53 protein-coding genes and 2 pseudogenes (2 of these 55 cut by a window edge) are annotated in these 56184 nt (G+C 57.3%); 30 read left to right on the top strand and 25 right to left on the bottom strand.

Annotated elements, in window-relative coordinates; genetic code table 11:
• The 5 genes from CWM61_RS02525 to CWM61_RS02505 form a co-directional block, all read right to left on the bottom strand.
• Nucleotides 1-989, bottom strand: the 5' portion of a protein-coding gene (locus CWM61_RS02525; RefSeq protein ID WP_100630644.1) for a catalase family peroxidase. 67 nt of this gene lie to the left of the window's left edge; only the first 989 of its 1056 coding nucleotides appear in the window; its start codon is at nt 987-989; the stop codon falls past the left edge of the window.
• Nucleotides 990-1036: 47 nt separating this feature from the next.
• Complete coding sequence (locus tag CWM61_RS02520; protein WP_100630643.1) at nt 1037-1609, bottom strand: DUF308 domain-containing protein; 573 nt, start codon at nt 1607-1609, stop codon at nt 1037-1039.
• 199 nt (nt 1610-1808) lie between these two features.
• Entirely contained in the window at nt 1809-2393 is a 585-nt protein-coding gene (locus CWM61_RS02515; protein ID WP_100630642.1) for a TetR/AcrR family transcriptional regulator, read from the bottom strand.
• Nucleotides 2394-2535: 142 nt separating this feature from the next.
• Nucleotides 2536-2928 carry a VOC family protein gene (locus tag CWM61_RS02510; RefSeq protein WP_046881204.1) on the bottom strand — a complete coding sequence of 131 codons (393 nt, stop codon included), beginning with the start codon at nt 2926-2928 and terminating at the stop codon, nt 2536-2538.
• An 87-nt stretch (nt 2929-3015) separates the two neighbouring features.
• Nucleotides 3016-4215, bottom strand: a complete 1200-nt coding sequence (locus tag CWM61_RS02505; RefSeq protein ID WP_100630641.1) for an MFS transporter — start codon at nt 4213-4215, stop codon at nt 3016-3018.
• Nucleotides 4216-4511: 296 nt separating this feature from the next.
• On the opposite strand from CWM61_RS02505, the gene CWM61_RS02500 reads away from it, so the two are divergent.
• On the top strand, nt 4512-5669 hold the full coding sequence (locus CWM61_RS02500; RefSeq protein WP_074385594.1) for a M20 aminoacylase family protein: 1158 nt from the start codon (nt 4512-4514) through the stop codon (nt 5667-5669).
• 40 nt (nt 5670-5709) lie between these two features.
• Here the strand turns inward: CWM61_RS02500 and fdhF are convergent, their stop codons facing one another.
• Together fdhF and CWM61_RS02490 are read right to left on the bottom strand one after the other, a co-directional pair.
• Nucleotides 5710-7860, bottom strand: a complete 2151-nt coding sequence (gene fdhF, locus CWM61_RS02495) for a formate dehydrogenase subunit alpha (protein WP_100630640.1) — start codon at nt 7858-7860, stop codon at nt 5710-5712.
• Nucleotides 7861-8106: 246 nt separating this feature from the next.
• Nucleotides 8107-9186: a malate/lactate/ureidoglycolate dehydrogenase gene (locus CWM61_RS02490; protein ID WP_100630639.1), complete on the bottom strand. Its 1080-nt coding sequence runs from the start codon at nt 9184-9186 to the stop codon at nt 8107-8109.
• A 297-nt stretch (nt 9187-9483) separates the two neighbouring features.
• Between CWM61_RS02490 and CWM61_RS02480 the strand changes: the two genes are divergently transcribed.
• From CWM61_RS02480 to CWM61_RS02465, 4 genes are all read left to right on the top strand, one after another.
• The gene (locus tag CWM61_RS02480) at nt 9484-10572 is read left to right on the top strand and encodes an ABC transporter substrate-binding protein (protein ID WP_100630638.1); all 1089 of its coding nucleotides are present in this window, start codon (nt 9484-9486) and stop codon (nt 10570-10572) included.
• A 74-nt stretch (nt 10573-10646) separates the two neighbouring features.
• Nucleotides 10647-12416, top strand: a complete 1770-nt coding sequence (locus CWM61_RS02475; RefSeq protein WP_061154291.1) for an ABC transporter permease — start codon at nt 10647-10649, stop codon at nt 12414-12416.
• On the top strand, nt 12409-13479 hold the full coding sequence (locus CWM61_RS02470; RefSeq protein ID WP_032733183.1) for an ABC transporter ATP-binding protein: 1071 nt from the start codon (nt 12409-12411) through the stop codon (nt 13477-13479). Before CWM61_RS02475 ends, CWM61_RS02470 begins: the two co-directional genes overlap by 8 nt.
• A 484-nt stretch (nt 13480-13963) precedes the next feature.
• On the top strand, nt 13964-14647 hold the full coding sequence (locus CWM61_RS02465; RefSeq protein ID WP_100630637.1) for a YrhA family protein: 684 nt from the start codon (nt 13964-13966) through the stop codon (nt 14645-14647).
• A gap of 60 nt (nt 14648-14707) precedes the next feature.
• Here the strand turns inward: CWM61_RS02465 and CWM61_RS02460 are convergent, their stop codons facing one another.
• The gene (locus CWM61_RS02460; protein WP_100630636.1) at nt 14708-15079 is read right to left on the bottom strand and encodes a VOC family protein; all 372 of its coding nucleotides are present in this window, start codon (nt 15077-15079) and stop codon (nt 14708-14710) included.
• Between the two features lie 502 nt (nt 15080-15581).
• Here CWM61_RS02460 and CWM61_RS02455 point away from each other — a divergent pair.
• From CWM61_RS02455 to ccmI, 12 genes are all read left to right on the top strand, one after another.
• Nucleotides 15582-16337 (top strand): gluconate 2-dehydrogenase subunit 3 family protein, encoded by a 756-nt coding sequence (locus CWM61_RS02455; protein WP_165785231.1) that lies wholly within the window; start codon nt 15582-15584, stop codon nt 16335-16337.
• A 2-nt stretch (nt 16338-16339) separates the two neighbouring features.
• Entirely contained in the window at nt 16340-18124 is a 1785-nt protein-coding gene (locus CWM61_RS02450) for a GMC family oxidoreductase (RefSeq protein ID WP_061154294.1), read from the top strand.
• A gap of 10 nt (nt 18125-18134) precedes the next feature.
• Nucleotides 18135-19475: a c-type cytochrome gene (locus tag CWM61_RS02445; RefSeq protein WP_165785230.1), complete on the top strand. Its 1341-nt coding sequence runs from the start codon at nt 18135-18137 to the stop codon at nt 19473-19475.
• A gap of 83 nt (nt 19476-19558) precedes the next feature.
• Entirely contained in the window at nt 19559-20182 is a 624-nt protein-coding gene (ccmA, locus tag CWM61_RS02440; protein WP_061154295.1) for a cytochrome c biogenesis heme-transporting ATPase CcmA, read from the top strand.
• On the top strand, nt 20179-20838 hold the full coding sequence (ccmB, locus tag CWM61_RS02435) for a heme exporter protein CcmB (RefSeq protein ID WP_100630634.1): 660 nt from the start codon (nt 20179-20181) through the stop codon (nt 20836-20838). Before ccmA ends, ccmB begins: the two co-directional genes overlap by 4 nt.
• Nucleotides 20839-20887: 49 nt before the next feature.
• Entirely contained in the window at nt 20888-21625 is a 738-nt protein-coding gene (locus CWM61_RS02430; protein ID WP_100630633.1) for a heme ABC transporter permease, read from the top strand.
• The gene (gene ccmD, locus CWM61_RS02425; RefSeq protein ID WP_002908220.1) at nt 21622-21852 is read left to right on the top strand and encodes a heme exporter protein CcmD; all 231 of its coding nucleotides are present in this window, start codon (nt 21622-21624) and stop codon (nt 21850-21852) included. Before CWM61_RS02430 ends, ccmD begins: the two co-directional genes overlap by 4 nt.
• The gene (ccmE, locus tag CWM61_RS02420; RefSeq protein WP_004143391.1) at nt 21836-22294 is read left to right on the top strand and encodes a cytochrome c maturation protein CcmE; all 459 of its coding nucleotides are present in this window, start codon (nt 21836-21838) and stop codon (nt 22292-22294) included. The genes ccmD and ccmE overlap by 17 nt, the downstream gene beginning before the upstream one ends.
• The gene (locus tag CWM61_RS02415) at nt 22291-24243 is read left to right on the top strand and encodes a heme lyase CcmF/NrfE family subunit (RefSeq protein ID WP_074385603.1); all 1953 of its coding nucleotides are present in this window, start codon (nt 22291-22293) and stop codon (nt 24241-24243) included. The genes ccmE and CWM61_RS02415 overlap by 4 nt, the downstream gene beginning before the upstream one ends.
• Nucleotides 24240-24794, top strand: a complete 555-nt coding sequence (locus CWM61_RS02410) for a DsbE family thiol:disulfide interchange protein (protein WP_100630632.1) — start codon at nt 24240-24242, stop codon at nt 24792-24794. The genes CWM61_RS02415 and CWM61_RS02410 overlap by 4 nt, the downstream gene beginning before the upstream one ends.
• A gap of 11 nt (nt 24795-24805) precedes the next feature.
• Complete coding sequence (locus CWM61_RS02405; RefSeq protein ID WP_162493314.1) at nt 24806-25252, top strand: cytochrome c-type biogenesis protein; 447 nt, start codon at nt 24806-24808, stop codon at nt 25250-25252.
• A complete protein-coding gene (ccmI, locus tag CWM61_RS29650) occupies nt 25249-26091 on the top strand; it encodes a c-type cytochrome biogenesis protein CcmI (protein ID WP_100630631.1) in 843 nt (280 codons plus the stop codon). Before CWM61_RS02405 ends, ccmI begins: the two co-directional genes overlap by 4 nt.
• Before the next feature lie 1081 nt (nt 26092-27172).
• Here ccmI and CWM61_RS02385 read toward each other — a convergent pair.
• Both CWM61_RS02385 and CWM61_RS02380 read right to left on the bottom strand, forming a co-directional pair.
• The gene (locus tag CWM61_RS02385) at nt 27173-28393 is read right to left on the bottom strand and encodes an MFS transporter (RefSeq protein WP_100630630.1); all 1221 of its coding nucleotides are present in this window, start codon (nt 28391-28393) and stop codon (nt 27173-27175) included.
• Nucleotides 28394-28433: 40 nt separating this feature from the next.
• Nucleotides 28434-29642 carry an MFS transporter gene (locus CWM61_RS02380; protein WP_100630629.1) on the bottom strand — a complete coding sequence of 403 codons (1209 nt, stop codon included), beginning with the start codon at nt 29640-29642 and terminating at the stop codon, nt 28434-28436.
• Nucleotides 29643-29777: 135 nt separating this feature from the next.
• Between CWM61_RS02380 and CWM61_RS02375 the strand changes: the two genes are divergently transcribed.
• Complete coding sequence (locus tag CWM61_RS02375; protein WP_100630628.1) at nt 29778-30365, top strand: TetR/AcrR family transcriptional regulator; 588 nt, start codon at nt 29778-29780, stop codon at nt 30363-30365.
• A gap of 2 nt (nt 30366-30367) precedes the next feature.
• Here the strand turns inward: CWM61_RS02375 and CWM61_RS30085 are convergent.
• A pseudogene (locus CWM61_RS30085) lies at nt 30368-30466 on the bottom strand (DUF3363 domain-containing protein); the annotation flags it as partial.
• Between the two features lie 72 nt (nt 30467-30538).
• Here CWM61_RS30085 and CWM61_RS02370 point away from each other — a divergent pair.
• The 3 genes and pseudogenes from CWM61_RS02370 to CWM61_RS02360 form a co-directional block, all read left to right on the top strand.
• Nucleotides 30539-30610 (top strand): annotated as a pseudogene (locus tag CWM61_RS02370) (energy transducer TonB); the annotation flags it as partial.
• Between the two features lie 178 nt (nt 30611-30788).
• Complete coding sequence (locus tag CWM61_RS02365) at nt 30789-31826, top strand: S66 peptidase family protein (protein WP_100630627.1); 1038 nt, start codon at nt 30789-30791, stop codon at nt 31824-31826.
• A 236-nt stretch (nt 31827-32062) separates the two neighbouring features.
• Entirely contained in the window at nt 32063-32998 is a 936-nt protein-coding gene (locus CWM61_RS02360) for an ATP-grasp fold amidoligase family protein (RefSeq protein ID WP_043519874.1), read from the top strand.
• Here the strand turns inward: CWM61_RS02360 and ccrB are convergent.
• Together ccrB and CWM61_RS02350 are read right to left on the bottom strand one after the other, a co-directional pair.
• On the bottom strand, nt 32995-34056 hold the full coding sequence (gene ccrB / locus CWM61_RS02355) for a HAMP domain-containing histidine kinase CrrB (protein ID WP_100630626.1): 1062 nt from the start codon (nt 34054-34056) through the stop codon (nt 32995-32997). The two genes, CWM61_RS02360 and ccrB, sit on opposite strands and share 4 nt — an antisense overlap.
• Nucleotides 34053-34757, bottom strand: coding sequence for a response regulator (locus CWM61_RS02350; protein ID WP_032431070.1), 705 nt, complete (start codon nt 34755-34757; stop codon nt 34053-34055). The genes ccrB and CWM61_RS02350 overlap by 4 nt, the downstream gene beginning before the upstream one ends.
• A gap of 282 nt (nt 34758-35039) precedes the next feature.
• On the opposite strand from CWM61_RS02350, the gene CWM61_RS02345 reads away from it, so the two are divergent.
• The 4 genes from CWM61_RS02345 (at nt 35040) to CWM61_RS02330 (ending at nt 40263) form a co-directional block, all read left to right on the top strand.
• The gene (locus tag CWM61_RS02345; protein WP_004184323.1) at nt 35040-35429 is read left to right on the top strand and encodes a transporter; all 390 of its coding nucleotides are present in this window, start codon (nt 35040-35042) and stop codon (nt 35427-35429) included.
• Between the two features lie 156 nt (nt 35430-35585).
• Nucleotides 35586-36497 (top strand): ABC transporter six-transmembrane domain-containing protein, encoded by a 912-nt coding sequence (locus tag CWM61_RS02340; RefSeq protein WP_100630625.1) that lies wholly within the window; start codon nt 35586-35588, stop codon nt 36495-36497.
• Nucleotides 36498-36534: 37 nt separating this feature from the next.
• Nucleotides 36535-39651, top strand: a complete 3117-nt coding sequence (kexD, locus tag CWM61_RS02335) for a multidrug efflux RND transporter permease subunit KexD (protein ID WP_100630624.1) — start codon at nt 36535-36537, stop codon at nt 39649-39651.
• Between the two features lie 75 nt (nt 39652-39726).
• Complete coding sequence (locus CWM61_RS02330; protein ID WP_004151178.1) at nt 39727-40263, top strand: GNAT family N-acetyltransferase; 537 nt, start codon at nt 39727-39729, stop codon at nt 40261-40263.
• 127 nt (nt 40264-40390) lie between these two features.
• Here the strand turns inward: CWM61_RS02330 and CWM61_RS02325 are convergent, their stop codons facing one another.
• The 4 genes from CWM61_RS02325 to budA all read right to left on the bottom strand — a co-directional run bounded on the left by CWM61_RS02325 (nt 40391) and on the right by budA (nt 44685).
• On the bottom strand, nt 40391-41032 hold the full coding sequence (locus CWM61_RS02325; protein ID WP_004200175.1) for a hypothetical protein: 642 nt from the start codon (nt 41030-41032) through the stop codon (nt 40391-40393).
• 390 nt (nt 41033-41422) lie between these two features.
• Nucleotides 41423-42193 (bottom strand): (S)-acetoin forming diacetyl reductase, encoded by a 771-nt coding sequence (locus CWM61_RS02320; RefSeq protein ID WP_008804546.1) that lies wholly within the window; start codon nt 42191-42193, stop codon nt 41423-41425.
• A 23-nt stretch (nt 42194-42216) separates the two neighbouring features.
• Nucleotides 42217-43896 carry an acetolactate synthase AlsS gene (alsS, locus tag CWM61_RS02315; protein WP_100630623.1) on the bottom strand — a complete coding sequence of 560 codons (1680 nt, stop codon included), beginning with the start codon at nt 43894-43896 and terminating at the stop codon, nt 42217-42219.
• A 9-nt stretch (nt 43897-43905) separates the two neighbouring features.
• Nucleotides 43906-44685, bottom strand: coding sequence for an acetolactate decarboxylase (gene budA / locus CWM61_RS02310; protein ID WP_100630622.1), 780 nt, complete (start codon nt 44683-44685; stop codon nt 43906-43908).
• Nucleotides 44686-44791: 106 nt separating this feature from the next.
• On the opposite strand from budA, the gene CWM61_RS02305 reads away from it, so the two are divergent.
• The 3 genes from CWM61_RS02305 to CWM61_RS02295 all read left to right on the top strand — a co-directional run bounded on the left by CWM61_RS02305 (nt 44792) and on the right by CWM61_RS02295 (nt 46700).
• Nucleotides 44792-45664: a LysR family transcriptional regulator gene (locus tag CWM61_RS02305; protein ID WP_004145376.1), complete on the top strand. Its 873-nt coding sequence runs from the start codon at nt 44792-44794 to the stop codon at nt 45662-45664.
• 91 nt (nt 45665-45755) lie between these two features.
• A complete protein-coding gene (locus tag CWM61_RS02300; RefSeq protein ID WP_074385613.1) occupies nt 45756-46148 on the top strand; it encodes a cell envelope integrity TolA C-terminal domain-containing protein in 393 nt (130 codons plus the stop codon).
• A 210-nt stretch (nt 46149-46358) separates the two neighbouring features.
• Entirely contained in the window at nt 46359-46700 is a 342-nt protein-coding gene (locus tag CWM61_RS02295) for a hypothetical protein (protein WP_074385614.1), read from the top strand.
• 53 nt (nt 46701-46753) lie between these two features.
• On the opposite strand, the gene CWM61_RS02290 is transcribed toward CWM61_RS02295, so the two are convergent.
• The 6 genes from CWM61_RS02290 to CWM61_RS02265 are packed head-to-tail and all read right to left on the bottom strand — an operon-like array spanning nt 46754 to nt 52478.
• Nucleotides 46754-47524 (bottom strand): 3-hydroxybutyrate dehydrogenase, encoded by a 771-nt coding sequence (locus CWM61_RS02290; protein WP_074385615.1) that lies wholly within the window; start codon nt 47522-47524, stop codon nt 46754-46756.
• Between the two features lie 23 nt (nt 47525-47547).
• Nucleotides 47548-48942: a GntP family permease gene (locus CWM61_RS02285; RefSeq protein WP_008804551.1), complete on the bottom strand. Its 1395-nt coding sequence runs from the start codon at nt 48940-48942 to the stop codon at nt 47548-47550.
• Between the two features lie 44 nt (nt 48943-48986).
• Nucleotides 48987-49910 carry a 3-hydroxyacyl-CoA dehydrogenase family protein gene (locus CWM61_RS02280; protein ID WP_074385616.1) on the bottom strand — a complete coding sequence of 308 codons (924 nt, stop codon included), beginning with the start codon at nt 49908-49910 and terminating at the stop codon, nt 48987-48989.
• Between the two features lie 11 nt (nt 49911-49921).
• Nucleotides 49922-51103, bottom strand: a complete 1182-nt coding sequence (locus CWM61_RS02275) for an acetyl-CoA C-acetyltransferase (RefSeq protein ID WP_100630621.1) — start codon at nt 51101-51103, stop codon at nt 49922-49924.
• Nucleotides 51104-51112: 9 nt separating this feature from the next.
• Nucleotides 51113-51769, bottom strand: a complete 657-nt coding sequence (locus CWM61_RS02270; protein WP_012541466.1) for a CoA transferase subunit B — start codon at nt 51767-51769, stop codon at nt 51113-51115.
• Between the two features lies 1 nt (nt 51770).
• A complete protein-coding gene (locus CWM61_RS02265; RefSeq protein WP_074385618.1) occupies nt 51771-52478 on the bottom strand; it encodes a CoA transferase subunit A in 708 nt (235 codons plus the stop codon).
• Between the two features lie 140 nt (nt 52479-52618).
• Here CWM61_RS02265 and CWM61_RS02260 point away from each other — a divergent pair, with 140 nt between their 5' ends.
• Complete coding sequence (locus CWM61_RS02260) at nt 52619-53509, top strand: LysR family transcriptional regulator (protein WP_165784113.1); 891 nt, start codon at nt 52619-52621, stop codon at nt 53507-53509.
• Between the two features lie 47 nt (nt 53510-53556).
• On the opposite strand, the gene CWM61_RS02255 is transcribed toward CWM61_RS02260, so the two are convergent.
• Complete coding sequence (locus tag CWM61_RS02255; RefSeq protein ID WP_002908189.1) at nt 53557-53697, bottom strand: hypothetical protein; 141 nt, start codon at nt 53695-53697, stop codon at nt 53557-53559.
• A gap of 290 nt (nt 53698-53987) precedes the next feature.
• On the opposite strand from CWM61_RS02255, the gene CWM61_RS02250 reads away from it, so the two are divergent.
• The gene (locus CWM61_RS02250; protein ID WP_077268379.1) at nt 53988-54896 is read left to right on the top strand and encodes a DUF535 family protein; all 909 of its coding nucleotides are present in this window, start codon (nt 53988-53990) and stop codon (nt 54894-54896) included.
• A gap of 82 nt (nt 54897-54978) precedes the next feature.
• Here CWM61_RS02250 and CWM61_RS02245 read toward each other — a convergent pair whose 3' ends face one another.
• Nucleotides 54979-56184, bottom strand: partial view of an MFS transporter gene (locus CWM61_RS02245; RefSeq protein ID WP_074385622.1) — the 3' portion only. It continues 12 nt past the right edge of the window; only the last 1206 of its 1218 coding nucleotides appear in the window; its start codon lies beyond the right edge, outside the window; its stop codon occupies nt 54979-54981.

The raw sequence follows: 56184 nt of genomic DNA, 5'->3' as shown, positions 1-56184 counted from the left end.
GATGAGCGTGCGTTAAGTATCGGGTCATCAGACGCGGCAATGCCATCAGGCAAGATCAAGGGATCGTAGTTAATGTCATTACAGGGGCCTTGCTGTTGAGGGATGGCCTTGTTTAAGACTAACGTTCCGGCATTAATCGTTTTCCGGTCTGCGGGCCAGGCTTTGGTGGAATCGTTACCTTTGTCATCCGCCTGAGCCAGCGTGAAAACTAAATCCCACTCCAGCGTGCCCTGTTCCAGACGTTGCTGAAGATCCTGTTGCAGAAAATCTTTGTTCTGTTTATCGATATCGCTAATGGGGACAAACCTGGTGTGCGGCACCATACTCCAGCGTACCAGATGTTCATTGCCCGCCTGATCGATCAGGCGAAAAGCATTCAGGCTGTTAAAGCGATCGCTGGCCCAGCTTGAAGAGGGGATGTATTGCTTTGCCCAGGCAAAAAAAGGCTTGATTTCCGGATGGCTCATGACAAAAGCATTTACTTTTTCCGGATTCGGCTTGCCGGTTTTGGCGTCCGGCAGCGTCGCGGTTTGAAGTTCATAGAAACTTTCGACGGAACTGACGGGGAAAAATGGCATGGCGTTCATCCCGGTTCGCCACTGTTCACCATTGGCCTGTGTAAAGGACAGCGCCATGCTCCTGACAGGCACGGTATAATCCGGAGCTGCCGGGTTACCTCCTGCAATAGCCAAACGTCCTGTTACCGCGGTTTCGCCTTTGCTGAATAGTAAGGCGCGCGATAGCGTGCTGGCATTCCCGTTTGAGATAAAACTCCCCAGCACGCACATGCCTTTAGCATGATTCCGCCGATAGCCTTGATGAACGCCACCCGACTGTTGTAATACCGTGACAAGCTTATCCGACGTCAGCCTTTCAGGCGTAAGCCATCCACCAGCCCACAGGAATAATAAAATAAGGAACAGTGGAATAATGCCGACCAGCGCCAGACGCACTACCGTCTGTTTGTTTACCTGTACTTTGATATTCATAGTGTTAACTCATTCTGTCCACGATTTTTGCTAAACGAGAAGTGCATTCAGCCTGGTTGTTGTGCTTCTCTTTTTTGTCGAACGGTTAGCGACACGGTTGAAATACAAAAATAGAAGGCGCCAAACGTCGCATAACCTACAATGTTGTCTATAGACGGTGGTTCTGTTGTTCGGGACTGAAAGAGAAAAAAAGCACCGGCTAACGTAGACTGGGCGCCACTTAATATCATGCTCCATTGCGCACGATAGTTTTTCCAGCGCTGGACCGCTGCGCCCAACTGTAGCAGGCCTGATAATATTGCCCAGCAACCGAATATCCGAATCACATCATTCATGCTGCTGTTAATAGCCAATATCACCGCCAGCGTTGTGACGGCGCTTACGATAATATTGACGGTCTGCATCCGGTTACGGACGAATCCGCCGTTTCTAATAGCATCAATGTAATTCGCTATCGCATCCCAGGCGGGATAAAGAATTAACAAAAATGACGCCCAAAAATAAGAATGCCGGGCAGCGATAAATGTGGAAACAGCCCATAATATCGAGAAGATGGTGCGGGAAAAATAATACTGTCTGAGCCAGTTCTGCTGATTCCCCTGATGAATACTGTCGGTCATTTTAACCCTCTCAAGCTGGCATGTTGGACAAGCGAAGCATCGGCGTGAGCTTCTTCTTGTTAGTAAACCTACTAGTAGGTAGGTAAAAGATCAACATGTTTTGATGCAATCCTGGTGAGGTCATAAGAGCGTTATCGAGGTGCGAGAGGTAAGGGGCCGTTTTGCAACAAGTATTGCCCGGTAAGTCACCGGGCAACCGTCAGGCGACTTTTATGATTTTGTTTATCAGAGGCCAGGCAATCTGATCAAACACCATCGGATTATTGAATGCCCGTGCTGCCAGCATGGCACCATGTATACCAGCCATCAGGGCTCTGGCTTCTACTTCCGCCGTTTCATTGAGTTTGAAAACGCCCTGGGTTTCACCCGCCCTAAGTAACGATGCCAGCCAGTCAGAGAGATCGCTGAAATGGCCAGTGACCTCATCGGCAATATCGGCAGGTAATGTCGGAAGCTCAACAGCAAGCATGACACAGATGCAAAATGACGAAGTACCATCCTTGATACATGCTGACCAGAAATCGGCATACCCTTTCACTTTGATCAGCGGATCGTGTATTTGCTGATCCATGGCCTCCATGCCCGCCCGGGCTTCTGCACGGTACTCCTGTACAACAGCATGAACTAAATCTTCTTTGCTGGGAAAATGATGATGGATACTGGCTTTACGAATTCCCACGCGCTCAGCAAGATCGGCATAGCTAAAACTTTTATACCCTCCGACGGTGAGCAGCTGTCTCGTATTGGCCATAATTTCTCGCGCTTTCGGCGAACGTTCGATCATTTCACGCTCCAGCAATCATTGCGGTGAAAAAGTGCGCTATCTACAGCGGGTTCTATTCAGCCGGGACAACCTACTGGTAGGAAGTGAGATTGTCAAATTTCCTCTCCTGCCAGCAGCCCGCAAGCTCCTCAGATCTCAACGTTCAATCTGCAGACGCATAATAAACAAACGCCAGCTTATTGCCGTCGGGATCGCGGACGTAGGCGCTGTGAAAACCGTCGCCATACTGCGGCCGGTGACCGGGACCGCCTTCGTCACGTCCGCCGAGTTGCAGGGCGAGGGCATGCAGTTCCGCAATATGCTCGACGGAGCGGGCGTTAAGCGCCACCATCGTTCCATTACCCACCCCGGCAGGCTGCTGGTCAAAAGGGACGCCCACGCACAGCCCACAGGTGTGATTGCCGTTGAAGGTGCCCCAGGACGCCCCCTGTTCGTTACGGCCGGCTTTGACGTGTCCCAGCAGCGCCATTAACGGGTCATAGAACTTGATGGCGCGTGGCAGGTCATTGGTTCCAAGCATGATGTATGAAAACATGATGTCCTCCTGGAGCAGGTTTGATGGCGTAAAACCTCAGCCTGGTTGCTGGCGAGCGGGCTGGCGCCAGACCAGCCCCACGCAAAACTAGCGTGCGGACTCCGTCGCCTCGTCCATCTCCTCTTCCTGCTCACTGGCAAGCAGGGTTTTCTCGTTTTTGCACAGACACTGAATCAACAGGAACAGCACGCCGCTGGCCACCAGGGTGACGATCAGGCCATCGTAACCGGTGATGCCGATCAGCATGCCGCTGACCACCGGCCCGGCGACGCTGCCGGCGGACCAGAAAAAGCCGAACAGGGCGTTAATCATAATCAGCTTCTGCCCATTGAAGGTTTTCCCCGCCCGCACCAGCGACAGGGTATAAAGCGCGCCCGCCGCGGCGCCCAGCAACAGGCAAATGGCCATCAGCTGAATGCGCGAGCCGAGCATCAGCGGCAGGGCCAGCAGCGACAGGCTGAAGACTACCGCGCAGGTCAGATGCACGCGGCGAATGCCGACCCGGTCGGCCAGCCAGCCGAGCGGGGTCTGGAACATTGCATCCCCGGTGAGCACCACGGTGACCAGCAGCACCGCCATTCCTTCATTAAGTCCTTTGTCCATGCCGTACAGCGGCAGCAGCGCGAGGATGCTGGCGTCAAAGAAGGCGAAGCAGAACACCCCGGAGGCGAGTACCGGCAGGAAAGCGCCGAGGCTGCGCCAGCTGGCGCGCTCCCCGAGGCTTTCGCGGGTGCCAGTGGGCAGATGGCGCAGCATCAGCAGGCAGACGGCGGTGACCGCGACGATCGCCATCAGCGCCGAGGCCTGCCAGGCGGGGCCGACGGAGATCAGTAACGGCCCGGCCAGCTGGCAGCCGGTAAAGGCCGAGGCGTAGATGCCGGTGAGGGTGGCGCGCTGGCCGCCCGCCGCGCCGCCGGTGATCCAGCTTTCGCCCAGCACGATAATGACCCCGGAGGCCAGGCCGGTCAGCAGGCGCGGCAGCAAAAGCAGCGTCATATCGGTGGTCATGCAAGAGGCGATGGTCGCCAGCGCCAGCAGGATCAGACTGCCGCTCAGCAGCACGCCCATTTCAACGCGCCGGCACAGCGCAGGAGAGAGGAAAGAGGAGATCATCATGCCGGCGGGTGGCAGGGCGGCCAGCAGGCCGACGTACAGCGGCGCGATCTGCTGCTGCGCCAGCTCAAGACTGATTAACGGCACCGTATAGCCGGTGATAAATCCCACGAGCGACGCGGCCATGATCATCGCCAGCGTGGGGGCAAGACGATTCTGGTCTGGGTTAAACATTTTATTTCCGATGACGGAGAGGTCAGTAGTGGATCCTTCGGCAAATTGCCGTCCTGAGCTGCATAATAATTAATCGCCTGGCCGTTGTCACCGTTGAAATCACTACCAAAAAAGGACCGCAGGGCGTCGACAGGGCTGTACGCCGCGCCGCCGCCGCATTTCGTGACGTTGTCAGCGTGTTAACGACAGGATATAACGGAGGGAGCGGCAGCGACCCGACGCCGGTGAGCGACGGGGAAAAAACGCGACGCATGACCGATTATTCAGCATTACGCTATGCAGGAAAGGAGTAATACATGGCCGTATCGCCGTCACTGATCGCCGAAGCCACAGGCTGGCGACGTGAATTTCACGCCGCGCCTGAGCTCGGATATCAGGAGCAGGAAACCTCGCGCCGCGTTGCGGAACTGCTGGCCTCGTTTGGGCTGCAGGTACACCGCGGGCTGGCCGGCACCGGCGTCGTGGCGACGCTGGAAAACGGCCCCGGGCCGGTCATCGGCCTGCGCGCCGATATGGATGCCCTGCCGATCACCGAGCTGGGGAGCGTCAGCTATCGCTCGCGCCGTCCCGGGGTGATGCACGCCTGCGGCCACGATGGTCACACCGCGATGCTGCTGGCGGCGGCCGCCCATCTGGCGCAGACCCGCCAGTTCAGCGGCACCGTCCACTTTGTCTTCCAGCCGGCGGAAGAGAACCTCGGCGGCGCGCGCAAAATGGTGGAAGAGGGGTTGTTCGAACGCTTCCCGATGGACGCCATCTACGCGCTGCATAACTGGCCGGGGATCCCCCTTGGCGAAGTGGCGCTCAGCGATGGCGCGATGATGGCCTCGCTGGACGCCTTCGAGATCACCCTGCGCGGAAAGAGCTGTCATGCGGCGATGCCGGAGAGCGGGGCCGATCCGATCGTCGCGGCGGCGCAGCTGATTATGGCGCTGCAGACCATTCCTTCCCGCCGCCTGTCGCCGCAGGATTCCGCGGTGGTCAGTATCACCCAGATAAACGGCGGCGAGGCGATCAACGTCCTGCCGGACACCGTGGTGCTGCGCGGTACCTTCCGCTGTCTGAGCAATCGCGTTCGCGCCCGCGTGCGCGAGCTTATCGAAAGCTATGTGGCGACCCAGCCGCAGGTGTCCGATGTGCAGGGTGAGATTAGCTGGTTCCCGGGCTATCCAGTGACCAAAAACCATGCGCTGCAGGCGCAGCAGGTGCGCGAGGTGGCCGTCGCCACCCTCGGCGCGGAAGCGGTGCGCTGGAACCAGGCGCCGTCGATGGCCTCCGAAGATTTTGCCTGCATGCTGGAGGCCTGTCCGGGAGCCTATTTCTGGATAGGCACCGACGGCGAAACCCCGTCGAAGCCGCTGCATAACGCCAGCTATGACTTTAACGATGCGCTGATTAGTCCTGGGGTGGCCATGTGGGTGGCGCTGGTAGAGAAACAGCTGCCGGCGGCGTAACCACCGGCAGCGGCAGAGGGAGCGCGCGCGCTCCCTGAGGTCAGACGTCGGCGGCGGCTTTCAGTCGCGCCTTCATATCGCTGTAGGCCGTCCAGGCGTAGCGCTCCGCCCATTGCTGGTCGGCTATCGCTTCCACTTTTACCGCACAGTATTTGGTTTCCGGCGTTTTGGAGATCGGGTCGAGGTTATCCTGGGTCAGCTCATTGCAGGCGCCCACCCACCACTGATAGGTCATATAGACCGCCCCCGGATTGATGCGATCGCTGAGGTCGGCGCGGGTGATCACCTTCCCGCGCCGGGAGCTGACCCACACCAGCTGTTTGTCAGCGATCCCCAGTCGTTGCGCATCCACCGGATTCATCTGCACCCGTCCCGGCTCGTCGGCCAGCGACTGCAGCGCGGCACAGTTGCCGGTCATTGAGCGGCAGGAGTAATGCCCCACCTCCCGCACGGTGCAGAGCACCAGCGGCCACTCGTCATCCGGGCGCTCCGCTGGCGCGCGCCAGGCGGTGGCGAACAGTTGCCCTTTACCCGATGGGGTATCGAAGCGGTTGTCTTTATACAGCCACGGCGTGCCGGGGTGGTCGAGGGTCGGGCACGGCCACTGGACATGGCCCATATCGCCCATTTTCTCCCAGGTCACGCCGTAGAACAGCGGGCAGAGTTCGCGCATCTCGTCCCAGATCTGCTGGTTGCTCTCATAGTGCATCGGATAACCCATTTCGCTGGCCAGCAGGCTGATGATCTCCCAGTCGCGCTTCACATTCCCCGCCGGAGGGATCGCCTGTTCAAAGCGCTGGAACCCGCGGTCGGCGCAGGTGAATACGCCGCCGTGCTCTCCCCAGGAGGTGGCCGGCAGCAGGACATCGGCAATTTCCGCCGTTTTGGTCATGAAGATGTCCTGCACCACCACAAAGTCCAGCGCCTCGATGCCTTTGCGCACCAGGCCGAGGTCGGCTTCGGTCTGCAGCGGATCTTCGCCCATGATGTAGTAGGCTTTGATCTCGCCGGTCAGCGCTTTATGCGGCACCTCGGTGATGCGGGTGCCGACCTGGTCATCCATCAGCGCCGGGTCGACACCCCAGGCGGCGGCGAATTTGGCCCGCACGGCGGGGTCGGTGACCTCCTGATAACCCGGGAACAGGTTCGGCAGCACGCCCATATCGCAGGCGCCCTGCACATTGTTTTGCCCGCGGACCGGCCCCACGCCGACGTTCGCCCGCCCCAGGTTGCCGGTGAGCAGCGCCAGGCTTGCCAGACCGCGCACCACGTCCACCGCCTGGCCAAACTGGGTGACGCCCATGCCCCACATAATAGTGGCGGAAGGGGCCGAGGCGAAGATGCGCATCGCCTCACGGATCGCCTGCGCGCTGACCCCGACAATCGCTTCCACCGCTTCCGGGGCATAATCCTTCACCGCTTCGCGGTAAGCATCCAGCCCTTCGGTATAGCGTTCGACATAGGCTTTGTTGTACAGCTCCTCCTCCAGCAGTACATAGCCGAAGGCATTCACCAGCGCCATGTTGCTGCCGTTGTTGAGCTGCAGATGACGGTCGGCAATGCGCGCGGTTTCAATGCGTCGCGGATCGCAGACGATGATTTTGGCGCCATTTTCCCGGGCTTTGATCACCCGGCGGGCGACGATCGGATGGGAGTCGGCGCAGTTGTAGCCAAAGACCAGCAGGCATTTCGAGTTTTCGATGTCGCTGATCGAGTTGCTCATCGCCCCGTTGCCCAGCGCCTGCTGCAGCCCGGCGACGGAAGGGCCGTGGCAGACGCGGGCGCAGCAGTCGACGTTATTGGTGTTCAGCACAGCGCGGGCGAACTTTTGCATCACATAGTTGGTTTCGTTGCCGGTGCCGCGCGAGGAGCCGGTGGTCATGATGGCGCGCGGGCCATGCTTCTCTTTGATCTCCCTGAGCTTGCTGGCGGTATAGCGAATCGCCTCCTGCCAGCTGACCGGCGTGAAGGCGCCGCCTTTCTGGTAGCGGATCATCGGTTGTTTGAGACGGGGCGTCAGGAGCTGCGTGTCGTTAAGAAAATCCCAGCCGTAGTAGCCTTTCAGACACAGCTGGTTCTGGTTGGTGACGCCGTCGGCGGCTTCCGCGCGAATGATTTTATTGTTGTCGACAACCAGTTTAAGTTTGCAACCCGCCCCGCAGTAGGGGCACACGCTCGTGATTTTTTTCATCAGTAACAGACCTGTTAACAGTGAACAGAGGATCGCTGTCGCGCCGGGCCCGACGGGCAACGATCGCGGTAACGCCTGGTCGTGATGCAGACGCAGGCCTGCTGCGCTATGCAGGTCTTGTGCCAGAATTTAATTTGTTGATTTACATGTGAAAATTAAAATGGTGTGATGACGGGAACGTGACCTCGTCACTAATGACGATGACGCAGAGCGCCGACGTCAGACGCTCTGCGGGGGTAAACGTGGCTAGGCGAGAGGGCGGCACCGGTCGAAGTGCGATTCGCTCAGGCCGACGTCGCGCGCGGCGGCGCAGATAGCCTGCCAGCTGCCGGCATCCAGCGGGATCCCCTGCGCCAGCCGCGCTTCGCGGTTGGCGGCCTCCCATTCGCCGGGCGCCAGCACCGGGGCATCGGCATTGTGCGGCGACTGTTTACACCATGCGATAAAGGCCTCCGTCTGCGCCTGGCTGTCCGGGGCATCGAACGCGTCCGGGCGCAGGATCACCGTGGTCATGCAGTTAAAGATGGCGTCGACGCTGGTCTGCAGGCTCTCCTGATGGGTGGTTTGCCCCCCGGAGAGCGCGCCGCCGAGCACTTCGCACAGCGTCGCCAGGGCATAGCCTTTGTGCTGGGCGAAGGTGAGCAGGGCGCCCAGCGGCGAAGTCTGCATCACCGCCGGGTCGGTGGTGGGGAGCCCTTTGGCGTCGATCAGGCAGCCGGGGGCCACGGCTTCGCCTTTATGCCAGGCGACGCGGGTTTTACCAAAGGCGATGGCGCTGGTGGCGTAGTCCAGCAGCAGCGGCGGATGGCCCTCGCGGGGGAACACCACGCACAGCGGGTTAGTGCCGAAGCGGCTGTCCTTCCCGCGGAACGGGGCGACCATCGGGTCGCCAATCACGCTGACGAAGTGAATGGAGATCAGCCCGGCGGCGGCGCACTGCTCGGCCCAGTAGCCAATGCGCCCGACGTGATGCGCATTGCGCAGGGCGATTGCCGCCATACCATGCTGCTTCGCCTTTTCAATGCCTAACTGCATCGCTTCGTGGGCGACCACCTGGCCGAAGCCGGCGTTGCCGTCGAGGGTGACCACGGCGCCGGCGTCTTTGGTCACCGTGGCGTGGCGGTTGAGCTGCAGAAAACCACCGGCGTGGGATTTCACGTAGCTTGGGATCATCCCGACGCCGTGGGAGTCATGCCCGGCAAGATTGGCGGCGATCAGATGGTCTGCGACGAGGGTGGCTTCTCCTGAGGTACTGCCGAGATGGGTAAACAGTGAGACGACAAACTGATGCAGATCCGTCGCCAGAAAGCGGTGTCCTGTTGGCACTGATTCTCTCCTGTAGTCTGTTGTTATTTTGTTATGTTTGCCGTTTTATGCTGCGCCGCCCGGCGCAGAAGGTCAAGGTCGGGGGCTTCCGGCGGAACGTCACTGCGTCTGAGTCAGGCGACAGGCGATAAAAAACCGGGCCGGGATCGCGTTTTAATTAACGCCATAAACACCACATTTTTAAATTCTGTCAGTGTCACAAAAGCCAGAAAAAAGCCATCCCCGGCGTTGCAAGGGGAGCTGATACCACTATATGTTAAATTTGTGTTTATTAATTGATGATTAAAGGTTGGTGTCATGTATAAGAAAATAAGTGGTTTAGTGGTTTCACTGACGGCCGTTTTCGCCTGTGCCGCCTGGGCGGAGGTGCCTGCGGGCTATCCCGCGGATTATCAAAAAACGGTGGATGCCGCCGTAAAAGAGGGCAAGGTGGTTATTTATTCCACCACCGATACCAAAGCGGCCGGACCGTTAATTAAAGGATTTGAAGCGCAATATCCGGGCGTCAAAGTCGAATATAACGACATGAACAGCACCGAGCTGTATAACCGTTATATCAGCGAGCAGGCCGCCGGGGGCGGCAGCGGGGACGTGGTGTGGAGCTCGTCGATGGATACCGCGCTGAAATTAGCTACCGAATACGCCGAACAATATGCCTCGCCGGAGGTGAAGCAATTACCCGACTGGGCGGTCTGGCAGCAGAAAGCCTATGGCACCACCTACGAGCCGGTGGTGTTTATTTATAACAAAAGGCTGATCCCGCAGAATGAGGTTCCGGATTCGCATACCGCGCTGGCAAAACTGATCGCCAGCCAGGCTGATAAATTTAAAGGCAAAGTCACCACCTACGACATCGAAAAATCGGGCCTCGGCTTTATGCTGGCGGTGCAGGACAGCCAGGCCGACGCGAACTATTTTGCCGACCTGGCGAATATCGCTAAAGGCGGTCTGACAGTGCAGTCTTCTACCGGCACGATGATGGAGCGCGTCTCCTCTGGAGAAAACCTGATCGGCTATAACATTCTTGGCTCCTATGCCGAAGCTCGGGCGAAAAACGATCCCTCTTTAGGCATCGCCTATCCGAAAGATTACGTGCTGGTGCTCTCCCGCGTCTCGTTTATTAGCCAGGAGAGCGAACATCCCAATGCAGCGAAATTGTGGCTGGATTATGTCTTGTCGGAAAAAGGCCAGCAGATCCTCGCCAGCCAGGCGGATATTCCCTCTATTCGTCGCGATATTGAAGGTAAAAATGATATCGACGGCATGACTACTCTGCTGGGTAAAGCGTTAAAACCAATCCCGGTCAACGAAACGCTGCTGGATTATTTACAGCCGCAAAAACGTCTGCAGTTTATTAAACAATGGCGCAGCGCCGCCGCGAAATAATCCTCCCCAGGGGCATCGTTGATGCCCCAATTCCACACCCGGCGGGTTTTTTCTCCTGACCAAAGGGATGAACCATGAATGTATTACGCAGAAAGTGGCAGGGGCTGCCGCGCGGCGTGGTGGTGTGCATCACGGCGCTGGTGATTTATGTCCCACTGTTATTTATTGTGGTGCAGAGTTTTCTCTCCGCGCCATTCTTTTCCCGCTCCAAATCGTGGAGTCTGGAAGCGTTCGCCTTTATTTTTACCGACCCGGATTTTTATCTGGCATTAAGGTCAGGTTTTATTCTGGCCTTTGGCCTGGTGATTATTGCCATTCCGCTGGGCGGTATTTTGGCGTTTCTGATGGTGCGCACCGATTTACCCGGCCGGCGGATCATTGAGCCGCTGATCCTGGTGCCGATCTTCGTCTCGCCGATGGTGCTGGGCTTTGGCTACGTGGTGGCCGCCGGGCCGGTAGGCTTCTTTTCCCAGTGGGCGCAGCAGCTGATCGGCTTTGTACCGTGGAATATCTACTCGATGTTCAGCATTGTGGTCATCGCCGGGTTAACCCACGTTCCGCACGCCTATCTCTATATCTCCTCGGCGCTGCGCAGCGTCGGTTCGGACGTGGAAGAGGCGGCGCGCACCGTCGGCGCCACACCGCTGCAGGTGATGACCTCGGTGAGTCTGCCGATGGTGCGGCCATCCATTCTTTACGCCTGCGTGCTGCTCTTCTTCCTCGGTCTGGAAGTTTTCGGTCTGATGCTGGTGCTGGGCGACCCTGAGGGCAACATGGTGCTGGCGACCTATCTCTATAAGCTGACCAACAAGCTCGGCACCCCCTCCTACCATCTGATGGCGGCGGTGGCGGTGGTGCTGATCTGCATCACCATCCCGCTGGTGATGCTCCAGCGTCGGCTGATGCGCACCGCCAACCGCTTTGTCACCATGAAGGGCAAGGCGTCGCAGGCGCGGGCGCTGCCGCTGGGCAAATGGCGCTGGGTGGCCGGGGCGGTGGTAGTGGCCTGGCTGACGGTGACCATCGGCGTACCACTGCTCGGCGTGGCGCTGCGCGCCTTTATTTCCAACTGGGGCGTCGGCGTGTCGCTGTGGGATGAGCTGTCGCTGGCGACGTTCCACAATATCTGGCAGCAGCCCAACCTGCTGCGGGCGATCGTCAACTCGATGGCTATCGGCATCGTCGGCGGCGCGCTGGCGGTGGTCTGCTATCTGTTTGTCGGCATCGCCATGCACCGCAAAGCGGACAACGTCACCCGCTTTCTCGACTACAGCGTGCTGGTCCCGCGCGCGGTGCCGGGGCTGCTGGCCGGTCTGGCCTTCCTGTGGGTGTTCCTGTTTGTGCCGATGTGGCTCGATCAGTCGCTGAAGCACGGCTGGCTCTCAGCGCTGCCGGTGGCCGACTGGCTGCGCGAACACGTTATCGTGCAGCTGCGCGCCCTGCGCAACACCATCTTCAGCGTCTGGCTGGCCTACACCGTGGTGTGGATGGCCTACGGTCTGCGGCTCATCTCTTCGACGCTGCTGCAGGTGGGCCCGGAGCTGGAGGAGGCGGCGCGCAGCACTGGTGCCTCACGGGGGCAGATCACCCGCCACGTCACCGTCCCGCTGTCGCGCTATGGGCTGATTGGCTCGTGGCTGTTGATGTTCCTTATCTTTGAGCGCGAGTATTCCACCGGCGTCTATCTGCTGTCGCCGGGTACGGAAACCATCGGCTCGATGCTGGTGTCGCTGTGGGCGGCGGGGGCCATTGATATCGTCGCGGCGCTCTCCTTTATCAATATTCTGCTGGTGGTGATTGGCCTTGGCATCGCCCTGCGCTTTGGAGTGAAATTACATGATTGAGTTATCGGTAGAAAATCTGCATCTCACCTATGGCGACAACCCGGTGCTGAAGGGGGTGTCCATGACGCTTGGCCGGGGGGAGGTAGTATCGCTGCTGGGGCCTTCGGGAAGCGGCAAAACCACGCTACTGCGGGCGGTGGCCGGGCTGGAGAAGCCGACGAGCGGGCGGATCGCCATTGGCAACCGCACGGTGTACGACGGCACGCCGCGCAGCGAAATCCCGGCCGAAGAGCGTAACCTGGGCCTGGTCTTTCAGTCCTATGCCCTGTGGCCGCACAAAACGGTGTTCGACAACGTGGCCTATCCGCTGAAGCTGCGTAAAGTCGCCGCCGGGGAGATAAAAGAGCGGGTGCAACGCGTGCTGGATCAACTGGGGCTGGGGCATCTCGGCAACCGCCATCCGCACCAGCTCTCCGGTGGTCAGCAGCAGCGGGTGGCCATCGGCCGGGCGCTGGTCTACAACCCGCCGGTGATCCTGCTTGATGAACCGCTCTCCAACCTTGACGCCAAGCTGCGCGAAGAGGCGCGGGTGTTTCTGCGCGAGCTGATCATCAAGCTGGGCCTGTCGGCGCTGATGGTCACCCACGATCAAAATGAAGCAATGGCCATCTCCGATCGTATTCTGCTGCTGAACAATGGCGTCATTGAGCAGCAGGGGACGCCGCAGGAGATGTACGGCAGCCCGGCGACGCTGTTCGCCGCCGAGTTTATGGGCAGCAATAACCGCCTGCACGGTAAGGTGACGGCGCTGGAAAACGGTCGTGCGAGGGTTGAAGGCGCCAGCTGGACGCTGTGGGGACGAGCGGGCGAGGGGGTCAGCGTCGGCCAACCGGCGACGGCGGTGATCCGCGTCGAGCGCCTGCGTCTCGACGGCGCAGCGCAGGATAATAGCCTCCAGCTACCGCTGCTGACCAGCATGTACCTCGGCGACCGCTGGGAGTACCTGTTCCGTACCGAAGGCGACGACTTTCCGCTGCGCGCCTACGGAACGGCGCTGCGCGATGCCGAACACTGCCATCTGACGCTCCCGGCGGAGGATGTGTGGATTTTTCCGCAGAAGTAACTACGCGAAGCCACGGAAGGCAAGCATCAGTACGTCGCGCTACGTTCTGGGTATGACAAAAGCGTTTTGCGCCTGGCTGCGGGGCGGACAGGCCAGTAGGGTATATCGGTCCTGGTCAGCAGCAAGTCGACGGTGGTGATATGGGGACATACTTTTTCGTTTGATAAATGTTGATACTGATGCGGAAAGCCTGCGGAGTGCAACTATCGTAAATCTGGTGTTTTAATACGCCGCTAAACTCAATATGCTGGTGTCTTCCCCACATGCGTGGGGGGGGGGCTTCAGCATCATCTAGCAGGCGCATATACGTGACGTCTTCCCCACATGCGTGGGGGTGTTTCTGTTAAGCATGGTTTTGTCAGAGTATATGGACTGTCTTCCCCACGTGTGTGGGGGTGTGTCTAAAAAAGAAAAACTCTCCGGTTCCCTGTTCGGGTCTTCCCCACACGTGTGGGGCCTGTTTTCGTTTGATAAGGAAATTAAAATGAAAAGAGCCGAATTAGACGTTGTGGTTTTAGGTGAGGATTTACCGAATGAAGGGCTGGTAAAAGGAACGCTTGGTACGATTGTTATGGTTTTTAATGCGCCAACAACTGGCTATCTGGTCGAGTTTTGCGACGAGAAAGGAAAAACAATCGCAATGCCAGTTTTATTCCCCGCCCAGCTAAAGCGCTATTTCACGATTGGTAACCTGAAGTCTCTGATGGTTGAAGGTAATTATCCCGTAGCCGACCCTGTAGACCCAGACGTCATGGCAGATTTAATGCACAAAGTCGCGCCTGCTGAATGGGAGGACAAGAAAAGAAGGGTCTATGAGGATATTCAACGACTGTTGATTAGTCGGCCGGACTACGCGGATATGTTCAATATTATGGATGGGGGTGAGTACAATGGCATGACATTGTACAGCCTGGTGCAGGCAGAGAACGGTGAACCTGCATGGTCGAATATCTTTGTTCGAAACTTTGAGACGCGTATTAACGAAATCTATGTCGATCCGAACCTCAATGACAAAGTAGTGATTGGTGAAGAGGGCATGTCCGTGATTGTCTACAGCTTCACAGATGACCGTTTCGAAATCCGCGATAAAGTCTCCTCGGATTATGTCATTGAGTCACATACCCACTTCAACGGACTGTTGTCCGCCCTCATTGAGCCGGTCAGCTGAATCCGACACATCCATACCTTCAGCGTTTCCCACGGACGTGGGAATTTTTTTCCGCTCAGCTTACCCCGCCAGATGGCACACGGCTTCAATATTGTGCCCGTCTGGCGCAATCACAAAGGCGGCGTAGTAACTGGCGTGGTAGTTTGGCCGTAACCCCGGCGCGCCGTTGTCCTTTCCTCCGGCAGCCAGCGCCGCCTGCCAGAAGGCATCAACCTGCTCGCGGCTGTCGGCGCGAAAGGCGATATGCAGCGGCGTCGGTTTTTCCGCACTTTGATAGAGGCATAGAGAGACATCGCCGCTGCCGGCCAGCTCTGCGCCGTAGCTCGGCTCGCCTTCGCCGACCAGCGTTACGCCAAGCGGGGCCAGGGCCTGTAAAAAGAACGCTTTGCTGGCGGCATAGTCGCTAGCGCCGAATTTCACATGATCGAACATATCTTCTCTTCTCCTGTGGACGGGATATGGCCAGCTGAACAGTTCAGCCAAGAAATAGATGGGAAATAATTAACAACGGTTAGTAACTTTTTTAACAGCTCAAATTGTTTAATTATTCCTAAAACGAGTATTTACAGACGTTTAATCTGCCATGTACCATAAACAAAAAATAACATTTGTGATACAAGTCACTCTTTTATGGCGCATGGGTAAGCTCAGCGCGGTGTGAATGCCGCTGGTTTGCCGCCTCAAGGTTTATGGCAGCACCCTTCTCACGATGACATTCCGGTGAATTTCTCTCCGATTTCCCGCGTTTCGTTGAGAATCGTCTACTATCCAAACGATAACCCTATAAATGATATCGCCACTGGCGATGTTTTATCCGACTTGCCGGGCCGGGCCAGACGTTAAGTGGTTGCGAAGCGTAATGGTATCGGTTCCAGCACGACATTCACTGGGTTTGTCAGCGACAAAAACAGTAATTTTCAATGACAGGAATGTGATGATGTCGAGCGAGAAAACCAACAATTCCAGGCGTGATTTCCTGGTGAAATCGATGGCGCTGATCCCGACGGTGGTGATCGGCGGCGCGGGAGCAGGGGCCATTGGCGTGGCCACCAGCGCGACCGCGCAGGCGGCCCCCGCGTCTGAGCCCGCTTCCGGGAACACCGTGGCGGCCAGCGACTGGAAGCCGCAGTTCTTCAACGATCGTGAGTGGGTGTTTATCAACGCCGCCGTCGCTCGCTTAATCCCGGCGGATGAACTCGGTCCTGGCGCCAAAGAGGCCGGGGTGCCGGAGTTTATTGACCGCCAGCTCAATACCCCTTACGCCACCGGCTCCATCTGGTACATGCAGGGTCCCTTCAACCCCGACGTACCGAAAGAGATGGGCTATCAGCTGCCGCTGGTGCCCAAACAGATCTATAACCTCGGGATCGCCGACGCTGAGGTCTGGTGTCAGGACAAGTATCACAAAACCTTCGCTGAACTGAGCAGCGAGCAGCAGGACGAGGCGCTCGGCCTGTGGGAATCCGGCAAAGCCGAGTTCAAACAGCTCCCGGCCTCGCTGTTCTTCTCCTATCTGCTGCAAAACACCCGCGAAGGCTTCTTCAGCGACCCGATCCATGGCGGCAATAAAGGCATGGTCGGCTGGACGCTGATTAATTTTCCCGGCGCGCGCGCCGACTTTATGGACTGGGTTGAACGAAGCGAACGCTATCCCTTCCCACCGGTATCAATTAATGGGGAGAGGGCGTAATCATGGCCACCGTATTGAAAAAAACCGATGTCGCGATCGTCGGCTTCGGCTGGGTTGGGGCGATCATGGCCAAAGAGCTGACCGAAGCCGGGCTCAACGTCGTCGCGCTGGAGCGCGGCCCGATGCGCGATACCTGGCCGGACGGCGCCTATCCGCAGGTGATTGATGAGCTGACCTACAACATCCGCCGCAAGCTGTTCCAGGATCTGTCGAAAAGCACCGTCACCATCCGGCATAACACCAGCCAGCAGGCGGTGCCGTATCGGCAGCTGGCGGCCTTCCTGCCGGGTACCGGCGTGGGCGGTGCCGGGCTGCACTGGTCCGGCGTGCATTTTCGCGTCGATCCCATCGAACTGCGGATGCGCAGCCACTATGAAGAACGCTACGGCAAAAACTTCATTCCCCAGGATATGATCATCCAGGATTTCGGCGTCACCTACGACGAACTGGAGCCGTTCTTCGATAAAGCGGAAAAAGTGTTCGGCACTTCCGGGACTGCCTGGTCGATCAAAGGCAAGGTCGTCGGCAAAGGCCGCGGCGGCAACGCCTTCGCCCCGGACCGCTCGGACGACTTCCCGCTGCCGGCGCAGAAAAACACCTGGTCGGCGCAGCTGTTTGAAAAAGCGGCCCTGGAAGTGGGGTATCACCCCTATAACCTGCCGTCGGCCAACACTTCCGACTCCTATACCAACCCCTACGGCGCGCAGATGGGCCCGTGCAACTTCTGCGGTTTCTGCAGCGGCTACGCCTGCTATATGTACTCCAAAGCCTCGCCGAACGTGAACATCCTGCCGGCGCTGCGCCAGGAAAAACGCTTTGAGCTGCGGACCAACGCCAACGTGCTGAAGGTCAACCTGACCGACGACAAATCCCGTGCCACCGGCGTGACCTACGTCGACGGCCAGGGGCGCGAAATGGAACAACCGGCGGACCTGGTGATTATCGGCGCCTTCCAGTTCCACAACGTGCACCTGATGCTGCTCTCCGGGATCGGCAAACCGTACAATCCGGAGACCGGCGAAGGGGTGGTAGGGCGTAACTTCGCCTACCAGAACATGACCACCATCAAGGCCATTTTCGACAAAGACACCTATACCAACCCGTTTATCGGCGCGGGCGGCAACGGCGTCGGGGTCGACGACTTCAACGCCGACAACTTCGACCACGGCGCGGCCGGCTTTGTCGGTGGTTCTCCATTCTGGGTCAACCAGGCCGGGACCAAGCCCATCTCCGGTTTTCCGGTTCCGCCAGGCACCCCGGCGTGGGGCAGCAAATGGAAAGCGGCGGTAGCCGATACCTACACCCATCACCTGTCGATGGATGCCCACGGCGCGCACCAGTCCTATCGCCAGAACTACCTCGATCTTGATCCAAACTACAAAAACGTCTTTGGCCAGCCGCTGCTGCGCATGACCTTTGACTGGCAGGAAAACGATATCAAGATGGCGCAGTTTATGTTCGATAAGATGGCGCCGATCGCCAAAGCGATGAAGCCGAAATATATCCTCGGCAGCCCGAAAAACGCCAACAGCCACTTTGATACCACCAGCTACCAGACCACCCATATGAACGGTGGGGCGGTGATGGGGGAAGATCCGAAAACCAGCGCCGTGAACCGTTATCTGCAAAGCTGGGACGTGCATAACGTCTTCGTCATCGGCGCCTCCGCGTTCCCGCAGGGGCTGGGCTACAACCCAACCGGCACGGTGGCCGCGCTGGCCTACTGGTCAGCGAAGGCGATCCGCGAGCAGTATCTGAAAAATCCGGGACCCCTGGTGCAGGCATAAAGGAAGGCAGATGATGAAAATGCAATGGTTATCGGCCCTGGTGCTTGGGGCATTGAGCTGCGCGGCTTTTGCCGAAGAGGCGCCTGCGGACAGCAATCTGATTAAGCAGGGGGAGTATCTGGCGCGGGCGGGGGACTGTGTCGCCTGCCACACCAACGGCAAAGCGGGCAAACCTTTCGCCGGCGGTCTGCCGATGGAGACGCCGATCGGCACCATCTACTCCACCAATATCACGCCGGATAAAGAACACGGCATCGGCGGGTACACCTTCGAAGAGTTCGACGACGCGGTGCGCAAGGGCGTGCGGAAAGACGGTTCCACGCTCTATCCGGCGATGCCGTATCCTTCGTTCGCGCGGATCAGTGAAGCGGACATGCGCGCCATGTACGCCTACTTTATGCATGGCGTGGAACCGGTGAATGCTGCCAACAAGGACACCGACATCCCGTGGCCGCTGTCGATGCGCTGGCCGCTGGCGTTCTGGCGCGGCATCTTCGCCCCGACGCCGAGCGACTTTGTCGCCAACCCGCAGGTTGACCCGGTGCTGGAGCGCGGCCGCTATCTGGTGGAAGGCCTGGGCCACTGCGGCGCCTGCCATACCCCGCGCAGTCTGACGATGCAGGAAAAAGCGCTCAGCGAAAGCGAAGGCGATGATTACCTGGCGGGCAGCAATGCGCCGATTGACGGCTGGGTCGCCTCCAGCCTGCGCGGTGAAAACCGCGACGGTCTGGGAACCTGGAGCGAAGCCGAACTGGCCGAGTTCCTGAAAACCGGACGCAACGATAAATCGGTGGTCTTCGGCGGCATGAGGGATGTGGTGGAGCACAGTCTGCAGTATCTCTCTGATGACGACATTACCGCCATCGCCCGCTATCTGAAGTCGCTCCCGCCGCGTGGCGGCAAACAGACCCCAGCCCCGGTGGAAGACAGCGTGGCGAAAGATCTGTGGAAGGGTAATGACAGCAAAACCGGCGCCGCGCTGTACGTTGATAACTGCGCCGCCTGCCACCGCACCGACGGCGTGGGCTACCAACGCGCCTTCCCGTCGCTGAAGGGCAACCCGGTGGTGCAGACGGAAGATGCCACCTCGCTGATACACATCGTTCTGACCGGAAGCACCACGCCGGCGGTGAAAGAGGCGGTCTCCAACCTGACCATGCCGTCGTTCGGCTGGCGTCTGGACGACCAGCAGGTGGCGGATGTGGTCAATTTCATCCGCACCAGCTGGGGCAACAATGCGCCGGCGGTCAGCGCCAGCGATGTGGCGAAGGTGCGTAAGGAGACCGCGGCGCACGATGAGAAGGCGTTAGGCAACGCCGATATCTCGAAGCTGCCGGGGGCCGGACAGTAACCGTCAGGGTTGCGTCGCCCGCGCGGCGCAACCCATACTTAGCGAAGACGTAAAATACTGTCTGAATCAAGGAGTTTGCCTTCATGCTGCATGCAGAGCGACTGACCTGCATCGTTGACGATCGACCGCTGTTTGCGGCGCTGACGCTGTCCCTCGCTGCCGGCGAGCTGCTGCAGGTTGCCGGTGATAACGGCGCGGGGAAAACCTCGCTGCTGCGGATCCTCTGCGGCCTGGCGCGCCCGGAAAGCGGGGTGGTGAGCTGGCAGGGCCAGCCGCTGGCGAAGGTCCGGGAGTCATTTCACCGTCAGCTGCTGTGGCTGGGCCATAAACCCGGCGTCAACGCGGCGCTGACCGCCGATGAAAATCTGCGTTTCTTCTTTCCGGCCAGCCGCCTTCAGCAGCGGGAAAGCGCCCTCGCCGCCGTCGGCCTGGCGGGCTATGAAGATCTCCCCTTAAGCCAGCTCTCCGCCGGTCAGCAGCGCCGGGTGGCGCTGACCCGCCTGTGGTTAACCGACGCGCCGCTGTGGATCCTCGATGAGCCGTTCACCGCGCTCGACGCCACGGCGATGGAAACCCTGACCCGCCGCCTGGAGCAGCACGCCCGGCAGGGGGGAAGCGCGATCCTCACCACCCATCAGCCGCTGCGGCCGCTGGGCTGCCCGTTGCGCACCTTGCGCCTCGGCGGCGACGCGGGAGGCGGGCAATGATGCGGGCGCTGTTGGCCCGGGAACTGCGCCTGGCGTGGCGCAGCGGGGCGGAGATCCTCAATCCGCTCTGGTTCTTTCTGATCGTCATCACCCTGTTTCCGTTCGGCGTCGGCGCCGCGCCGCAGCTGCTGGCGCAGATTGCGCCGGGCGTGGTGTGGGTCGCCGCGCTGCTGGCGGCGCTGCTGGTGATGGATCGGTTGTTTCGCGACGACTGGCAGGACGGTTCTCTGGAGCAGCTGTTGCTCCTGCCGACGCCGCTGGCGGCGGTGGTGCTGGTGAAGGTGGTCGCCCACTGGATGATGAGCGGCCTGCCGCTGCTGATCGTCTCTCCGCTGGCGGCGCTGCTGCTGGGGATGAGTCTGCACGATGTCGGCGTGCTGGCGCTGACCTTGCTGCTCGGCACCCCGACGCTCAGTTTTCTCGGCGCGGTGGGGGTTGGCCTGACGGTCGGCCTGAAGCGCGGCGGCGTCCTGCTGAGCCTGCTGGTGCTGCCGCTGGCGGTGCCGCTGCTGATTTTCGCCACCGCGGCCTGCCAGGCCGCCGCCGCCGGGCTACCGGTCAGCGGCTATCTGGCGATGCTGGCGGCGTTTTTAACCGCCAGCGCCACCCTGTGTCCGTTCGCCACCGCCGCCGCGCTGCGGCTGACCGTGCAATAATTCGCTGCGCCTGCGGGCGCGGCCATCATAACCGTGTGAGTAAGCGTCTATGTGGAAAGCGTTACATCAACTGGCGATCCCCGAGCGGCTGTACCGCCTGTGCGGGTGCTGGATCCCCTGGCTGGCGGCGTTGAGCGCGCTGTTGTTGGTCATTGGGCTGGGGTGGGGTTTTGGCTTCGCCCCCGCGGACTATCAGCAGGGGGAAAGCTACCGGATCATGTACCTTCACGTCCCGGCGGCGATGTGGTCGATGGGGCTGTACCTGGCGATGGCCGTCGCGGCCTTCGTCGGGGTGGTCTGGCAGATCAAAATGGCCGACCTGGCGATCGCCGCCCTGGCGCCGGTGGGGGCGGTCTGCACCCTGGTGGCGCTGGTCAGCGGCGCGGCATGGGGCAAGCCGATGTGGGGGACCTGGTGGATCTGGGACGCCCGGCTGACCTCAGAGCTGGTGCTGCTGTTTCTTTACGCCGGGGTCATCGCCCTGTGGCACGCCTTTGACGACCGGCGACTGGCCGGGCGCGCGGCGGGGATCCTCGTCCTGGTCGGGGTGGTCAATCTGCCCATCATTCATTACTCGGTCTACTGGTGGAACACCCTGCACCAGGGCTCGACCAACCTGCAGCAAACCATTGACCCAAGCATGCGTCTGCCGCTGCGGATCTGTATCTTTGCTTTCCTCGCGCTGTCGGTCACGCTGACCCTGATGCGCCTGCGCAACCTGATCCTGCAACTGGAGCGCCGTCGACCGTGGGTGGTGGCGCTGGTGAATAAAGGAGCTGCCCGATGAGCCCCGCCTTTTCGTCTTTCGCCGCCTTCCTGAATATGGGCGGCTATGCCGTGTACGTCTGGCTGGCGGTGGCCGTGGCGGTCGCCGCCTTTGGCTTGCTGACGGTGCACACTCTGTGGGCGCGGCGGGCGCTGTTCCATGAGGTACGACGCCAGCAGGCGCGCGAGCGGCGGATCGCTGCCGCCCGCGAACATGACAAGGAGGCCGCGGATGCAAGCGCGTCGTAAAACCCGGCTGTATATCGTGCTGGCGGTGCTCGCCGGCCTCGGGCTGACCGTCAGCCTGACGCTGTACGCCCTGAGCAGCAATATCGATCTGTTCTACACCCCGGGGGAAATTATCTACGGCAAAACGGAAACCCGGGCGCTGCCCCATACCGGGCAGCGGCTGCGGGTGGGAGGCTACGTTCAGCCGGGCTCCCTGCAGCGCGACCCGCAAACCCTCGACGTGCGCTTTAAGCTGTATGACGCCCGCGGGGTGGTGGACGTCAGCTATAAGGGCATTCTGCCGGACCTGTTTCGTGAAGGGCAGGGTGTGGTGGCCCAGGGCGTACTGGACGGCGAGCGGCATATTACCGCCCAGCAGGTGCTGGCCAAACATGATGAAAATTACACGCCGCCGGAGGTGAAAAACGCCATGACGCCGGAGAAAACGGGGGCGCAGCCATGATGCCGGAGCTGGGCAACTTTTTATTGTGTCTGACGGCGGGGCTGGCGCTGCTCCTGAGCGTCTATCCCCTGTGGGGCGCGGCGCGGCAGGACCGGCGGCTGATGGCTCTGGCCCGGCCGCTGGCCTGTGGGCTGTTCGCCTGTATCGGCGGCGCCTTCCTGCTGCTGGTGCACGCCTTCGTGGTCAATGACTTTACCGTCCGCTACGTGGCGGAAAACTCCAACAGCGCGCTGCCGGTGTGGTATCGGGTGGCGGCGACCTGGGGGGCGCACGAGGGCTCGCTGCTGCTGTGGGTCCTGCTGCTCAGCGTCTGGACCTTCGCCGTCGCCATCTTCAGCCGCCGAATGCCGCTCGACGCCGTCGCCCGGGTGCTGGCGGTGATGGGGATGATCGCCTTTGGGTTCCTGCTGTTTATCCTCTTTACCTCCAACCCGTTCAGCCGCGGCCTGCCGCAGTACCCCATTGATGGCCGCGACCTCAATCCGCTGTTGCAGGATATCGGCATGATTTTCCATCCGCCGATCCTCTATATGGGTTACGTCGGCTTCTCGGTGGCTTTCGCCTTCGCCATCGCCTCGCTGCTGGCGGGGCGGCTGGATACTGCCTGGGCGCGCTGGTCGCGTCCCTGGACCCAGGCGGCATGGATGTTCCTCACCCTCGGCATCGTGCTGGGCTCGGCGTGGGCCTACTACGAACTGGGCTGGGGCGGCTGGTGGTTCTGGGACCCGGTGGAAAACGCCTCGTTTATGCCGTGGCTGGTGGGGACCGCGCTGCTGCACTCCCTGGCGGTGACCGAGAAGCGCGGCAGCTTCCGCGCCTGGACGGTGCTGCTGGCCATCGCCGCCTTCTCCCTGTGCCTGCTGGGCACCTTTCTGGTGCGCTCCGGGGTGCTGGTTTCGGTGCATGCCTTCGCCTCGGATCCGTCGCGCGGGCTGTTTATTCTGGTACTGCTGATTGTCGCCATCGGCGGATCGCTGCTGCTGTACGCCCTGAAGGGCGGCCGGGTGCGCGCGCGGGTGGAACATACGCTGTGGTCGCGCGAGTCGTTCCTGCTTGGCAACAATATCTTGCTGATGGCCGCGATGCTGGTGGTGCTCCTCGGGACGCTGCTGCCGCTGGTGCATAAAGAGCTGGGCCTCGGCAGCATCTCCATCGGCGAGCCGTTCTTCAATACCATGTTCACCGCCCTGATGGCGCCGTTTGCGCTGCTGCTGGGGCTGGGACCGCTGATCCGCTGGCGGCGCGATGACGTCGCCAGGCAGATTAAGCGCCTGATTATCGCCCTGTTGGTGACGTTGTCACTTTCTCTGGCGCTGCCGTGGCTGCTGCAGGACCGTATCACCGCCATGGCGGTTATAGGCCTGATGATGGCCCTGTGGGTGTTGGTCTTCGCCCTGATGGAGGTTCACGAACGGGCCACCCATCGCCACGGCTTCTGGCGCGGCCTGCGCACTCTGACCCGCAGCCAGTGGGGGATGGTGCTCGGTCACGTTGGCGTGGCGGTGACCGTTATCGGCATCACCTTTAGCCAGAACTACAGCGTGGAGCGCGATGTACGGATGCGCCCCGGCGACAGCATCGATATCCGCCACTATCACTTTGTGTTTAACGGCGTGCGCGATATCGTCGGCCCCAACTGGACCGGCGGCGAAGGCATTATTGCCGTGACCCGCAACGGCCGCCCGGAAGCGACGCTGTATGCCGAGAAGCGCTTTTACACCGCCAGCCGGATGATGATGACCGAGGCGGCGATCAGCGGCGGGCTGACCCGCGATCTGTACGCCGCGCTGGGGGAAGAACTGAGCGACGGCAGCTGGGCGGTGCGTCTGTACTACAAACCGTTCGTTCGCTGGATCTGGTATGGCGGGGTGCTGATGGCCCTCGGCGGTCTGTGCTGCATGCTCGACCCGCGCTATCGGATGCGTAAGAAGCTGCAGGAGGCCTCATGAACCGGAAGCTACTGTTTATCCCGCTGGTGCTGTTTCTGGCGCTGGCCGCTGCGTTGTTCTGGCAACTGATGCGCAACGCCGATGGCGATGACCCGACGACCCTCGAGTCGGCGCTGATTGGCAAACCGCTGCCGGAATTTCGCCTTGAAGCGCTGAATACCCCCGGTCAGACGCTGGACCGCCGCACGCTGATTGACGGCAAGCCGCTGCTGCTCAACGTCTGGGCCACCTGGTGTCCAACCTGTCGCGCCGAGCATCAGTTTCTCAACGGCCTGGCGCAGCAGGGCGTGCGGGTGGTGGGGATGAACTACAAAGACGATCGGCAGAAGGCGATGAGCTGGCTGCAGCGCCTGGGGAACCCGTACATGCTGAGCCTGTACGACGGCAACGGCATGCTTAGCCTGGACCTGGGCGTTTATGGGGCGCCGGAGACGTTTCTCATCGACGGTCAGGGCATCATCCGCTGGCGGCACGCCGGCGACCTGAACGAACGGGTGTGGCGCGAGGAGCTCCAGCCGCTGTGGGATCAATACAACCGGAGGGCGGGCTGATGAGACGTGTAATGGTCATCCTGCTGGCGCTGATGCTGACCGGCCAGGCGTGGGCCGCCATCGACACCTGGCAGTTTAAGGATGAGGCCCAGGAGCAGGCCTTCCGCGAGATCACTTCCCAGCTGCGCTGCCCGAAATGCCAGAACAACAGCATCGCCGACTCAAACGCGATGATTGCCGCTGATATGCGGCAGAAGGTGTACGAGCTGATGCAGCAGGGGAAAACGAAAGGGCAGATCGTTGACTATATGGTGGCCCGCTACGGCAATTTTGTCAGCTACGAGCCGCCGCTGACCGCGGGCACGGTGCTGCTGTGGCTGGGGCCTGGGCTGTTCGTGCTGGCGGGCGCGGGGGTGATTATCGCCCGCGCGCGTCGTCGCGACATCCCTGACGCGGCGCTCAGCGCCGAAGAGCGCCAGCGGCTGGCGGCATTATTGAAAGAAGGAAAAGAACGATGAGCCTGTTGGTGGTTATCGTCGCGCTGTTTCTGGCTGGCGCGCTGGGGCTGCTTTATTACCCTTGGCCGGGCAAAGGGGCGGTGGACCGCGATACCCTCAACCGCGCCCTGTACCAGTCGCGCCTGCAGGAGCTGGCGCAGGAGCGTGGCGAGGACAACCCGGCGCTGGTCGTCGAGCTGCAGCGCACGCTGCTGACGGATATTCCGCCCCAGGCACAGCCTGGCGAACGGCCGCTAAGCCGCTGGGCGCTGCTTCCGGGCGCGCTGCTGCTGGTGGTTCTGAGTCTGGGCCTGTATCTGAAAACCAGCGATATTGGCCAGGTGCTGCTCTGGCAGCAGGCTGAACGGCATTATCCTGCGCTGTTGCAGCAGGTTAAGGACCCGACGGCGGCGCCGCTGCGTATGGATGAGCTGGCGGAGCTGCGGCTCGGGCTGCGTAGCCATCTGCAGGATACCCCGAACGATCTCCCCGGATGGCAGCTGCTTGGGCGGCTGGGCCTGTTGTTGAACGATGGCGAGACGGCGATCGGCGCCTTTGGCCGGGCGCATTATCTGGCGGCGGATGACCCGGCGGCGGCTTTCGATTACGCCAGCGCGCTGGTGCGGGCGGGGGATAGCGGTCAGGTTCGGATGGGCGAGCTGCTGCTGCGTGACCTGCATCAGCGGCAGCCGACCAGCCTGCCGGTGCTGGAGATGCTGGCCCTGAGCGCGGTGCGTAATGAAGATTACCCCGAAGCCGTGGCAGCCCTGCAGGCGTTGCTGGCCCGGCTGCCGGAAGGGGATGCGCGGCGCGAGGCGATCGTCCGCCAGCTGGCGCAAGCGCAGCAGCAGGCGCAGTAACAGCCCGGCGGCGCAGCGCAGGCGTGGGCCGACGAAGGGCGCGAATAGAGCGCCAAATCGCGGGCAGCCTTTGTAGGCCGGGTAAGCGAAGCGCCACCCGGCAACATGTTGGGCTCGGAGCCTGATATCTTGCCGGCGGCGGTGGAGACTATTATCGGTTTTACAAGTTCTCAGCCTGGGGAAAGCGTTTAACACGCGTGACTTCAGCGTACTTTGTGCTCCCGCTTCGTGTTGCTGAACCCGGTTTTCTGTGGTGCGGGGAGCGGTATGGCAGCGGCAACGACTGCCGGACGGTTCCCTCTCCCTCCGCGAGAGGGCCGGGGTGAGGGAAAGCATTGCTGGCAAGTCTTTTATGTTATCTGTGGCTTCAGCGTAGTTTGCGCTCCCGGTTAATCTTCTGCGTTATGCCTGGCATGGCGCAGGGAGCGCACAGGGGGCGGCCAGTCGCCGCCGCCCCCTGTACCCCCGGGCTCCGGCCAGCAAAATCGCCACTGCGTGGACCCTTCGACTTATCCCTGCAGGCTTCGGGTCGGGCCGAGGCAGCGTCCGTGCAAAATACGGCCCTCAGCCCGCATCCATGCGGGCTGCCCCGGCCTTCCGGGAACGTCTCAGCGATGTTGAGGCCGCCAGCACCGGCAGTTTCAGCGACAATGGTGAATAAATTAACCCCAGGCCGGGTCAAGCGCAGCCGCCACCCGGCAAAAATACGGCACCAGAGTGTAGCCCGGATAAGGCGCCACGCACCGCCATCCGGGAGTTTCCCTGCCGGCACTACGCTTAGCCACTAGCGCGTTACGTCCCCCTGGTGCCGTTGGAATGACTGAAGAACATCCTCCTTAGCGTCAGCAGCAAGCTGCCGCTAAGGCCGTGGAGAACACCTCCTTAACGTCGCAAGCGCGGTAGAACCCGATCAAACGAGGTTAAAAGGGTCTTCAGCGCGGAACGCGAGTTAAGGCTAATCAGGGCAGTGGGACAGGCAGAATTTATAACCCGATAACCGGCTACGCCAAGCCTTCGGCGCCATTTCTTCAGCGACGGCGAGGAAACAGCCTAGATGGCGAAGCTCCATGATGAACTTCGCTTAATCCGCTTCTGAGCCTGGCTTCCAGTCTCCGGCTCTCGCTTTCCGTTCATTCAGGCCAACACCGACAGTCAGTAGCAATGCTACAGCGGCCAATCCGCCTGCCAACCAGAGATTGCCTGCCAGTCCAAATCCATCCACGCTCTGGCCTCCTGCCCATGATCCCAATGCAATCCCGATATTGAAGACGCCCACATATAACGCGGTAGCAATCTCCACGGCGTGCGGCGCAGCTTTCATCATCCAGGTCATCAGGCCAACTGACACTCCGCCGTAGGCCAGCCCCCAAACCAACAGTACCGCGCCACCACCCATGTGCGAACTGGCGACAGTCAGGAACAGTACTGGGGTCAGCAGTAACCCCAGCGCAATCGCCGTCAAGGTCAGGGCGGTGCGCCGCGCCGCGACGATGCCGGCCAGAAAGTTGCCGACAATGCCAGCGACGCCATAGGCGAATAGCAGCGCGCCGATCCATTGCGCATCGAATCCCGACACGGACAGCAATAGCGGGCGCACGAAGGTGAATGCCATGAAGTGCCCCGCCACCAGCAGCAGCGTCAGAAGCAGCCCGACTTGTAGTTTTCGATTGCCAAGCTGGGTCCCGAACTGACGCAAGGTGGCCGTGCTGGTAACGGGCAGCGCAGGAATGACGGCAAGGTGAAGTGCCAACACCAGAGCGCTGAACGCTGCCATGCTGCCGAAAGCCCAGCGCCATCCAGCAAAGTCCCCGATCAGCGCCCCGATTGGCACGCCGAGTACGGATGCGGCCGCCACTCCGCCAAAGATGATGGAGGTTGCCAAACCGATGGAATGGCCCGGAACAAGCCGGGCAGCCAAACCACCGGCGATGGCCCATATACCCCCCATGCAAAAGCCGACCAGAACGCGGGCGGCCAGCATCCAACCCAGGCTTGGCGCGAGTGCCGATGCCATGTTGGCGATCACCAACAGCCACAGCAACCCACACAAAATCCTGCGTCGATCAATGCCACCCGATGCGAGCACTACCAGGGGCGCGAAGAATGCCGCCAGCAACGCGGGAAGCGAAATTGTCAGTCCGGCTGTTCCAGTGGAAATGCCCAGTGTCTCGGCGATGGGCGTAAGCAGCCCAACCGGAAGCATTTCCGTCGTGACGACAGAGAAGGTGGCCAGGCCAACAGCGGCCACGGCGACCCAGGGGCTGCGCGCAGAAACTTCTGCCGCCGATGAAGCTGTGCTCATGGTTCAAATCCTTGCAATTGAAAAACAGGGTGCGCCGCCATCATTCGGCATCCGATACAGGCGAGACATGCGCGCGCAGGCGCTGATGCCCCCATAGCGACACGAGCAACACCACCGCACCGGCGCAGAGGGCGACGGTGAATCCAACCCGTACGCCGCCGTCATCGATAACCTGGCCGGATGCCGCCGCGCCCATGGCCACGCCGACATTCAGCCCAGCCAGCAGCCAGGCCATGCCTTCGGTCAACTGCTGGTCGGGCACCAGACGCTCGACCAGTGACATCGCCACGATCATGGTGGGCGCGAAGGACAGACCTGCTACCAGCACCGCTGCGGCCAGCGCGGGAATGCTCCCGACCAGCAGTAGCGGTAACGTGGTGGCAGCCGTTGCCAATCCACCAAGCAACAGCAGTCGATGCAATGGCATATGCAGCTTGAGTGCGCCGAACAGCAACCCGGCCATGCAGGAACCCAGGGCATAAGCTGACAAGACCAGGCTGGCCGCCGCCGGTTTGCCCACTTGTTCAGCGAAGGCCACGCTCACGATATCCACCGTACCGACGATCACGCCCATTGCCACCATTAGCAGCGCCAGCAGTCGCACGTTTGCCAACTGAATGACTGATCCAGATCCATCCGTGGCTGCGTCTTGCGCTTCGACGGGTGGTTCAGTGCCCCGCTGCACAACCAGAGTGAACACACCGAGGATCAGCAACAGTGCTGCCGCCAGCAGGCCCGCCTGCGGTAACACCGCAACAGACAGCCCCACCGACAATGGCGGCCCGGAGATGAAGGTGACTTCATCAAGCACCGTTTCCAGCGAATAGGCGGTCTGCAAGCGGAGCTGACCCCGGTACAGGGCCGTCCAGCGTGCGCGTACCATCGCCGACATACTGGGCATGAAACCAGCCAGGAAGGCACCGATGAACAGCGTCCAGTTGGCCGCCTGCCACCAGGAACCGGCAACCAGAATCAAAAAACCGATGACGCTGATGGCCGTGGCGGTGGGCAACACGCGGTGTTGTCCAAGCCGATCCACAAGCCGGGAACTCTGCGGCGACAACAACGCATAGGTCAGCACGAAGGTGGCAGAGACAGCCCCTGCCAGCGCATAGCTGCCGCGCAGTTGCGTCAGCATGGTGATGATACCGATACCCGTCATCGGCAGCGGAATACGTGCCAGCAAACCGGCCAAAGCAAAGCTCTTGGTGCCAGGCACGGCGAATAATTCTCGATAGAGGTTGGTCATCTCGTTCTCCAGAAGCCTTCGCTTGCCTTGGTAAGCTGGCGCGGCGATAATACATACAAAGCGTATGAATATGATCATATATTCATACGTACTGTTTGTAAATAATGATGCGTATCGTATGTAAGGAGAAAAAACATGGTTCGTCGCACCCGCGCCGAGATGGAAGAAACCCGCGCCACGCTGCTGGCGACTGCCCGCCGGGTCTTTACCGAGCATGGCTACGCCGACACCTCGATGGATGACCTCACCGCGCAAGCGAAGCTGACCCGTGGTGCGCTCTATCACCACTTCGGCGACAAGAAAGGACTGCTGGCCGCCGTGGTGGAGCAGATCGACGCCGAGACGGATCAGCGCCTGCAGGCCATCTCTGACGCTGCCGAGGACGCCTGGGAAGGCTTTCGCAGTCGCTGCCGGGCTTATCTGGAAATGGCGCTGGAGCCGGAAATCCAGCGCATCGTGCTACGCGATGCCAGGGCGGTGCTGGGTGGTGCCTCACCGGAATCGCAACGCCATTGTGTTGAGTCGATGCAGCGCCTGATCAACAAGCTCATGCAGCAAGGCATAGTGGACGAAGCTGATCCGCAGGCGCTGGCGTCGCTGATCTACGGCAGCCTGGCCGAAGCGGCGTTCTGGATTGCCGACGGCGAGGACAGCAGAGCGCGTCTGACACGCGGTATCGATGCGCTGGAGTTACTACTGCGTGGGTTGTTAGTCAAGCGATAGCCTTACGAGATGCCAGGGCCACGCTGCCGTTCGATCTCCCACGATACGCCACCGCCGCGAACCGTCGCGGCGATCTGCAGCCCCAGCCGCTGCTCAAACAACACGGTCGTTACTCATCGCTTGAGGGTATTAGCTCGGTCATGTTCCCTGGCGAACCGGATAGCTAAACGACCCCGGGAATAGCTAAAAGAGTAATCGTCATGATCCAACCCAAATCAGACGGCGGTCCCGCGAATAAGCAGTAAGCACTTTTGAGGATTAGTTGCCTGACGCATCATCTACGCCGGTAAAGTCCCTTGGGTGCCATGAGCAGACCTTTTTTAGGTTCACAGAAAAAACAAGCGGAGTGTTCGCCTGTTGATTTTACATCCTGGTTTCATTTATGGATTATGGAATTCTATATGTTCTGAAAAGGATTTATCCATGAGTGTCCTCTTTCCGCCCAGGCTGGCTCCAGGAGATGTTATTGGTGTAACCGCTCCATCTTCTGGCGTACCTGAACATCTGCATCCCAGACTGGAACTCGCCATAAAAAACCTAAAGAAAAGAGGTTACGAGGTCCGCGAAGGACGCTGCTTACGCTCGCAGCACAAAAATAAAAGCGCCACTAAATTTTCTCGCGTTGAAGAATTAATGTCTTATCTTACTGACCCAGATATAAAAGCTGTTATGCCACCTTGGGGCGGTGATCTGGCGATGGAATTGCTTGATTTGATTGATTTTGATCTGTTATCCCGGTCTAAACCAAAATGGTTTGTGGGCTTTTCAGATCTTAGTACACTTCATTTCCCACTGACGACGATATCGGGCTGGGCTACTTTGCATGGGCCAAACCTCATGGATCTTGGCGCTCGAAAGTTAGATGCCACCACTCAGGCCGTATGGGAAATTCTGGAATCGAATCGGGGAACTGTAATCAAACAGTACTCTTCAACAGCATTTCAAGCTGATGAAAATCAATGGGGAACAGCGTCAGACGGAGGTTTCAATCTGACCCAAAAAACACAGTGGAAACGCCTTGATGGTGTTACATCTTCTCTGACATTTAGCGGGAAACTGATCGGCGGCTGCCTCGAAATAATATCCAGGTTAGCAGGTACCCCATTCGGGAATGTGCCTTTGTTCAAGGCGAGCAATAGTCCTCAAGGAATAATCCTCTATTTTGAAAATGTGGAAATGGCTCCCTGTGAATTAACACGCGCATTATTTAGCTTACGATTACAGGGTTGGTTTGATAACGTAAATGGTGTTCTTATCGGCAGAAGTGCTGCACCCGACGTAAGCGACCCGACTAAACATAATTATCTGGATGCCCTTAAAGCCGCTTTTGAGAATGTTGCCGTGCCCGTACTGTATGATGTTGATATTGGCCACATACCTCCTCAAATATCCCTGGTAAATGGAGCCGATGCGACGGTTTTTTTCGCTGAAAATGGCAGCTGGGTAACTCAGCAGTTGTAGATAAGGCAGTATTAATAACAAAGGCGGGCCTTGCTGTTCTTTTGCACTGAAGATCCGCTCTTCGTTCAGAGCGGATCTTCAGTGCAGTTAACTTTTCCGATTCGTGCAAGGCGCGGACAATGGTCCGGATTAATTTCTGTTAATAAAGAAGCAAGTCGGTCCATATACTCTCCATAATTTGCAAAAAATAAATCAACAAACCTCTGTCAGAATTTCCTTTCTGAACCGGAGGTGTTATGAACAAAATAAACTATCAAATCAAATACATTGAATATTTGTTGAGAAAATGCAGAACAATTTTGACTAATGACATTTCATTTCATGCAGACAGGTTAAGAGAAATATCTGGCACATATCCGGATTTACTCAACCCTGTAACGCTTAATGAGAAAATTTGCCATCGCATTTTATTTATCCACAACCCATTTTATACATTGCTTGCTGATAAACTTCTGGTCAGGCAGTATGTTGAGAAACGGACTAATTTAATTAAGCTTATTCCTTTAGTAGGTGTTTATAACAGAGTTGATGATATTGATTTCGACAAACTTCCCTCAAAATTTGTTTTGAAATGCAATCATGATAGTGGTAGCGCGGTCATATGCACGGATAAAACGAATATTGATCCCGCTAAGGTTAAAAGCAAATTAAAACTATCTCTTAAAAAGAATATGTATTATACGACCCGAGAATGGCAGTATAAAAACATACCACCCGTGATCCTATGCGAAATGTATCTGGATCTATTTTCCAGTAAACACCGGAATATAACTCCGGAAATGATAAGAATACATTGCTTTCACGGTGTGGCATGTTTTATCGAGGCCGACTTTACTGACAGCGATGGAAACGAATTCATTAACGTTTATGACAGAGCGTGGAATTTACAACCCTTTCAGATGGAATACCCAAACACGCCATTGCCGGTTGATGAACCAGAATCATTTCATAAATCCGTTATTGCCGCCCAGGACTTAGCAAAAGAAATAGACTACTGCCGCGTCGATCTTATGCTAAAAGGAGATGATATCTATTTCAGCGAAATAACATTAAGTCCCAAAAGAGGCAAACTTAAAATCACCCCATCAATTTGGGACGCAAAACTCGGCAGTATGTGGGATCTGTCTGTTGCTAAAACAGGTTCGATCGAGCCTGTGTATTCATGCCCTTAAACAGGCCATGAGAGTTTGAAAAGTGAGCCATTTTCTGGTGTTAAACTATAGCTAACGTCTCCGCCGTGGGCGCACATAATGGCTTTAACTACCGACAACCCTAAACCACAGCCCTCTGGATTAATATTTTTGGCGTATTCTCCTCGTTGAAAAGGCTGGAATAAGGACTTCTGGAGTTCTTCAGGAATTCCAGGTCCTTTGTCCTGAACGATAATAAAATTATCGTTTCCTGTAATACCATTTTTTATTAAAAGCGTTTGTGATGTGGAATATTTCAAGGCATTATCAAAAAGAACGGTGAGGCACTGAATAATGCGTAAGGGATCGCAAACGCAATACTGATGGTTAATCTCAGTGACAATTTTGAAATGCTTTTTATCAAAGTCCGGCCAAAAGGTATCAAGCGCATTTGAAATCGTGGCCTTGAGATCGACTTCACTCAGCATCAAGGAGTATCCTGCTCCTCCTGATGAACTCACGACGCGGAGATCCTCAATTAAGTTGGTCAGACCTTCAGTTTGTTTAAGAAGGTTTCTGAATAACGACGGTTCTGGTTCGAAAACGCCGTCAACCAGTCCCTGAAGCCTCCCACGTAAGATAGTCACCGGCGTCCGGAGTTCATGAGCAATTGCAGCATTCCATAAATTTCGCTGCGCATCCAGCGTCTGTAACTTTTCAGCCATCTCATTAAAGTCATTGACGAGCCTATTCATCTCTCCCAACTTAGAACTGCTGTTAAATGCTCTGGCACTAAGGTTCCCCCGAGAGATTTGTTTCAGGCTGTATGCAACGTCATTCAGTGGGTTGAATATTCTTGCAGACAGCTTTACGGTAAAGAAAAGTGCAACGACCAGACTGGTAATGGACGCCATCAGAATCCACATCCAGTCAAGGAATGTCATAGCATCTTCACTACCTTCGTTCATTCCACCCGGCAGGTAATAAATCAGGAAACTATAAAATAAGTAGGAACCGAGTATTGCAATGGTAATAATAACAAACGTTAACAACAACATATATGTCAAAATCTGACGGCTCAGAATTGTTTCTTTGTTCATTTTTTGTCACCCAACCGGTAGCCTAATCCTCGGATGCTTTCCGGAATGCCCCTCAATCCGGCATGTTCAAGCTTTTTCCGAAGTTTACTCATATGACTGTCTACAGTACGATCCAGCGAGTCTCCCTCAGGTAAACACGCATCGAGTAACTCTTCACGTGAACAGACTTTTCTCGGGTTTCTCGCCAGATAGGTTAAAAGTTTAAACTCAGTGGTGGTTAATACTGGCGTGGAAACCTCACCTTGTGCAGTGATTTCAACGTAAAATTCATCAGGATAAATCGTTAAAAAAGGCGTTCTTAAAGGCCGTGAATGTGTAGACTCTGCAACCGGTCTGGTTCTGCGAAGCACTGCTTCAACCCTGGCAATAACCTCAGATGGATTGAAGGGTTTTATCACATAGTCGTCAGCCCCGAGCCGTAGCCCCATCAGTTTATCAACGTCTTGATCCAGTGCTGTCACCATGATGACCGGTACATTCGTTTCCTTTCTTAACGTGGTGAGAACATTCCAGCCATCGTACACGGGCAGGTGGATGTCCAATAGCAGGAGGTCAGGCTTGTTCAGACGGGTAAGATTGATTGCCTGCTCACCGTCTTCGGCTCTTAAGGTTTTCATACCTGCCTTACGTAAATAGCCTGTCAGTATGGCAGCGATGTCATCATCGTCTTCTGCGACGATAATCAGATTGTTGTTGTTCATATTTTCTTCCACAGTGCTGATGACAACATGCATTTTACCCTGAAAGCACTTTTATCGTCATGCTTAAAGCTCTTTAACTCAATTACAAACATTAATTTTCAATTTGATGTCTTTTGACAGGTACTTTTTGGAAAAGTTCATCAAGAAATTTTCTTAAAATTTTAACAGACTCACTCTCCATATTCACTACACATTTTATAAATAATTAATCAACATCGCTAAGTGATAATCTACAACCAGGTTAAGTGGTGCATGCAATATGTACTTTGTCTAAGGAGTTTTATGGTGCTGACTAAATGTTTTTTCCGGCGCGAGAATTTGATGGCCTCACTTTTATTTTGCATCGTTTCATATGGGTTGCTATCTACCTGGCTTTACCTTGTGCATTCAATTAATGAAAAAGTAGAATCAACATTACCCTCATCTTTACTGATTCGTGTTTTGATAATCATTACAGCATTATCATTTATTATTCAGAAAAAACCTGGAGTTTTTAAAAACTTCATTGCAATAACATTCGGTCTGGTTTTACTGTTTATACACACCATCATTGTATTACATCTGCTTTTGAATACTTTTCCAGATATCTATGATTTTGTTTTTTATTATGAATTTTTTTTAATGGTTTTCTTTTGCGGACTACCTTTATGTTTATGTATAAGAATGGTTTGATATTATGCAATGTCAATATGATACATAACCTCAGGAGTGAGTACACATATCCTCCATAAAACATCCATTCACGGTTGACATCATCACGTTATACTTAGTTGAAATAATAAAACAACGGCAGAAACCTTTACACCCATATGTTTAATACAATTTATCATGATTTATAAAGGCAACAACAAACCTATAGCCCCCGGGGTTGCTATCTCACTTAAGAGACTTGCCTGGCGGCACAGAAAGAAATTGTGCATTACTTTCATGCTGGTTATTGCTGAAAACGTTGCATTCCTGCTCTACCCCGTTCTGGCGGGCATGGCGATAAATGCCATCCTGGGCGGACAGACGTCACATGCGGCCCTTTATGGCCTGATGGTTCTGTTCATGTGGTGCATGGGAGCCGCCAGACGTAGTGTCGATACGCGAACGTTTGCACGTATCTACGCAAGTCTTGCTGTGACTGTAGTATTATCCCAGCGAAAATATTCACTTAATCACTCGACTATTGCTGCGAGAGTCACTCTATCACGTGAATTTGTAGATTTCTTCGAGTTGCACCTGCCCGTATTGATCACCTCGATCATTTCCCTTTTCGGCGCAGCAATTATGCTGTTATGGATTGAATTCTGGACAGGTATAGCCTGTTTGATCATCGTGGCAATACTGATGTGTTTTGTCTCAAGCTATGCCAGCAAAAATGAGACATTCTACAGACGGCTGAATAATCGCCTTGAGAAAGAGGTCGATTATGTTAATAAGGCGTCTTTTGGTGCTCTTAAGCGACATTATGACACACTTGCCCGTCTGCGCGTAGTGTTATCCGACAGAGAGGCATGGGGATATTTATCAATAGGCCTTCTGGTCTCTGCTCTCTTTTCCATGACCATTATCAGGATGAGCATGGAATCCGGAATTAATGCCGGACATATTTATTCCGTCATGACCTATATGTGGATGTTTGCAACAAGCCTGGATGACGCACCACAACTTCTTGAGAAATTTTCCCAGCTCAGGGATATCGGTAAACGGGTTTCGACAGACGATGAGACCTCTTTGTCAGGAAAACCATGCTGAACTTTTACCCTTTGAATGTTGACTGGAAGTACACCTGATGCCGCACTTTTTCATTGAGCGACCCATCTTCGCATGGGTTATTGCCCTGTTTATTGTTCTGACGGGACTGTTGTCCATACCTCGTTTACCGGTTGCGCAATACCCTGAAGTTGCGCCACCCGGTATTATCATTTCAGTGAGTTACCCTGGAGCCAGCCCGGAAGTGATGAACACATCCGTCGTGTCTCTGATCGAGCGTGAAATTTCGAGTGTTGACAATTTACTCTATTTTGAATCTTCCAGTGACACGACAGGGATGGCGTCAATTACGGTAACTTTCAAACCCGGCACCGACATCAAACTCGCCCAGATGGATCTGCAAAACCAAATTAAAATTGTGGAATCCCGCCTGCCGCAGTCGGTAAGACAGAATGGGATAAATGTTGAGGCAGCTAATTCCGGTTTTTTAATGATGGTGGGGTTAAAATCGCCAAGCGGAGCCTATCAGGAAGCTGACTTAAGCGATTATTTTGCAAGGAATGTTACTGATGAACTCCGTCGCGTATCTGGTGTAGGTAAAGTCCAGCTTTTTGGCGGAGAAAAGGCACTCCGCATATGGCTGGACCCGATGAAATTACACAGCTATGGGCTCTCTGTTACGGATGTATTAAGCGCCATCAGTCAACAAAACGTGATTGTTTCACCGGGCAGAACCGGAGATGAACCCGCGACGAGCAGTCAAGAGGTGACCTATCCAATAACGGTAAAAGGGCAGCTCTCTTCGGTTGAAGAATTTCGCAATATCACGATTAAATCACAGGTCTCAGCCGCCCGGGTGACACTGGCAGACGTTGCCCGCGTGGAATCCGGGTTGCAAAGTTACGCATTTGGCATCCGTGAAAATGGCGTGCCTGCAACGGCTGCCGCCATTCAGTTGTCTCCTGGCGCAAATGCGATTAGTACTGCGTCGGGTATCCGCGCGCGATTAACAGAACTGTCCGGTGTGCTTCCCGAGGGAATGACATTCACCGTGCCTTTCGATACGGCTCCATTTGTAAAGCTATCGATATTGAAGGTAGTTGAGACATTTGTTGAAGCCATGGTTCTGGTCTTTTTCGTGATGCTGCTTTTCCTTCACAAGATACGCTGTACGCTTATTCCTGCGATTGTGGCACCCGTGGCGCTGCTCGGCACATTTACCGTAATGCTATTAAGCGGTTATTCCATCAATATTTTAACCATGTTTGGAATGATACTGGCCATCGGGATTATTGTTGACGATGCTATTGTTGTGGTGGAGAACGTCGAACGACTGATGGAAGACAAAAAAATGTCTCCACAGGATGCAACGCGAGAAGCGATGCGTGAAATTACGCCGGCAATCATTGGTATTACGCTGGTGCTCACTGCGGTGTTTATACCAATGGCCTTTGCCAGCGGTTCTGTGGGTATTATTTATCGACAGTTCAGCATTTCGATGGCGATATCCATTTTACTGTCGGCATTCCTGGCGCTGACGTTAACGCCTGCGCTTTGTGCAACCCTGCTCAAACCACATGTTATTCATCAGGGTAAAAGCAGCGTATTTTCAGCGTGGTTTAACGCTCACTTTCATCGCCTGACTTCGTTTTACGCCACTGGTCTGGGATTTGTACTGAAGCGTACTGGCCGTATGATGATGATCTACGCTGCATTATGTTTGGCATTGTTTGCCGGGCTGTCCACCTTACCATCATCATTTTTACCCGATGAAGATCAGGGTTATTTTATGTCCTCAATCCAGCTTCCTTCTGATGCCACGATGCAGCGGACGCTTAAGGTCGTCGATACATTTGAAGAGGAGATCGCCCATCGGCAGGCGGTAGAAAGTAACATTATGATTCTGGGATTTGGTTTTTCAGGGTCAGGCCAAAATTCGGCCATGGCATTCACCACCCTCAAGGACTGGAGACAACGCAAAGGAACCACGGCACAGGAAGAAGCTGACCATATTCGGTCCCAAATGGCAAACGTGCCGGACGCCGTAACAATGAGTCTGCTGCCTCCGGCTATTTCTGATATGGGAACCTCATCCGGGTTCACTTATTATTTACAGGACAGAGGGGGGAAAGGCTATCAGGCACTCAAAAAGGCGGCCGATGAGCTTATTGTACAGGCAAATCATAATCCTCACCTTGCCGATGTCTATATTGATGGACTTGGTGAGGGAACAAGCCTTTCCCTGCATGTCGACAGGGAAAAAGCGGAAGCCATGGGGGTTTCGTTTGATGAAATAAATCAAACCATTTCCGTTGCAGCAGGTTCCAATTATGTTAATGACTATACCAATAATGGTCGGGTTCAGCAGGTTATCGTCCAGGCGGATGCGCCATACCGGATGCAGCCTGAACAACTTTTGGCTTTGTCTGTTAAAAACCGTCTGGGGCAGATGCTTCCATTATCCACTTTTGTGACGCTTTCGTGGAATGTTGCACCGCAGCAACTGATACGCTATCAGGGATATCCTGCCATACGCATAACCGGGAGTTCCGCACAGGGAAAATCGTCAGGTACCGCAATGGCGGCAATGGACAATCTGGCTAAGCACTTACCACCGGGGTTCGCCGGTGAGTGGGCGGGAAGTTCGTTACAGGAAAAAGAGTCTGCATCACAGCTTCCGGGTCTTATTGTGCTCTCGGTACTGGTGGTATTCATGGTGCTGGCTGCTCTTTACGAAAGCTGGTCCATTCCCTTCGCGGTCATGCTCGTTGTTCCTCTGGGGCTGCTCGGCGCTGTGCTGGCCGTATCCGTTACAAATATGACGAATGACGTCTTTTTCAAAGTGGGTCTGATAACCCTGATTGGACTTTCCGCCAAGAATGCGATTCTGATTATCGAGTTCGCGAGACAATTGATGAAAGAAGGAAAGAGCCTTATTGACGCCACATTGACGGCTGCAAAGCTACGCTTACGGCCAATTCTGATGACTTCTCTGGCTTTCACATTAGGTGTTGTTCCGCTGATGCTTGCCAGTGGAGCCAGCGACAGCACGCAGCATGCGATTGGTACCGGTGTATTCGGCGGGATGATTAGCGGAACGCTACTGGCCATTTTCTTTGTTCCGGTATTTTTCGTGACGATCACACGATTTACAGGCATGCGAAAATACAGACTGGGGAATAGCCGGAACGGCTAATCTCTGCCCTGTGTTCCGGCCAGTTTAAAGCAGACTTCTTGCTGAACTGGCTGGCATTACATTATCAAGGACATTATGACCATCATTACCACTCAAAGATTAATCATTCGCCATTTTAAGGAAGAGGATGCGGCAGCTCTTTTCGATTACCTCTCTTCACCACGTACTCCTTGCTTTAAGGATGAAAAGTTACATTCACTCGCTGAGGCAGAGGTCGACGTGGCTAAACGAGCCTCTGACCCAACACAGTTTGCCGTTTGTCTAAATGAAACCGATACGTTAATCGGACATCTTTTTGCGGACAATAGCAACGAGCCAGACAGCAATACCTGGTCAGTAGGCTGGCATTTTAATCAACGTTTTGAACATCAGGGATATGCAAGCGAGTCAGTTGCTGCACTGTTTGATTATTTATTTAAAGTAAAAGGCGCCAGACGTTTGTATGCCTGGGTGGAAGATTATAATTACTCCTCTCAAAAACTATGCGAGCGACTACTTATGCGACGTGAAGGATGTTTTAAAGAATTTGTCTCCTTTGAAAACGAGGAGGGTAAGGCAAGGTATGACGACACATACATCTATGCGTTACTGCATAAAGAATGGACGAAGTAGAGGACGAAGAAAAATGTCCGCTCCTCGCTCATGGCGGACCTTTGGCTCAGTTAACAGTTCGCGCCGTGCCAGAAGCGGATCTCGCTTACTGCCAGGTATCAGTATTTACGGGAAGCAGATCAGCAGGCTAGGGATATCTATTATTGAGTATTGAACTGAAATCGTATGTCTTGGATTTAAAATCGTTTGCGGGTGGGATATAGGCATTGAGCTTTTTACTGATGCTTGATACTCTCAGAGCACAAGCAGCGACCCAACACCATACTATAAAAGCCACAATAACGACGTATAGAGATTTCAAAATCTCTATACCATCACTCTGTGAAGAACCTCTGTATATCTCAGCACCGATATATAATAGCAACGATATTAACACAAAAGGTATTATCCACTTATGGAATTTATGAGGGTATATATTCCCGTTAGTAATTGTGTACATGCCCTGATAACGCAAGACTGCCTTCAAGGACGGAATTAATGACTGTGCATAATCGGAACTCAAGCATATGATTTTATAAGATAAATGCCAATCTCTATGCAGTCCGAACGACTGTAGGCGGAACTGCTGTTCCGCCTTTGCTAACGGATCGGAGATGGGTACAGAAGAGGTTCTAAGCCATTCGACTGCTTTTATCTGCTCGGAGGATGAGCGTGAAAAAAAGTCTCTGCGATGAAACTGAATATACTTTTTTGTAATCGCTCCAATGATAGTAAGAATGACTGCGGAAACCACTTGGTTACTAAATAGGTCCTTTATTACCGATATCATAGCTTTTCTCCTGCTTATCTAATTTCTAAAAGAGATAATATTTTATTTTTTAAAAGCTAAAAAATTTGGTTCCTCAATTTTATAGCAACTACAGTTCCTTTCAAAAGATCTCAGTCTAAAGAATACTACTTTCTCCGGCAGCAACTCCATTACCTGTGGTTTAACACGTAGCATAAAGTCATCAATGGAGCTATCCCGTTCCCGAACTTCCGCTCCTCGCTCAAATCAGACCTTCATCCCAGTCAGATTGCCCACGTCGTGCCAGAAGCGTAAGTAGGAACGCCAGAAGCCCGCAAATATTGATGCTTCGTTTTGCTGGGATGCTTACACCCAAACAAAAAAAGCCCCTGCGTGAAAGCAGGGGCAAGCCATGTCAGAGCTTATTTTTTATTAGTTAAATACCATCCCGCCGTCGATCAGCAATGACTGACCGGTCATGTAATCAGAATCCGGGCTGGCAAGATAGGAGACGCAGGCGGCGACATCTTCCGGCTCGGACAGCCGACCGAGAGTGATGCGTTTGGCGAACTCGGCGGTACCGTAACCCAACGGTTTACCGGCGGCTTCGGACACCTGGCGGTCAATTTCGGCCCACATTGGCGTTTTGACAATCCCCGGGCAGTAGCCGTTGACCGTGATGCCCAGCGGCGCGAGGTCGCGAGCGGCGGTCTGGGTTAAGCCGCGTACCGCGAATTTGCTGGAGCTATACACCGCCAGCTCCGGGTTGCCGACGTGGCCGGCCTGGGAACAGGCGTTGATGATTTTCCCGCCGTGACCCTCTTTCTTAAAGGCCTCGACCGCCGCCTGAATGCCCCAGATCACCCCTTTGACGTTGATGTTGTAGACTTTGTCGACAATCTCCGGGGTGATGGACTCGATCGGCGTGGACGGCGCCACACCGGCGTTATTGACGATGACGTCGAAGCCGCCCAGCGTTTTGCGTGCCTGTTCGACGGCGGCAAACACCTGATCGCGGTCGGAAACATCCACTTTCACCGCCACGGCGTGTCCGCCGGCCTGGTTGATTTCCGAGGCGACCGCTTTGGCGGTGGCATCGTTATAATCGGCAATGGCCACGGCAAATCCATCCTTCACCAGACGAAGGGCGATAGCTTTACCAATCCCCTGGCCGGCGCCGGTAACAAGTGCGACTTTTTTCATTTTCCTTTCCTTATTGTGATGACTTACAGAATCTGACTCAGATGCAGCTGACCCATCAGCAGCGGGTTATCGCGATAATCCACCGGGATGGCCACCACCGCCGGGCCGTCGACATCCATCGCCGCGCGCAGGGTCGGTTCCAGCGCCTTGGCGCTTTCCACGGCAAACCCTTTGGCGCCGAAGGATTCGGCATAGGCTTTAAAATCCATCGGCCCGAACTCGACGCCGGACAGGCGCTGGTATTTTTTCTCTTCCTGGATGGCCACCATGTTGTAGCCGTTATCGACCCAGATGAGATGCAGCACGTTGGCTTTCAGGCGGACGGCGGTCTCCAGCTCCATGCTCGACTGCAGGAAGCCGCCGTCGCCGGAGACGGAGACCACTTTGCGCTCAGGATTGACCAGCCAGGCGCCGATGGCCCAGGGCAGGGCGACGCCCATGGTCTGCTGGCCGTTGGAGATCATCACCTGACGGGCGCGGAAGCTGTACAGGTAGCGGGCGATCCAGATATGGAAGCTGCCCATGTCCACGGTCAGCGTGACGTCGCTGTTGACGATATCCTGCATGGCGCGAACGATGCGCAGCGGATGCAGGGCAAACTGATTCAGCTGCGCGCCGCGGCGGTCCAGCAGCTCGCGCTGGTGCTGGCGGTCGCGGAGGATCTCCGCCGCCTGCGGGGAGAGCACCAGCCGGTGATCGATATTTTGCGCCAGCTTGTTGAGGGTGCCGGCGATATCGCCCACCAGCTCGACATTCGGGGTATAGTTGCGCTCTTCATAGGCGGGCAGCACGTCGATATGCACCAGCGTCGCGTTGCCGCTGTTCCACATCGCCGGTTCATATTCCACCGGGCTGTAGCCGATGCAGATCACCAGGTCGGCGAGCTGCAGCAGACGGTCCCCGGCCTGGTTGTTAAACAGCCCGACCCGGCCGGCGAAGCGAGAGAAGTTATCCTGATTCACCGCCCCGGCGGCCTGATAGGTGCTGGTGACCGGAATATGGCTGGCCTCCAGCAAACGGCGCAGCGCCGCGCTGTTTTCCGGCTGGCTGGCCATCAGGCCGAGCAGGAAGATCGGGTTCTTCGCCTGAGCGATAAGCTTCGCCACCTGATCGATGGCGTCATCCGGCGCGGCGCCCATCTGCGGTGCCCGGCTGGCCGGCAGCACTTTACCGCTGACCGGACCATCGACCACATCCTGCGGCAGGCTGACGAACGCGCTGCCCGGGCGGCCCTGCTCGGCGGCACGGAAGGCGTTGGAGACCACTTCCGCCAGCGCATCCGGCGCCGTCACCTCGACGGCGTATTTGGTGACCGGGCTGAACATCGCCACCGTATCCATACTCTGATGGACCTGCTTCGCCTTATCGGCGCGTTTCACCGCGCCGCCCAGGGCGACCACCGGGTCACCTTCGCTGTTGGCGGTGGCCATGCCGGTGATCAGATTGGAACAGCCCGGACCGGAGGTGACCAGCGCCACGCCCGCTTTGCCGGTAATGCGTCCGACCGCGGCGGCCATAAACGCGGCGTTGGCTTCGTGGCGTACCGGAATAATGCGAATCGAGGAATCCAGCAGTGAGTCGAACACCTTGTCGATTTTGGCGCCGGGGATGCCGAAGATCTGACGTACGCCCTGAGCTTCCAGCTGGCTGACGACGAGATCGGCGCCGTGCGCCCACTGGCGTACCGGATACTGTTTGTCCATGTGAACCCCTTAACTTTCTACGGAACGGATGGCGGCATCGAGATTATCGGGATGCAGATTGGCCTGCAGGAACGCGCTGTCGGCGGGCAGGTCGATCATCAGCTTGTGAATTTCGCCGAAGGTCAACACCCCGTGATCGAGCTGGTAATCCAGCAGGTGACCACCGCCTTTGCGGTCATCGGTAATAAAGTGCTCGTGATACCCGGCGACGTTGATCCCCTGCATATGCTGCGGGGTACGGAAGCCAACCAGCACCCCTTCGCGCTGGTTAAAGCGGAACACCGGCTGATCGTCGAGGACGTCGGTCATCGCCCGGTACGGCGGCGTCTGGCGCGGCACAGTGCGGGTATGGGCATGGCGGAAATGGCCGTCGATGCGCAGGGCGCAGAACAGGTTGTCTGAGGGAATTTGCTGGTCAATAACGTCGTGCAGTTGCTGGCGGCTCACCGGATGGTCAAAGGTTTTCCGGTACTGCGGCTGGAACCAGGTCATCACCGCGAACGGCGTTTTCTGCTCCGGCTGGGCTTTGCGCGCGCTACCGTCGGCGCGCAGCTGATAGACCTGACTGCTGAAGGCGATCAGCTCCCCGTCCAGCTCATTAAAGGTCCCAAGGCCGAAATCGCCGTGTTTCAGCAGGTCCGCGATGGTGGTGCTGCCTTCGTAAACCCCGCTCAGCAGGGCGCTCATGAGCGATGTCTGATAGAGCACGCTCTCCGGATGCTGCGCGGAAAACGCCCGTAGGGTTTCGCACAGTCTCTCTTCGCAGGTGCATTCAGCAGAGTGATTCATATACCACTTCCTCGTTCAACAAATATAAGAAAGGTTAAATAAATGTTGACCCGATTCAGCTCACAGTTCCAATATAGAAACCATGCTGGTTTGAGACGTTTTCGATATGGAACTTCGTTATCTTCGTTATTTTGTCGCCGTCGCCAGGACGCGGCACTTCACCCAGGCCGCTAAGGAACTGGGTATTTCACAACCTCCGTTAAGTCAGCAAATTCAGCGACTTGAGCGAGAGGTGGGGACCCCGCTGTTTCGGCGTTTAACCCGCGGGGTGGAGCTGACGGAAGCGGGAGAGTCGTTCTATGAGGATGCCCGCCAGATCCTCGCCATGAGCGATGCGGCGCTGGAGAAGGCCAAGGGCATTGCGCGTGGGATGAACGGCAGCCTGTCGCTAGGCATTACCAGCTCTGATGCTTTCCATCCGCAAATCTTCACGTTGCTGCATCGTTTTCAGCTCGACCACCCCGGGGTGACCCTGCACCAGATGGAAGACAATATGGCCAATCTGATGACCGCCCTGAGCGAGGCCGAGCTGGATATCGCCTTCGTCCGTCTGCCGTGCGAGAGCAGTAAAGCCTTTAATCTGCGGATTATTGATGAGGAGCCGATGGTCATCGCGCTGCCGCGCGATAACCCGCTGGCGACGCAGCCGACCCTGGCTCTGGAGCAGCTGCGCGACGTGGCGCCGATCCTCTTCCCGCGGGAGGTGGCCCCCGGGCTGTATGAGCTGGTGTACAACAGCTGCCTGCGCGCCGGAATCGACATGGAGCGTGCCTGGCAGTCGTCGCAGATTTCGTCGTCGCTGAGCATGGTCAATGCCGGGTTCGGCTTCGCGCTGGTCCCGCAGTCGATGACCTGCATTCAGCAGCCGAACGTCAGCTATCACCCGCTCAGCGGGGCGCCGCTGAAGACCGACATCGCCATCGCCTGGCGGCGCTTTGAGCGTTCGCGCACGGTGAAACGCTTTCTGGCGATGTTTTAATTGTCTCCCCTGATAATTGGCAGGCCGCATGCTCTTGCTTTCACGTTACAGTTAGGCGGTCTTTCAGTGCTTGTACAAACAGGGAAGGATTATGAAAAAAAGAGTGATGCAGGTGATGTTGCTTGCGGTGCTTAGCGGCTGCACGCCGCTGCACCCGTCAGATTGCCATAAAACCTCGGCCCTCGGCAGCTGTAGCTCCGGACGTTTTAGCGACGAGGATGAATATGGGCAGCAGGCAAGGGCGATTAAAAAAGCGCTGGAGGCCCAGCTTGCCGATCGATATGCGTGGCACGGGAAAAAGTGCCGTCTGCATCTTGAGTTTGCCCGCGATGGTAAACTGGAAAAAATCGACGCCGTCGAGGGAAATAAAGCATACTGCGCCGCGCTGCGCGAAGCGGCAGCACGGGCGACCTTCCCGGCATTTACCAGTCAGCAAGTCTATGATGCCTTTGCCCGGTCACGTTTTAATATGCAGGGAGACTAGATTGAGGAAAGTCTTTTTTGGTTAACTAACTAATAATTTCCCGAGAGAAAGGAGGGGTGATATTAATATGTAACTGCAATGTGTTTTTTATTGTTTTCAACAGTAGGTTATTGTATTAGCTGATTAAATTAATGCTTTTAAGTATTTCAGGAAATAGAAATTGAATTTCACAGGGTTAAATCATTTGCTGCCTTAAACAAGGAGTGGTCAGTGAATAAAATTAATTTACAGGTGTGGTCAACATTCAGACTTTACGGCAAAATTTGTGAAAATTGCTCCGGCGCAATGGCACTGTGTTTGTTGCAAGCGCTGGCAATGTTGGGTTGTCTCAGCAACCGTGGTGTGGGGGGGGCATATTACTGGCTATTAACGTTTATAGCTGTTTTAGCCACCGTTGGTTTCCTGGGGTCTCTCATTAGTATTGGTAACACCATCTGTTTCTATACCAGAGACCGGAAAATCGAGTGTTATATCATTTATGCTGTTTTTTATCCTGTGGTGATTGGCGTATTGATCACTGCAGCTGCCACCTTGAAGTCAATTGGCGGTTAGTCAGCCTGTCGCTGCAGTAACAGGGGAGCCATTACCAGACTCCCCGAGTTCGTCTACTGCGCCACCCAGCCGCCATCCATGTTCCACGCGGCGCCGCGCACCTGGGCGGCGGCGTCGCTGCACAGAAACAGCGCCATTTCGCCCAGTTGCTGCGGGGTGACAAACTCCCCGGAGGGCTGTTTTTCCGCCAGCAGCTGGGCGCTGGCCTGCTCCGGATCGACCCCCTCGGCGATGCGCTTATCGATCTGCTGCTGCACCAGCGGGGTCAGCACCCAGCCCGGGCAGATGGCGTTGCAGGTAATGCCGCTGCGCGCGGTTTCCAGGGCCACGGTTTTGGTCAGCCCGACCACCGCGTGCTTGGCGGCGACGTAGGCCGATTTCTCTTTCGACGCCACCAGGCCATGCACTGAGGCTATGTTGATGATGCGCCCCCAGTTGCGCTGGCGCATGCCCGGCAGCGCCAGGCGAGTGGTGTGGAAGACGCTGGAGAGATTGATCGCGATAATATCGTTCCATTTGTCCACCGGAAACTGATCCACCGGGGCGACGTGCTGGATGCCGGCGTTATTGATCACGATATCGACGCCACCGAAGGTGCTTTCGGCATAGTGCATCATCGCCTCGATCTGCCCGACGTCGCGCAGGTCGGCGTCGTGATAGCCGGGGATCTTGCCCAGCGCGGCGACTTCAGCGCGGGCGTGGCTGCTGTCGCCGAAGCCATTGAGCACCACCTGCGCGCCCGCCTGAGCCAGCACTTTGGCGATCCCTAAACCGATCCCGCTGGTGGAGCCGGTGACCAGCGCCGTTTTACCGTGCAAATTCATTTTATTACTCCTTCAATCTGGTATCAGACAATGCCGGTCACATAGAACGTGGCAATGACAAACAGTACCGCGAGGCTTTTGATCACTGTGATGGCGAAAATGCCGCCGTAGGCCTGGCGATGGCTCAGGCCGGTGATCGCCAGCAGGGTGATCACCGCCCCGTTATGCGGCAGGGTATCCATGCCGCCGCTGGCCATGGCGGCGACGCGGTGCAGGACCTCGAGCGGAATATTGGCGGCGTGGGCGGCGGCGACAAAGGTCTCGGACATCGCCGCCAGCGCGATGCTCATCCCCCCGGAGGCCGAGCCGGTGATCCCGGCCAGCACCGTGACGCTGATCGCCTCGTTTAACAGCGGATTGGGAATGGCCGCGAGGGCTTTCGACAGCACCAGGAAACCCGGCAGGGCGGCGATAACCGCGCCGAATCCGTACTCAGAGGCGGTGTTCATCGCCGCGAGAATAGCGCCGCCGACCGCCGTTCGGCTCCCCTCCGCCAGCCGGCCACGGATATTGCGATAGCCGCAGACCAGCACCAGCACAATGCCGGAGAGCAGCGCCGCCTGTACCGCCCAGATGGCGGTGATTTTCCCCACTTCGGTGACGACAGGCTTCGCCAGACCCGGCAGGGTGAGCTCATGGCTGGCGCCGTACCACTGCGGGATCCAGTGGGTAAACAGCAGATTCAGTACCCCTACTAACAGCAACGGGGCGATAGCGATCAGCGGATGCGGCAGATCGATGTCATCCGGGGTTTCCGGCTCATTTTGCAGGTCGGTCCCATAGCCTTCGCCGCGGGCCTGCGCTTTGCGGCGCTGACGCTCCAGCCACAGCAAACCGAAGATGATGATGAACAGCGAGCCGATAAGCCCCAGCCAGGGGGCCGCCCAGGCGTTGGTGCCGAAGAAGCTGGTGGGAATAATATTCTGGATCTGCGGCGTGCCGGGCAGGGCGTCCATGGTAAATGAGAATGCCCCGAGGGCGACGGTGGCCGGGATCAGCCGTTTGGGGATCCCGCTCTGGCGAAACAGTTCGGCGGCGAAAGGGTAGACGGCAAAGGCCACCACAAACAGCGACACCCCGCCGTAGGTCAGCAGGGCGCACACCAGCACGATCACCGGGATCGCGTGGCGGCGTCCGAGGATGCGGATGGCGGCGGCGACAATCGACCGCGAGAACCCCGACAGCTCAATCAGCTTGCCGAACACGGCGCCCAGCAGAAACACCGGGAAATAGAGCTTCACGAAGCCGACCATTTTTTCCATAAACAGGCCGGTAAAGGCCGGGCCGACCGCGCCCGGGTCGGTGACCAGCACCGCGCCGAGGGCGGCGATCGGCGCAAAGAGGATCACGCTGTATCCACGGTAGGCCGCCAGCATCAGTAACGCCAGCGCGGCCAGGGCAATTATCACACTCATCACGACGTCTCACTCTCATTGTTATTGTAGGGGTACAGAACGCGATACTAGGGCTTCAGGGCATAGCGAAGCTGATGTTCCCGGCGCGACTGGATGCGCTGTTGCCGCGCCTCATCCCAGCGGTAAAAGCCTTGCCCACTGCGGGCGCCGGTGTCGCCTCGCGCCACCTTCTCCGCCACCAGCGACATCATCTCCGTCCCGCTGGCCAGCTCCGGCAGCAGGTGCTGGCAAATATCCTGGACCGTCGCCAGCCCGGTCATGTCCGCTGCCTCCAGCGGGCCGACCATCGCATAGCGGCGGCCCAGCGAGGCGCGCATCACCTGGTCCACCACCTCGGCAGAGGCAATGCCGCTGTGGACGATATGCAGTGCTTCGCGCAGCAGGGCGAACTGCAGCCGGTTGCCGACAAAGCCCGGCGCGGCGCGATTGAGCACCACCGCTTCCAGCGCGCAGGCGGCGCAAAAGTCGCTCACCTGGCGCGCCAGATGGGGCAGTGTGGCGCTCCCGGGCACCACTTCCACCAGCGGGATCAGGTGCGGCGGATGCCAGAAGTGGGCGATCAGCAGCCGTTCAGGGTGGCGCATGCCCTGCGCCAGCGAGTCCGGCGGCAGGCCGCTGGTGTTGCTGGCGATAATCGCCTCGTCGGCGATCAGCGTTTCCAGTTCGGCATACAGGGCGTGCTTCAGTGGTAGCCGCTCGGGGATCGCTTCTATCAGCAGCGTGGTGTCGGCCAGGGTATTCAGCGCCGGGGTGGGGGTCAGACGGGCCAGCACGGCGTCGCGGTCGGCGGGATCCTGCTGGCCGCTGGCCTCCAGCTCGCACAGGATGGCGCTGGCCACCGCCGGAACCTCGGCGAGACGCTGCGGATCGGTGTCATACAGGCGGACGGCGTGACCGTGACGGGCGAAATGACAGGCGATGCCGACGCCCATCAGTCCCGCGCCGAGTACCGCCAGGCGTGGTGTAAACATAGTAGCTCCTGTTAACGTTGAAGGGTCATGGCGATGCCCTGGCCGCCGCCGACGCACAGGGTTGCCAGCCCTTTGCTGGCGCCCCGGCGCTGCATCTCATGCACCAGACTGACGAGGATCCGGCAGCCGGAGGCGCCGATGGGATGGCCAAGGGCGATGGCACCGCCGTTGACGTTGACCTTCTCGCTATCCCACTCAAGCAGCTGACCGACGGCCAGCGCCTGGACGGCAAAAGCCTCGTTAGCTTCGATAAGATCCACCTCGTCCAGCGTCCAGCCGGCGCGCTGCAGCGCTTTGCGGCAGGCGCTCACCGGGCCGATGCCCATCACCGATGGGTCGACCCCGGCGACCGCTGAGCTGACAATGCGCGCCAGCACCGGTAGCCCGAGCGCGTGCGCTTTATCGACGCTCATCAGCAGGACCGCCGCGGCGCCGTCGTTCAGCGACGAGGCATTCCCGGCAGTGACGCTGCCGTCAGCGGGACGAAACGCCGGGCGCAGCTGGGCCAGCTGCTGCTCGCTGGTCTCCGGGCGCGGTTGCTCGTCGTCAGTCACGACACGCGGCGGCTTTTTGCCCTGCGGGACGCTGACCGGGACGATCTCCTCACGAAAACGCCCGGCGGCGATGGCGGCCGCCGCTTTGCGCTGGGACCCGGCGGCAAAGGCATCCTGCCGCTCGCGGCTGATGTCGAAGGCGTCGGCGAGGTTCTCGGCGGTAATGCCCATGTGGTAGTCGTTAAAGGCGTCCCACAGGCCGTCCAGAATCATGCTGTCCTGCAGGCTGGCGTGGCCGAAACGCAGGCCGTCGCGGGCGCCGTGCATCAGGTAGGGGGCATTGCTCATGCTCTCCTGGCCGCCGGCGATGACGATCTCGGCGTCGCCGCAGCGGATCGCCTGCACCGCCTGCTGAACCGCTTTCAGCCCGGAGCCGCACACCAGATTGACGGTGACCGCCGGGGTGTCCACCGGCAGGCCGGCCCGCAGCGCGGTCTGGCGCGCCGGGTTCTGCCCGCAGCCGGCGGTGAGCACCTGGCCGAAAATCAGTTCGTCGACCGCCGCGGCGGGCGGCGGGCAGCGTTCAAGCAGGCTGCGTACCACCGCGGCGCCGAGGTCAACGGCGGAAAGAGGGGCGAAGGCGCCGCGAAAGCTGCCGACCGGGGTGCGTACTGCAGCAACAATGGCAATATCGGTCATGATCTCTCCTTAGCTGAAGCGCATTTCGCGCACATCGTCGGCCACGATCAGCCGTCCCGCCGTTTTACGCATCACCTCGTCGGGGCTCACCCCCGGGGCCACCTCGCGCAGGACAAACGCGCCGTCGACAATGTCCAGCAGGGCCAGGTCGGTGAGCACCCGGCGAATACAGCCCACGCCGGTGAGCGGCAGAGTGCACTGCGGCAGCAGTTTGGATTCACCGTTTTTTGAGGCGTGGGTCATCACCACGATGATGTTCTGCGCGCCGGCCACCAGGTCCATGGCGCCGCCCATCCCCTTGACCATTTTTCCAGGGATCATCCATGAGGCGATGTTGCCGGCGACGTCGACCTCAAAGGCGCCAAGAACGGTCAGGTCGACGTGACCGCCGCGGATCATGGCGAACGACTGGGCGGAGTCGAAGATGGCCGCCCCGGTTTGCGCGGTGACGGTCTGCTTGCCGGCGTTAATCATGTCGGCGTCGATTGTGGCTTCGTCGGGAAATTCGCCCATCCCCAGCAGGCCGTTCTCCGACTGGAGCATCACCTCAATACCGGCGGGAATGTAATTGGCCACCAGCGTCGGGATACCGATCCCGAGGTTGACGTAGTCGCCGTCGCGCAGCTCCTGGGCGACGCGCATCGCCATTTGTTCACGGGTCAGCATCTCAGTGCCCTCCGGCGCGCAGGGTGCGCTGTTCAATACGTTTTTCAAATTGCCCGACGATCAGTCGGTCGACATAGATCCCCGGGGTGTGGATGGCGGAGGGCGGCAGTTCGCCCGGCGGCACAATCTCTTCCACCTCCACCACCGTAATACGCCCGGCGGTGGCCATCAGCGGGTTGAAATTCTGCGCGGTATGGCGATAAACCACATTGCCGTACCAGTCGGCTTTCCAGCCTTTGACCAGCGCGAAATCGCCGCGGATCGCCTCTTCAAGGATGTAGTGCCTGCCGTCGAACTGGCGCACCTCTTTGCCTTCGGCGACCGGGGTGCCATAGCCGGTGGCGGTGTAAAAACCGGGGATCCCGGCGCCGCCGGCGCGAATTTTTTCGGCCAGCGTTCCCTGCGGGGTGAGCTCAACCGCCAGCTCGCCGCTCAGCACCAGCTGTTCAAACAGCGCGTTCTCCCCGACGTAAGAGGCCACCACCTTGCTGATCTGGCGTGACTCCAGCAGCATACCGAGACCGAAGCCGTCGACGCCGCAGTTATTGGAGACCACTGTCAGCCCCTGCACCTGGCGACGCTGCACCTCGGCGATCAAGTTCTCGGGAATGCCGCACAGGCCGAAACCGCCAGCAAGCAGCGTCATGCCGTCCGTTAACCCTTCCAGCGCCGCTTCATAGCTGGCGACGCGTTTATCCAGTCCTGCCATCTTGTCTCTCCTGCCTTGCGATAGCCTTATCATTGGCGCTGGAGACTGATTTGATAATTTTGAATTTGTGACCCACTCATTTGGAATTTTAATTAATTTCCTGTTAACTAATTTTTTTCAATTAGTTAACAGGAAGAAAAATGAGAATGAGTGTCAAACAGTTACGCGCGTTTTTAGCGGTAGCTCACACTCTGAATTTCGCCCACGCCAGCGAAAGGCTCAATTTGTCGCAGCCAGCCCTCAGTTTGACCATCAAGGGGTTGGAGGAGGCGCTGGGTGGCGCGCTGCTGCAGCGCAGCACCCGCAAAGTGACCCTTACCCAGGAGGGGGAACTCTTTCTGCCGATGGCCCGTCAACTGCTGGCCGACTGGGATAACGTCGAGGAGGCCATGCGTCAGAGCTTTACCCTGCAGCGGGGTAAAATTTCGGTGGCCGCGATGCCGTCGTTTGCCGCCAACGTCCTGCCGGAGGCGCTGAAGGCCTTTCGCGACCGCTATGCCGGCGTGAACGTCACGGTGCATGACGTGATTAATGAGCAGGTGATCGAGATGGTGCGCGAGGGGCGAGTGGAGATGGGCATTGCCTTCGAGCCATCGCCCACCCACAACCTGCTGTTTACCCCGCTGGCGGTGGACCGCTTCGTGGCGATCGTTCCCCGGCAATCGCCGCTGGCGAAGAAAAAGCAGCTCACCTGGCAGGAGCTGTTGACCCTCGATTTTATTACCCTTCAGCGTCCCTCGGCGGTACGCTTGATGCTGGAGGAGGCGCTGGCGTGCAGCGGTCGCCAGCTGGACGTGGCGCTGGAGAGTCACCAGCTGGTGACGGTGGGAAGAATGGTGGCCAGCGGCCTGGGGGGCAGCGCGGTACCGGCGCTGTGTAAAACGCAGATGACCTCCCTGGGGGCCGTCTGCATCCCGCTCAGCGATCCGCCGATTGAGAAATGCGTCGGCGCGATCCATGCCGGGCATATGCCGCTGTCAAAGGCGGCGCAGGCGCTGCTGGATACGCTGAAAGGGTTCTTGCCGACCTGAGCAGGCGGGAGGGGCAAAAAAAACCGGCCTGCTGGCCGGTTTGACAATCAGATTTTGCAGGCGTCGCCGCAATCGTCATCGGCAACGATCGCCTGCGCTTTTTTGTCCGCTTCTTCCAGACGCTCCGCGTTGCGTTCTTCTGCTTCATCCAGGCCGCTGAAGACCAGGTTGTCGAGATCAATTTCCATAAGTTACCTATCGTTGCTGGTTTTTAATCAGCGTCAAGTATAGGGCAAAACCGCCAGCGGATGTAGCCGCTCTCCGCGCCGAACGCACAGAGCGTTAAGTCGCTGAGCGCCAGGCTTCCCCTACCATAAATAACCGTTGACAGACTGGCGTTGGCTTTATTAATCACCAGGCAGAATGATTTCCTGTGTATATATTAAATGAAAGGACAACGAAGGAGTAATTAAGCGTTGACGAAAAGCTTTTATGTTAATATGCCCGCGATTATGGATGAATCTATGGATCTTAATCAATGGAACATACTGTTGCAGGCGCCATCAAAGAATGGCGTAAACATAATAAAGTGATCGGTCAGGTCAAAATAAACTATAAAAAAATTTTACGAAAATGCAGAGAGCTCTCGCTCGCAGGAGGTAAATACAGAGAATATCAAGAACTTTGTGCAAAATATCAGTGCGCGCGGTTGACAGCCGTAACCAAAGGGCTGGTGCCTTTCGAGGATAAACCATTTAAGGCGTATCTCAATAAACGGCTGTCAAAACGACGCAAGCTGGATATTGCCCACGGTTCACTGAATTTTATTGAGAAAACGTTTCACCCTGATGTCTTGCCGCAGCTGTACAATGTGGCGGATTTTGGTCGCGCGATGTTCTCTATTCCTTTGAAAAATGGCGATAATCTTGACGTTAAGCTGTTGGCGTCGCCGTTTCAGGAGGAGGGGGAGCTGATGCTGCAGCTGTTTCTCGGTGACCGGCGCGTCTATAGCGTCTGTTTTTCCTGTACCGATGATGGCCGCGCCTATATTGGCGGCATCCAGGGCGGGAAAGATATCACCAATGACGAAGTGAAGGTGCTGACTAAAGAGCTGCATGGCACGCGGCCGAAAAATATCATCATGAGCGTGCTGTATGGTTTCCTGCGTTATTTCAGCATCACCACCGTCTACGCGATCGATTCCGATTACCACGTGAAAAGCGATCTGGTGAAAGCCAGTTATTCATCGCTGTGGCTGGAAATGGGTGGTGAGAAACAGGCTCGCGGCTGGTATAAATTACCGGCGCAAGAGATCAAAAAAAGTATTGAAGAGGTGAAAAGTAAGCACCGCAGCCAGTTTATTAAGCGCGAAGGTGTCAAGGAGTTGATTCAGCTCGATATGGCGAACGCCCTGCAGCACATTACGTTGCGAGCACGGGTGAATTAACGCCTCTCATACGCCAGCCGGGCTGCAGGGGGCTGCTGTCCGGCTGGCGATTTCCTCTTTCCCCAGGTCGCTCTGCCGTAGGTTACTGCCCGCTCTCGCAGATTGGCGGTGACGCGGAGGCGGTGAGCAGTGGAGCGCTGCGCCACCATACTATCAGGGCGACAATCGCGATAACGCTCAGCACGCCGAAGGCGGTGGCATAGGAGTAGTGCCCGGCGATAGACCCGGTTAACGCCGGACTCATTGCCGCCCCGGCGCCCTGCATCAGCATCACCACGCTCTGTCCGGCGTTAACGTGCCCGCTGCCGCGCAGCAGCGAGACGATAAAGCTGGGCACCGCCACCCCCAAAATCCCTGCCGCCAGGCCATCAAGAATTTGCACCGGGACCATCATCGCCGGGGCGTCGCTGGACGCCGCCAGCGCCGCGCGGATGGGCATGATCAGCAGCGCCAGCAGGATGCATCGCCAGTAACCGTATTTGTCGATGCTGCCGGCGACCCGGATGGCCACCGGGATCATCACCACCTGCGAAATAATCACCGTGGCGGCAGCAAACAGTCCGGGATTGAGGTGTCCGGGCGCGGCGGCGATCCGCATGCTCAGCATCGGCAACAGCGCGGCATTGGCGAGATGGAACAGCATCAGGGTCACGCCGGCGATCAGCAGCGGCGTATGGCGGAACAGGATGGCAAACCCCGGCAGGGAGGGCGCGGATGCCGCTTCGATGCCCCGGGCGGCGTCATCGTCTATATCGCCGCCGCGGATCGCCAGCAGGGCGACCAGGGTAAGCAGCGTGGTACAGGCCATCAGAATGAAAATGCCGCCGATGCCCCAGTACCAGGCGATAGCCCCGGCCATTAGCGCGGTGAAAAAATTCCCCGCGTGGTTGAAGGCTTCGTTTTTCCCCATCTGGGCGCTAAAGCCGCGCTGTCTGGCAAGACCGAGGGTAATCCCGGCGATCAGCGGTCCGACAAAGGCCGCGCAGATGCCGCTGGCGACTTGCGAGAGGCCGACCACGCTGGTCTTCTGACTAAACCAGAGCAACAGGGTGGTGAGGGTGATCACCAGGCAAACCCCGGCCAGCAGCAAGCGCTTATGCCGCGAGCTGTCGGTGATGAAGCCGGCGGGCAGGGTCGCCAGCAGGCCGGCGATACCGCCGACGGACATCAGCAGGCCAATGTCCTCCGCCTGCCAGTGACGCTGGGTGAGAAAGATCCCCAGAAACGGGCCGAGGCCGTCGCGCACGTCGGCAATAAAAAAGCTGGTCAGACATAAAGCCCGCAGAGA

Source organism: Klebsiella sp. K-Nf6 (assembly GCF_002806655.1).
In the GTDB taxonomy this organism is placed as follows: domain Bacteria; phylum Pseudomonadota; class Gammaproteobacteria; order Enterobacterales; family Enterobacteriaceae; genus Klebsiella; species Klebsiella variicola.
This window is presented reverse-complemented; position numbering and strand designations above follow the sequence as displayed.

Excerpts from the sequence above, each read along its gene's own strand:
- CWM61_RS02520 (WP_100630643.1), bottom strand. The coding sequence starts at position 1,609 with ATGACCGACAGTATTCATCAGGGGAATCAGCAGAACTGGCTCAGACAG.
- CWM61_RS02515 (WP_100630642.1), bottom strand. The coding sequence starts at position 2,393 with ATGATCGAACGTTCGCCGAAAGCGCGAGAAATTATGGCCAATACGAGA.
- CWM61_RS02510 (WP_046881204.1), bottom strand. The coding sequence starts at position 2,928 with ATGTTTTCATACATCATGCTTGGAACCAATGACCTGCCACGCGCCATC.
- CWM61_RS02505 (WP_100630641.1), bottom strand. The coding sequence starts at position 4,215 with ATGTTTAACCCAGACCAGAATCGTCTTGCCCCCACGCTGGCGATGATC.
- CWM61_RS02500 (WP_074385594.1), top strand. The coding sequence starts at position 4,512 with ATGGCCGTATCGCCGTCACTGATCGCCGAAGCCACAGGCTGGCGACGT.
- fdhF (WP_100630640.1), bottom strand. The coding sequence starts at position 7,860 with ATGAAAAAAATCACGAGCGTGTGCCCCTACTGCGGGGCGGGTTGCAAA.
- CWM61_RS02480 (WP_100630638.1), top strand. The coding sequence starts at position 9,484 with ATGTATAAGAAAATAAGTGGTTTAGTGGTTTCACTGACGGCCGTTTTC.
- CWM61_RS02475 (WP_061154291.1), top strand. The coding sequence starts at position 10,647 with ATGAATGTATTACGCAGAAAGTGGCAGGGGCTGCCGCGCGGCGTGGTG.
- CWM61_RS02470 (WP_032733183.1), top strand. The coding sequence starts at position 12,409 with ATGATTGAGTTATCGGTAGAAAATCTGCATCTCACCTATGGCGACAAC.
- CWM61_RS02465 (WP_100630637.1), top strand. The coding sequence starts at position 13,964 with ATGAAAAGAGCCGAATTAGACGTTGTGGTTTTAGGTGAGGATTTACCG.
- CWM61_RS02460 (WP_100630636.1), bottom strand. The coding sequence starts at position 15,079 with ATGTTCGATCATGTGAAATTCGGCGCTAGCGACTATGCCGCCAGCAAA.
- CWM61_RS02455 (WP_165785231.1), top strand. The coding sequence starts at position 15,582 with ATGATGTCGAGCGAGAAAACCAACAATTCCAGGCGTGATTTCCTGGTG.
- CWM61_RS02450 (WP_061154294.1), top strand. The coding sequence starts at position 16,340 with ATGGCCACCGTATTGAAAAAAACCGATGTCGCGATCGTCGGCTTCGGC.
- CWM61_RS02445 (WP_165785230.1), top strand. The coding sequence starts at position 18,135 with ATGATGAAAATGCAATGGTTATCGGCCCTGGTGCTTGGGGCATTGAGC.
- ccmA (WP_061154295.1), top strand. The coding sequence starts at position 19,559 with ATGCTGCATGCAGAGCGACTGACCTGCATCGTTGACGATCGACCGCTG.
- ccmB (WP_100630634.1), top strand. The coding sequence starts at position 20,179 with ATGATGCGGGCGCTGTTGGCCCGGGAACTGCGCCTGGCGTGGCGCAGC.
- CWM61_RS02430 (WP_100630633.1), top strand. The coding sequence starts at position 20,888 with ATGTGGAAAGCGTTACATCAACTGGCGATCCCCGAGCGGCTGTACCGC.
- ccmD (WP_002908220.1), top strand. The coding sequence starts at position 21,622 with ATGAGCCCCGCCTTTTCGTCTTTCGCCGCCTTCCTGAATATGGGCGGC.
- ccmE (WP_004143391.1), top strand. The coding sequence starts at position 21,836 with ATGCAAGCGCGTCGTAAAACCCGGCTGTATATCGTGCTGGCGGTGCTC.
- CWM61_RS02415 (WP_074385603.1), top strand. The coding sequence starts at position 22,291 with ATGATGCCGGAGCTGGGCAACTTTTTATTGTGTCTGACGGCGGGGCTG.
- CWM61_RS02410 (WP_100630632.1), top strand. The coding sequence starts at position 24,240 with ATGAACCGGAAGCTACTGTTTATCCCGCTGGTGCTGTTTCTGGCGCTG.
- CWM61_RS02405 (WP_162493314.1), top strand. The coding sequence starts at position 24,806 with ATGGTCATCCTGCTGGCGCTGATGCTGACCGGCCAGGCGTGGGCCGCC.
- ccmI (WP_100630631.1), top strand. The coding sequence starts at position 25,249 with ATGAGCCTGTTGGTGGTTATCGTCGCGCTGTTTCTGGCTGGCGCGCTG.
- CWM61_RS02385 (WP_100630630.1), bottom strand. The coding sequence starts at position 28,393 with ATGAGCACAGCTTCATCGGCGGCAGAAGTTTCTGCGCGCAGCCCCTGG.
- CWM61_RS02380 (WP_100630629.1), bottom strand. The coding sequence starts at position 29,642 with ATGACCAACCTCTATCGAGAATTATTCGCCGTGCCTGGCACCAAGAGC.
- CWM61_RS02375 (WP_100630628.1), top strand. The coding sequence starts at position 29,778 with ATGGTTCGTCGCACCCGCGCCGAGATGGAAGAAACCCGCGCCACGCTG.
- CWM61_RS02365 (WP_100630627.1), top strand. The coding sequence starts at position 30,789 with ATGAGTGTCCTCTTTCCGCCCAGGCTGGCTCCAGGAGATGTTATTGGT.
- CWM61_RS02360 (WP_043519874.1), top strand. The coding sequence starts at position 32,063 with ATGAACAAAATAAACTATCAAATCAAATACATTGAATATTTGTTGAGA.
- ccrB (WP_100630626.1), bottom strand. The coding sequence starts at position 34,056 with ATGAACAAAGAAACAATTCTGAGCCGTCAGATTTTGACATATATGTTG.
- CWM61_RS02350 (WP_032431070.1), bottom strand. The coding sequence starts at position 34,757 with ATGAACAACAACAATCTGATTATCGTCGCAGAAGACGATGATGACATC.
- CWM61_RS02345 (WP_004184323.1), top strand. The coding sequence starts at position 35,040 with ATGGTGCTGACTAAATGTTTTTTCCGGCGCGAGAATTTGATGGCCTCA.
- CWM61_RS02340 (WP_100630625.1), top strand. The coding sequence starts at position 35,586 with ATGATTTATAAAGGCAACAACAAACCTATAGCCCCCGGGGTTGCTATC.
- kexD (WP_100630624.1), top strand. The coding sequence starts at position 36,535 with ATGCCGCACTTTTTCATTGAGCGACCCATCTTCGCATGGGTTATTGCC.
- CWM61_RS02330 (WP_004151178.1), top strand. The coding sequence starts at position 39,727 with ATGACCATCATTACCACTCAAAGATTAATCATTCGCCATTTTAAGGAA.
- CWM61_RS02325 (WP_004200175.1), bottom strand. The coding sequence starts at position 41,032 with ATGATATCGGTAATAAAGGACCTATTTAGTAACCAAGTGGTTTCCGCA.
- CWM61_RS02320 (WP_008804546.1), bottom strand. The coding sequence starts at position 42,193 with ATGAAAAAAGTCGCACTTGTTACCGGCGCCGGCCAGGGGATTGGTAAA.
- alsS (WP_100630623.1), bottom strand. The coding sequence starts at position 43,896 with ATGGACAAACAGTATCCGGTACGCCAGTGGGCGCACGGCGCCGATCTC.
- budA (WP_100630622.1), bottom strand. The coding sequence starts at position 44,685 with ATGAATCACTCTGCTGAATGCACCTGCGAAGAGAGACTGTGCGAAACC.
- CWM61_RS02305 (WP_004145376.1), top strand. The coding sequence starts at position 44,792 with ATGGAACTTCGTTATCTTCGTTATTTTGTCGCCGTCGCCAGGACGCGG.
- CWM61_RS02300 (WP_074385613.1), top strand. The coding sequence starts at position 45,756 with ATGAAAAAAAGAGTGATGCAGGTGATGTTGCTTGCGGTGCTTAGCGGC.
- CWM61_RS02290 (WP_074385615.1), bottom strand. The coding sequence starts at position 47,524 with ATGAATTTGCACGGTAAAACGGCGCTGGTCACCGGCTCCACCAGCGGG.
- CWM61_RS02280 (WP_074385616.1), bottom strand. The coding sequence starts at position 49,910 with ATGTTTACACCACGCCTGGCGGTACTCGGCGCGGGACTGATGGGCGTC.
- CWM61_RS02275 (WP_100630621.1), bottom strand. The coding sequence starts at position 51,103 with ATGACCGATATTGCCATTGTTGCTGCAGTACGCACCCCGGTCGGCAGC.
- CWM61_RS02270 (WP_012541466.1), bottom strand. The coding sequence starts at position 51,769 with ATGCTGACCCGTGAACAAATGGCGATGCGCGTCGCCCAGGAGCTGCGC.
- CWM61_RS02265 (WP_074385618.1), bottom strand. The coding sequence starts at position 52,478 with ATGGCAGGACTGGATAAACGCGTCGCCAGCTATGAAGCGGCGCTGGAA.
- CWM61_RS02260 (WP_165784113.1), top strand. The coding sequence starts at position 52,619 with ATGAGAATGAGTGTCAAACAGTTACGCGCGTTTTTAGCGGTAGCTCAC.
- CWM61_RS02255 (WP_002908189.1), bottom strand. The coding sequence starts at position 53,697 with ATGGAAATTGATCTCGACAACCTGGTCTTCAGCGGCCTGGATGAAGCA.
- CWM61_RS02250 (WP_077268379.1), top strand. The coding sequence starts at position 53,988 with ATGGAACATACTGTTGCAGGCGCCATCAAAGAATGGCGTAAACATAAT.